Below are 57,671 nucleotides of genomic sequence, written 5' to 3' on the forward strand. Positions count from 1 at the left end.
ACAATAATTACAGGCCGCACTTATCTTTGAAAATGAAAACACCGCAAAGTGTTTATAAACAAAAATCCCAGCTACTCTTGTAACTGGGACTATCGTAAAATCTGTCAACTTATATCAGGACGATTCAGCTTATTATTTACTTGTAGTCCCCTTTTGCACAGGTTCGGCCCAATTATCTGTACGGAACGGTACCGCAGGGATGCCTGCCCCGTTCTGCAAGTTGGTAGTTGGAAAATTGGTGAACGCGTAACGTACCGCTACCGGCTTTTTCACTTCCTTACAATCCAGCACAATGGTGTTCCCGTCTATCCGTGCATCAGCACGATGAAATACCTGATCCTCGCCCGCAAGATAGAAATGACGCGGTGATTTATTGTCGGTTGTGGCCAGCCCTTTATCGGTCGTTCCCGGCTCAAAATACACCGTGGCTTTTTGTTTACCATAAACCGCATGACTGTACTGCGGACCGCGATAAGCTATATCCAGTTGCGCATAAGTTTGGTTGAGGGCGGTGTAAGCCAAGCGCAGACCTATCGGTTTTTTGTTTTTTGGGTGGATGTCGTCCTTATCGCCAACATCCATGGTAGTCACCATGGCGGTGTTATTTAGGGTCGCAATGCGTTCCTGTTGTTCGCGAAAGAAAGCATAATCATTCAGCGTGGTATCCATTTTGCCATAAGCATGCGGAGCCACTTGCACGTAATAGAACGGCAAACTACCTTGCCCGAAACCTTTGCGCCAGCTTTCTATCATGGTCTGATTGAGCTTCACATATTCATCGCGTTGTTCCCGGTTCGATTCGCCCTGATACCAAAGGATACCTTTCACCGACAGATTGAAGAACGGGTAGATCATGCCATTATAGATCAGGTACGGATAAGATGTTGTCCCAAAGGTGAACTTTTCCAGATCGCTCTTTTTGTAGGCATCGGTCTGGTAAAAAGGGTCCAGGTATTTAGCCTTCAACAGCGGATCGGCAGCCATTACATCTTGCGCCAAATAAGCCTGCGTTACCGAACCGCCGATACCTGAATAGATCACCCCAATAGGGATATCCAGTTTACGTTGTATCTCGCGGGCAAAGTAATAGCCCACGGCGCTAAAATCGCGCACGTTTTGGGGGCTGCATTCCAGCCATTTGCCGGGGATGGTGTCGGTAGGTTTTATCTTCCACGTAAAGCGAACGTTGAGCAGGCGGATATTTGGATGAACGGCCGAGTCGATATGTTTTTGCGGATCGGCTATTTCACGCACGGCAAATTGCATGTTAGATTGTCCGCTGCAAAACCATACATCGCCGATCAGCAGGTTGTCCAGTATCACATTTTTGCTATCATAAGTTACGCCGATACTGTGTTTGGTATAATTCCCTTTTTGAATGGCAGGCACGTTAATGATCGCCATAAATTTATTGGCCCTATCGGCCTGCACACTTACCGGGACGGTCAGCCAGCTGGCCTTCACGGTCACGATTTTACCGGCAGGCGCATGTCCCCAAACTTTAAAAGGTTTATTCTGCTGAATGACCATATTGCTTTGCAGCGGGTCGGCCACAATTAGCGCCGAGGCGGTATCGACAACGTTCGCACGTATTTGTGCTGATAGCAGACCGGGAAATAACAAGATCAGCAAAATGACGATATATCTGGCTTTGCTCATAACAGGTAACTGGTTTAATCAGCTAAAATACTAAAATCGATTTAGCAAACAAGGTGTAGGTGTATACACCCCCATATACACTTCTCCAAATTACAAGACCAACAAACGATACTCGTAAAAAACCCGCATGATGAATGATCAACATGCGGGCTTGATATGGATCCTGTTATTTAAGCAGCCAATGTGCTATCTGTTTTAGGCGTTTTACGTTGCAGGATAGCGGCAGTGATCAGTGCGACCACAAGGCCTACCGGGAACACCTCCATAAAAGTGAACAGGACCACCATAATGGGTGACTTGTACAGTTCTTTCATATTGTTGATGTCAGCGATAGCTGTAGCTTGTTCTGCGGCAGTATCGCTGCTGCTTTTTATCCTGGCTATGCAATGGGTGGTGTACTTGTCCATAAAATCGGGGATAAAGAAATAATACTCGATCAACCAAACGATCACATAAGTTGCCGACGCGATCAGCACCATATATAAAGCCATTGTAAAAGCCTTACCGAACGTGACTACGCCACCGTTAAATTTGTCACGATAGTTTTTTACCCCTACAAATACCAGCGAGAAGGCCAGCACCATAGAGGCATAACCCATAACCATGCTGCCTTCATAATCTGGCGCGGTGCCATTGTAGCAAAAGCCAATACCGATGATCAGCCATATTGTTAATAACACGGCGGATATCCCGCCAAATACCCATACATTCCTTTTCATTTTGATCTTTTTTTTTGAGTTTAATGTTTATAGTTCAAAAGTGGGCTTCGATAGTTTAGCGGCACTCATACTTTAGGGTGATTTTGCAAAAAGCCGCTTGTTTTAGTACTTACGGATGATAGCCGTTCAGGGGATCAGGTTCAGTTTCCGCGCCTTGTCTATGGCGTGCGTCCGCCGGATCACATCCAGCTTGCCGAATAATTTAGATGAATGCGTCTTCACCGTGTTTACCGAAACAAATATGCGCTCGGCTATTTGCTCGTTGCTTAAGCCTTCGGCCATCAGTTGCAGTACTTCCAGTTCGCGTTTGCTGATGCCGGTGGCTTCCAATTGCTTTTCGTCCAACATAAAACTGTCGGTGCGGATGATCACCTCCCTCTCTACGATCACGGTCTGCACTTTAGGTCTTGCCAGTTTAAGCGCCAGCCAAATGCCGAGTCCGGTAAACAACACGGCAATGCATCCGGCATAGATCTCGGTCGCGTGGTCGATCACCAAAAAGCGCCACTCCAGCCATTTCAGCAGGAACATCAGTAAGGCCAGCGATAGGCCATAGATCAGCACAGATCGGTTACGGAACACGGTGTTAGTTGTCATATATCCAATGTTAAAAGTAAGGGAAATTTGGTGCATGAGCAAAATGTGAGCCCTTTCGTTTCTCAATTCCCTACTTGGGGAGGGGTGCTGAGGAATCGGGCTGAAAAGGCAGGGAGGGGTTCACCCGCTCTGCATAACGATCAACACCTCCCTGCTACCGCTCTTTGCCTACCCGACCCTCCCCGAGGAGGGAATAAAACAATATTCGAGATCAAGCTGGTTAAAATACAGTTGAGGACAGTCAAACAACTAACGTTTCCTATCTTGCAACAACCAATTCTACCGCCTGTGAATAAGATCATAAGAACCTGCTCCATCATATACTGTGCGATGCTCCTTCATCAAACAGCATCTGCCCAAACCCTCGCCGCTACTGACGGCCTTGGTCGGGTGTTACCGCAACAGGCCGAGGTTGGCAAACCCAAGCCAAATAAACACATCGCCATATTCTATTTCCTTTGGCAAGGCGACCCGACCAGCCCCACTTCCGAGAGGGCTTGGGATCTGTCAGAGCTTTGGGCCAAGCATCCGCAGGTGTTTAACGATTTCGACCATAAAGAATGGGGCGGCGGTGCAGGCATAGCCGGGCGATATTACTTTTGGGGGCAGTCGGTTTATGGTTACTACAACGGTAACGACTATTGGGTGCATCTCAAAAACATCCAATTGCTGACCGATGCAGGGGTAGATATCCTGGTGATGGATGCAACCAATACGCTTATTTACCCAAGCCAAAGCAAGGCCGTGATGATGGCCATTGATGCGGTGCGGGCACAAGGTAAAACGCCACCCAAATTGATCTATTATACCAATTCATCGTCGGGTGTTACCATGCAAAATATCTACAACACGTTTTATAATGATGGTGCGGCTATTCGTTATCCCGATACCTGGTTCTATTTGGATGGCAAGCCGCTGATCCTTGGCTTACCCGAAGAAGCTAAGGGCAAAGACTATGAGCAGTTCTTCACCATCCGGGCCTCGCAATGGCCAAACGAGCGCAAAAAAGTGGATGGCTGGCCATGGATAGAATTTAAGCGCCCGCAAAAAGTGTATCAAAACAGAAAAGGCGAGCGCGAGATTGTGAATGTATCGGTAGCGCAGCACCCTAATTTGGGGGCCAGCATGGGCGGCTCGGCATTTCATGGGGCTACGGGTAACTGGGGGCGCAGCTACCGCAACGGATCGCCGGGCGATCCAAAAAAAGACTTGGTGTATGGCTATAACGTCCAAGAGCAATGGGACTTTGCATTAAAGCAAGATGTACCCTTCATTTTTATTACCGGGTGGAACGAGTGGATAGCCGGCAAATGGCGCAGGCCTAATGATAAGCAGAACGAAGCTTTGTTTGTAGATCAGGCCAATGCTGAATACAGTCGGGATATTGAGCCGTCGCTGACCGACGGCCTGCAAGATCATTATTATATGCAAATGGTGGCCAACATCCGCCGGTATAAAGGAGTGGATGAAACACCGGATATCGGTTCGAGAAAGATTATTAAAAGTTTAAGCGATTGGACCGGCATCAGCACCGAATTTAAAGACTATACCGGCGATACCCTGCACCGCAACCACAAAGGCGCGCAGAGCGAACCTGTCGTTAACTACGTGAACAATACCGGCCGCAATGATTTGGACGTGATGAAAGTTGCCCGGGACGATAAGCAGATATGGTTCTACGTGCGGACCGTTGCACCCATAACTAAACCCCACGGCGATAACTGGATGCGCCTATACCTGAATACCGACCGTCAGCAAAAAATCGGCTGGGTGGGCTACAACTATCGCGTCATCTACGGTAACCAATTGCAACGTTACGATGGCAAAAAATGGGTGAACACGGCTAAGCTTACCAGAGTATTGAAAGGTAACGAGATGATGATCGCTATCCCCTTAAAAGCATTAAAGCTTAACGATAATTTGGATCTGGAGTTTAAGTGGGCCGATAACATGCAAACGGAAGACCCGATGGATTGGTACGTGAATGGCGACACCGCCCCGGGCGCACGTTTCAATTTCGTTGCAAAGGCCAAATAAATTTTAACTGCTTGTAAAAAAGCATACTTTAGTAAAACGTTATAGCACCTATCCGTTTTACCGAAGCTTATGAAGAATATCAGATCTGCCATTCTGTTGCTGGCAGCTGTCGTTTTAGCGGCCGCTACCGCCTGGCATAAAAGAACGCTGCCGACAAAAAAAGCTGCCCAAGCGGTAACCAAGCCAAATATCATCATCATTATGGCCGATGACCTTGATTCGCGCCAATTGAGTTGTTATGGCGGCAAGAACCTGAAGACCACTAATATTGATCAGTTAGCCGCTGAGGGTGTGCAGTTCAATAAGATATTCGCGTCCGAGGCTATTTGCGTGCCTACCCGGGCATCGCTATTTACCGGCCTTTATCCAATGCGCCATGGATCGTTTCAAAACCATAAACCTGTTTATGCCGATCGCGACCTTAAAAGTGTTTGCCAGTATATGAGTGCTTTAGGTTATAAGGTAGGCTTGACCGGCAAGGACCATGTGACTAAACCAACGTCGGTTTTCCCTTTCGATATCATCAAAGGATTCGAGCCAAATTGCGTGGCTAATACTGACGATTACTTTTTGGATAGTGTTAAAAATTACATCACGCAAAAGGACAAGCCTTACTGCCTGTTCGTGATGAGTATAAACCCGCATGCGCCATGGACAGTAGGTGACCCCAAAGAATTTGATCCTGATAAATTGGTGCTGCCGCCAAGCTGGGTAGATACCAAACGCTCGCGCGAGTTATATTGCCTTTACCTGGCCGAGGTACGCCGCTTAGATAACCAGGTGGGCGACATTATGAAGATGCTGAAAGAGACCGGCCAGGATAAGAACACCATGTTGGTTTTTCTTGGCGAGCAAGGGCCGCAATTCCCGGGTGGTAAATGGAATAGCTACGACTATGGTCAAAAAAGTTCGATGATCGCTCGTTTCCCCGGCAAGATCAAAGCCAGGAGCCAAAGTGATGCTATTGTTCAGTACGAGGATATCACCCCTACGCTCATCGAGCTTGCAGGCGGTAAACCTGTTGCGGGGTTAGATGGCAAGAGTTTCCTATCAGCTTTATACGGTAAGACCAACACCCATCGCGACTACGCCTACGGTATCTATAACAACATCCCCGAAGGGAAAGCCTATGCCATGCGTAGCATCCGCGATCAAAAATATAAACTGATCTTTAACCTGACCGCGCCAATGCCTTACACCAACCGCTTTGCCCTGAACCCCGAGAACAAGAACAATATGTGGGCAAGCTGGCAGGCCAACGCCAAAACACCACAAGAACTGAAACTGGTAGATCGCATCGTCAATCGCCCGGCAGTGGAATTTTTTGATATGCAGGCCGACCCTTACGAGTTGAACAATCTGGCCGATCAGCCACAATACAAAACGCAGATCGCAAGCTATACTACCAAATTAAAAGCCTGGATGGCCGAGCAGAAAGACCCCGGCGCATCTATAGATAAACCCAATAATAAGAACGCGAACGATAAAGATAATTGATAACCTTTACCACTGTTTTAAAACGATATGAGACCGATCAAAATATTTTCTGCCTTGATATTGGCCTTAACACTTGGCTTCATCGTCATCGCCTGGCGAAGCGGAAAACCTTATAAGGCGCCTGCGAAAGTACAGGCACCTGCTAAACGCCCAAACATTATCCTTATCATGTCTGATGATATGGGTTACTCTGACCTGGGCTGCTATGGCGGCGAGGCGCGAACGCCTAATCTGGATATGCTGGCTAAAAATGGCTTACGTTATACCCAATTTTATAACATGGCCCGCTGCTGCCCGTCGCGGGCATCGTTAATGACGGGCTTAGATCCGCATCAGGCCGGGATGGGCTGGATGACCACTGATGATTTTAAACTCCCCGGCTACCGCGGCGATCTGAGCCATAATGCCGTAACCATTGCCGAGGCTTTAAAACCGGCAGGCTATGCTACTTACATGACGGGCAAATGGCACCTGAATAAAGACCCTCAACGTAACGGCACTAACGAGAATTGGCCACTACAACGCGGTTTCGATCGTTATTATGGTATCCTTTTAGGTGCAGCCAATTTTTACGACCCGGGCTATCTTACCCGCGATAATAAACTGATCAATACCACTAACGACCCTGAGTACAAACCGGCTAATTATTACTTCACCGATGCGGTGTCAGATAATTCGGTCAAGTTCTTAAAGGAACACAAAACCGAAAAACCTTTCTTTATGTATGTGGCCTATACCGCCGCGCACTGGCCTGTGCAAGCGCCTGAGTCGGAAATAGCCAAATATAAAGGCCGCTTCGATAAAGGTTACGAAGCCTTGCGCGAGGAGCGAATGGTGCGGATGAAAAAACTGGGCGTGATCCCTCCCGATCAAAAACTATCCCCTTACGATGGTAAAAAATGGGCCGACGAGGAGGACAAGCCCGCCATGCTCCGCCGGATGGAAACTTATGCCGCAATGATAGACGTGATGGACCAAGGCATTGGCCGCATCATCAAACAATTAAAAGAGAGTGGACAATACGATAACACCTTGATCTTCTTTTTACAAGACAACGGTGCCTGTGCCGAGATCATTGGAAGCGGCGACATCCGTCCGCTGGCACCTAATCCTAATAACGTACGCAAGTTAGGTCCTGATTCACTGATCTACTCTAACCGTCCGGTAACCACGCGCGATGGTAAGCTGGTGATGCAGGGCAAACAACTGATGGCCGGTCCGGCGGATACTTATATCTCGTACATGCAGGAGTGGGCCAATGTATCTAACACGCCATTGCGTATGTACAAACATTACATGCACGAGGGTGGCATCTCTACCCCGCTCATCGTCCATTGGCCGGCGGGTTTAAAAGCCAAAGGCGAGATGCGTAACCTTCCGGGTCACGAGATGGATATTATGCCCACCATCCTCGATATCACCAAAACGGCCTACCCTAAAACGTATAACGGCAAGGACATCATCCCCGTAGAAGGCAAAAGCATGGTACCGACCTTCACCAACCAGGAGGTTAAGCGCGAAGCCATATTCTGGGATCACGAAATGAACCGCGCCGTACGCATGGGCAAATGGAAACTGGTAAGCGAAGCCGACCTGAAAGGCAAGACCTATAAGTCGCACCCATGGGAGTTGTACGATATCACCACCGATCGCGCTGAACTGAACGACCTTGCCGCCCAACACCCCGACCTGGTAAAAAAGATGAGCGATATGTGGGATGCCTATGCCAAGCGCACCAATATTTTGCCCGCGCCGTGGACGAAAGTGGAGTAGTTTTAAAGGTCCCTTCTTGGGGAGGGGTGTGTCGGATATGAGCGCAAAGGCAGGGAGGGGTTCGGCCGCGAAACCTCTTCCTGCAACCGCACGGGCTTACCCGCCCCTCCCCAAGGAGGGATTCTCGTTTAAGCCCCCTTTCCCATCTCATATATTTTTTTAAATTTGCTTAAACTCTTCCTTTAAGCAGCGATATGAAAAAAACGTTACTCTCTATTTCTACTTTTTTACTGGCGCTAACCACGGCCAACGCGCAAACCGATTCGGTAATGCTCCGCAAAATATTTGACGAGGCTTTGGTGAACGGCCAGGTGTACGAGAATTTGCGTTACTTATGCAAAAAGATAGGTCCGCGGTTAAGTGGATCGGCTAATGCGCAAAAGTCGGTTGAGTGGGGTAAAAAGCTGATGGAGGGTTACGGTTTTGATAAGGTTTTCCTTCAGGAAGTAATGGTGCCTCATTGGGAGCGCGGCGCTAAAGAGCAGGGCTACATCATCGACGGGAATAAAAAGATCCCTGTGCCGATATGCGCTTTGGGTATGGCTGTGGCTACACCTGCTGCCGGCATTACCGCCAGCGTAATTGAGGTTAAAAGCCTGGCTGAGGTAGAGCAACTGGGCGAAAGCGTGATCAAAGGTAAGATCGTATTCTATAACCGCCCTTTCGATAATCGTTTTATCGAGACCAGCGGCGCTTACGGCGGCGCGGGCGACCAGCGTAGGTCGGGTCCGTCGGTGGCGGCCAAGTATGGCGCGGTTGGCGTGATCGTACGTTCGCTGACGGCCGCTAACGATGATTATCCGCATACCGGAACTACCCAATATAGCGACGATGCACCGAAGATCCCGGCGGCGGCCATATCAACCAAAGCTGCCGATAAGCTGAGCGCCATGCTGAAGTTGCGCAAATTCCCGCAGGCGAAATTCTTTTTTAAACAAAGTTGCAGGATGTTGCCCGATGCCAAATCGTACAACGTGGTTGGCGAGATCACCGGCACCGAGAACCCTAATAAATTCATCACCGTTGGTGGTCACCTGGATTCGTGGGATCTGGCCGAGGGCGCGCATGATGATGGCACGGGCGTAATGCAATCGGTAGAGGTGCTGAGGATATTTAAGGCGATGGGCATCAAGCCTAAAAATTCTATCCGCGCAGTGTTATTCATGAACGAGGAGAACGGCACCAAAGGCGGCTTAAAATATGCCGAACTGGCCGCAGCTAATAAAGAGCAACACATTGCCGCCATAGAGACCGACGAAGGCGGTTTCACCCCGCGCGGATTCAGCTTCGAGGGTTTTAATGCTGCCCGCGTTAAAGAAATGAATACCCGCTTTAAAAAACTATTTGAACCTTACGAGGCCGACCGCTTGGTTAACGGCGGCGGCGGTGCAGATATTGGTCCGCTAAAGCAGACCCATCCGGGCGTGGCACTGATCGGTTTCCGCCCGGATTCGCAACGCTATTTTGATATCCATCATACCCCAAACGATGTTTTCGAGAACGTAAACAAGCGCGAGTTAGAATTGGGGGCGGCGGCCATAGCATCGTTAGTGTATTTGATAGATAAGGGTGGGATATAATTCTGCCGGTTAGTTTAACCACAAAGGGCACAGAGAGAAAAACACAAAGGACACAAAGCCTTGCATATCTGATACATGCAAAGCTTTGTGTCCTTTGTGTAAACCTTTGTCCTCTGTGGTTAAATAAATCTACTCCACCGCCTCCTGACGCAGGAACTGCTCTAACCTATCCAAATTCTCCTCGTTCTTTTCGGGCGCGAATTTTACGATCACCTCATATTCCCGCTGCTCGTGAAAAGCCATGGTCCAGTTGATTTGGGTTTTGCCGATCAGATCAACGAATCCCACATAAGTGCGGAACAGCGGGTGACTGTCCCTGTCCCAAACAATGCTTTTAAGCGGCACTATTTCCAGCCAATAAGCCTCGTTAGCGTAATTGCCTACGCCGTTCGGCCCGTGCATAGTATAACTCCAGCGTCCGCCGGGTTGATGATCAAAAACATGGAATGTATTGGTAAAGCCATTCGGCCCCCACCAAATGGGTAGCTGCTCGGGGTTTGTCCAGGCTTCGTAAACAGCTTCGATAGGGAAGTCGATAACCCGGGTGCTGAAGATCTGCCTCTCGGCGGTCTCTGTTAAAAAGTCTTGCAATTCGCTCATGAGTAAATGTTTAGGGGACCGATTGAGGTTCAAATTAGTTCCTGACAAAAGTAGCCATTCAGTTTAAGCAGGTGGGCTATTTTATCGCGGCAAAGCTGGTCGCCTTCTACGCGTAGTACGCGGTCGCAGTCGTCGAGGTCAAAATTGACCCGCGAACCGGGGAACAGCAGCGTCAGTTTTACGATCAGCACATTGGCCGTGCCGGGTTGTTGCACATCTGTTTTAAAAACTTCTACCATGTCAACTATTAAAAATGTACGGTTGGCCTGCCGGGGTATCATCTATTAGACGCACCCAGGCATTTATTATTTTTTGCAGCGCGGGCTTCTTCTCTTCAATATCGGCCATATTGTAAAACTTGGCTTCGCGGCGGTCTTTATGATCGGCTTCCAGCAAACCTGTGCTATCATTTATAGTAGTATTGGGCGGAAACACCATAATAAGGTGAACGAACTTTTGCTGCCGCAAATGAAATGCCGCCAGATCAAATTGATAGTAATAGCTTGGCGCGTTCCATTTAACGCGCTCGGCTATTTTGCTGTTGGTGCTCTTCAATATATCACGCAGCTCCTTTATCTCCGCTTTCAGCGGATGGTCCAGCGCAGCCATCAGCGCCTCGACTTTTTGCTCGTCCTTAGTAGCCATTACTTTTCAAGGATGGTTTTCAGGTTATTCAAGCTGGTCTGCATATCCTTGCGCAAAAGTTTGGGCAGGTTAAAGGCCACGTGCATCACCTTCATCATATAGGTGAGGTTTCCTGCGAAGGCCCAGATCACCTTAGTACTTTCGGGCGATAGCATGTGCAGTTCCATCCACGCATCCGAGGTATTCTTCATTGGTTTTTCAAAGCGTAATTGCCAATCAATGCGTTTGCCCTCGTCTATCGCGGTGATCTCCTGCTCGCCTTTGCCTACTTTGCTGTTGCCTTCCCAGGCCACTACACTGCCAACAGTGCCGTCGGTCCCGGTGTAGATACGCTTTACATTGGGATCCTGCATTACCCATTTATTGTATTCGCCCTGGGTACTTAGTAATTTCACGTAGTCAAAAACTACTTTAAAGGGTTTGTTGATCTGCACGTCGGCCGTGATCAAAGACACCGGCGACGTGAACGCCGCCCTGATCAGCACATAAAGTACGAACAGGACGATGATGTCGATAAGAATATATAATACTACCATGGCTATATCTTTAAACCGCCAGTACCGGATCCTTAGCGGCTACCCGTTTGCGGTAATAGATGTACGATACGATCAGGATCACAAAGAAAAGTCCCATTGGGGCAATCTTCTTGATCGGTTCACCTAAGGCCGCGAACGACCAGGTAGCGCCGATCAGGTCGAACGTAAAGCCGGCATAAACCCATTCTTTGATCTTGGGGAAACCCGGGATAAGCAGCGCGATACTGCCCAATATTTTAGCGATGCCGATGAATCGCCCGAAGTACTCGGGGTAATGCATCACCTTGGTTAAGGTGTATTGCGAGCCGGGGTCGTTCATAGCATTCATTACGCCACTGCTGCCCATCAGCATGATGAGTAGTACGGTGGCTATCCAGTATATGATATTGATCTTTTTCATGTTGTCTTAGAGTTTTAAGTACTTACGCGATGTTTTCGTTCTTTTTGTATTTATTCCAAAGGATGTAGATCACGATCAGATATACCAAAAAGATCACCGGGAATAACGTAGTACCGATGGGATCTTTGACCATAATGTGCGCGTGCGCTGCTCCGATGAAAGTAAACGCGATACCCGCAAATGCCCATTCTTTCAAGGTCGGGTAACGGTTTTGGATCAGGGCGATAATGGCCAGGATCTTCAGGATACCGAACAGCGGCATCAGATAAGTCGGGTAGCCGATATGGTTGAGCGCTTCAACACCTTGCTTTTGCATGGTGATGCCGCCGATCCCATCCACTGCCAAAAACAGGCAGAGGATAACCAGCAGTACCCAGTAAAGATTTTTGATTGCTTTAGGTGACATGTTATGTAGTTTTAGTTTGTGTGATGTGTGTTGATGTTTATTGAGCGGCGGCCCCGTCGTAGTTCAACATCCACTCAATGCCGAATTTGTCTACCACGTCTCCAAAAAGTTCTGCCCAAAAGGTTTTCTCTAAGGGCATCACCACGCGTCCGCCTTCGGCTAATTTATCAAAAAAATTGCGGGCATCCTCAGCGCTGCTGCAAGCTATCGCCATAGATATATTATTACCCTTTTGGTATCCCGGAGGGCCGGTCATATCCGTACCCATCAATACGATAGGGCCATTCACTAATGACGAATGGTAGATCGCGGCCGGGTCGCCTTTGTGGTATGGCTCCATCGGTGACCCACCCACTTGGTTCAGGATCAGTTCGCCGCCAAAAATGTCTTTGTAAAATGTCATCGCTTCGCGGCACCGGCCGTCAAAATTGATGTAAGGGTTGATCGTGCTCATGTTTTTTTTGTTTGGTTTATAAAGTGATATCAATTGCAAGTCCGGCATCTACGTCGGGTTTCATCAGCACCATACACAGCAATTCGGTATGGCTTTTATACCATTCTATGCAATGTGCCGATCCGGCCAGGCGCTTATCAGCCACTAGCCGGTTGAAGATACTCATTATCATCATCTCGTTGCTTTGCCAGTTCAATAATGTTTCGCCCAAGTAATTGCCCCGCTCAATGGTGAAAGTTGGAAAGCCTAATTCAGCACCTTCGCCATCAAAACTTTCGGTGGCGGCGGCACGGTAGCGTATCATTCCTTTATAAGGATTTGATATGCCGAACACCTGCCTGTCCTCCATATTTATCTTGTGGGACAATGTGTCAAAAGCACCTTTTATACCCTTGGGGAAAGACGTCGCCTCCTCGCATACCACCTTCACATCCTGCTGTAATCTATACGTCTGCATCCGTTTTAATTAATTGAACAATACAAACTTAGAGCAAAACACCCGCAAAAAAAGGGTGCAAATACGGCAATGCAGGGTGTTAAATGCGACAATTGTTTTCTACATTAGCAATACTTATGAAACATGTATCGATACTGGTCCCACTGGGCCATACCAGCATGCCGAATATCGACGGCAGCCACCAGATCCTATCCCAAGTGAACGACCTGTTGGCCATGCATGGCCGCGGACCATTATTCGATATCCAATTGGTGGGACTGACTAAACCTACTGTACAACGCAATGGCCGTTTCACCATCGAGCCGGATGTATTGATAGGCGATGTAGCCAAGACCGACCTGGTGATCATCCCCGCCATGCACGGCGATATTATGGCAGCCGTAGCGCAGAACGAGGACTTTGCCCCGTGGTTGATAAAGCAGTATGAGCAAGGTGCCGAACTGGCCAGCCTTTGCGTTGGAGCGTTCTTGTTAGCCACCACCGGCCTATTGGACGGCAAGCAAGCCGCCACCCATTGGGTAATGGCCGACGCTTTTAAACAAGCATTTCCAAAAGTTGACCTGGTAGATGATAAGATCATGACCGAAGAGGATGGCCTGTACACCAGCGGAGGTGCATACTCGTACCTTAACCTATTGGTCTATTTGGTGGAGAAACATGCCGGCCGCGAACTGGCCATTATGATATCTAAAACCTTTATGATCGATATCGACCGCATCAGCCAGTCGCCGTTCATCATCTTTCAGGGACAAAAAGCGCATGACGACGAGCCGGTAAAAAAAGCGCAGGAATACATCGAAAGTAATTTTGCCGATAAGATCACTGTAGACCAATTGGCCGATATGCTGGCCCTTGGCCGCCGTAGTTTGGAGCGCCGGTTTAAAAGCGCCACTAAAAATACCGTGAGCGAATACATACAACGCGTAAAGATAGAAGCTGCCAAAAAAAGCTTCGAGAACAGCCGTAAGAATATTAACGAAGTAATGTATGATGTAGGTTATTCGGATACTAAGGCCTTCCGTACCATATTTAAAAAGATTACCGGGCTATCACCGATAGATTATAGGAATAAGTACAGAAAGGATATGGCGGCTTGATCAGTAAGCAGTTTTTAATTTGCATGGGGCAGAATGACAAATGGCATATCCATAAACGACAAAAGTCCGGAAGCGTTCCGGACTTTTGTCGTTTATGAAATGGAGTGACTGCCTACTGCAAACTCCATACTGCCAAAACCTTAAAACGGTCTCGGCGGGGCCGGTGGCTGCGGAGGTAGTTTTATTTTCGGCAATTTTAATGCAGGTCTTCTCGGCGCCGGTGGCCTACGCGGAGACTTTGGTCTTGGCGGAGACTTCAACTTTGGCAATTTAGGACGCGGCGGTGGCGGCGGCAACTGGATAGCGTTATCGGCTACGGCCACCTCTTTGGCCTCGGTTATTGCCGGGGTGGCCATGGCGGCCAGCAGCAGGGCTATGGTCACTATTTTTAACTTCTTCATTTTTTATAAGTTTTATGTTGAACTGATGTACAACTTGTTAGTTAGCAAAATGTTTGCCGATCAGTTTGACTCGCCAAAACACATTTTGTTTAAATTTGCCCCGTGAGCGAAAAAACCATCCTTAAACTGCAACTACCTACCGACCCGCTTTGGGTAAAGAACGTGGTAGAAAGCAATATTGAAGAACTACTGACCGACCATGCTTTCTGCGAGCAAAAGGCGGCTACCAATGCCATTACTATTATTGTACAAAACCCCAATCTGTCGGATGTGGTGCAGGAAATGGCCTTATTGGTACAGGAAGAGATGGATCATTTTAAGCGCGTTCACGACATCATACTCGAGCGTGGTTTTGTATTGGGCCGCGAGCGACGCGACAATTATGTGAACGAGTTGCGCAAATTTATACTAGTAGGCGGCGGCCGCGAAGCGCAGCTGGTAGATAAGCTATTATTTTCGGCAATGATAGAGGCCCGTAGTTGCGAGCGGTTTAAAGTACTGTCCGAAAATATAAACGATGAGCAGCTTTCTGTATTCTATCACGAACTGATGATCAGCGAAGCGACGCACTACTCTATGTTCATCCGCCTGGCTAAAAAACACGCCGGCGATGTTGACGTAGATAAACGCTGGGCCGAGTTTTTAGCCTACGAAGCTAAAGTGGTAGCCAACTACGGCAAAAGCGAAACGATACACGGGTAGATCGAGGTGAAAGGATAAAGGTAAAAGGCGAAAGGTCAGCATCAATGCCAAAACCTCTTACCGTTATTCTTTTTTGAGTTTAACTTGTCATCAAAAAAACCTTTAACCTTTAGCCTCTAACCTTTAACCTTCTGCTTATATTTATACCCATGAAAAAGCTATTATTCCTTTGCCTGCCGGTGGCTTTGTTATATGCCTGTGGCGATAAGGCCCACAAAACCGATATCGAGTTTGATAAGTCGACCGAAGGCCTGCATATCCTGAAGGTTAAGGATACTTTCAACGTTTACAAAGGTTCGTACTTTGTGCTGACCGACGTTAAGAACGACACCAAGGATACGATAGAAAGCGTGACAGTAGATGTAAATTATGTAGATCAGGAAGGCGACATCGTAGCTCAATCCAATTCGGTTACGTCTAAACCAATGTTGCCCGGCGAGACGGTTACTGTAGAAAATAAATACGATTTCGGCACGTCTGAGAATGACCGCCCATACAAGATACAGGTAAAGGCGAAAAGCATGTTTTAGCCCCCTAACCCCTAAAGGGGGAATAGAAAAAAGGGAGGTTGTCATATAATTAAAACCCGGGAGCAAAGAGTTCCGGAAAAGCCACCGGTCAGGTGTAAAAGCCTGACCGGATAAACATCAAACTCCCCCTTTAGGGGGTTGGGGGGTTAATGGAAGATACATTTACTAAAAAGCACCTAAGTCATTTTTATAAAGAGGTATCGTTTTTTTTGATACCCTATTTGGTTCTGCTGGCCGGATGCCTTACAATTAAGGTGATCTACACTCGCGAGGAAATATATTTCTTCATTAATAAGTTACATACGCCGTGGGGTGACAAAGTATTCCCATTCTTTACCTTTTTGGGCGACGGTGTAGCTCTTGTGGTTTTCGCCCTTATCATTGGTCTCTTCAGCTATCGTCGCAGCTTTTTATTGCTGACCGGATATTTTATGACGGCCATAGTAGCCCAGATACTGAAATTCATTTTTGACATGCCCCGCCCCTACCTGTATTTTGAGACGATGCGTGGCAGTATCCATTATGTAGAAGGTATCACTATGCTCAGTGCCCACAGCTTTCCTTCCGGGCATACTACCACTGCCTTTTCGGCCTGTATCACAATGGCTTATATTTTCCGAAAGAACTATTTAGATGTACTGACTCTGATCCTTGCCGCATGCATCGGGTACTCAAGGATGTACCTAAGCCAGCATTTTTTTGAGGACGTTATGGCTGGTTCGGCCATTGGCGTATTCGTGACCATGTTTTGGCTATACTGGCTGGATAATAAGGAGTTTTTGTATAAAGGTGCCTGGAGAGGGGGGCTGTTGAAGAAGGCGGAGTGAGGAAAAATTCAGATATTTTTACTAAAAATTTTAGAATATCAAATATTCTTCTTACCTTTACATCGTTCCGCTCGTTCGAGCTGGGATACACCAAAACAAACAATTTTCTTTAAACCGATGCTTGCCTTAAAGGCATAGCCATCATGTTTTTTTCATTTTGGGTATTTATATTTACCCTATCAGCCATTAAAAACATCATCATGAAAACACTGACCTACCTCGCCGCTGTGCTTATGGTCACGGGACTGCTTGCGTCCTGCGATCACAAAAAGACCGTCCTATCCACTTACGACCCTAACAAGATCATCGTCCGTAACAACGGGGTCGAGATTGCCTACACCGATACCGGCATGCGGAGCGATACAGCTTTGCTATTCGTACATGGTTGGGCCATCAATAAAAGTTACTGGCAAGATCAGCGCGCCTTCTTTGAGAAAAATTACCGTGTGATAGCTATGGATCTGCCGGGCTTTGGCGAGTCGGGTAAAGACCGTAACGCCTGGGATACCAAAACCTTTGCAAGCGACGTGGATTCGGTGATCAGTGCATTGAAATTGAAGAAAGTAGTATTGGTAGGGCATTCTATGTCGGGCGATATTGTGTTGCAGGCGGCTGTAGATAATCCCGACAAAGTGATCGGATTAGTTGGTGTAGACAATTTCCAAAGCCCGGGTTATGTGCAGACCCCTAAAGACAAAAAGGACTATGCCGATGCTATGGCGCAGATGAAGAAACATTTCAGGAGTTTCGCCACGCAATATTTTAACGAAGCGCTTTTTAGCCCGACAACTGATACCGCTGTACGCAAACGTATATTAGCCGATGTGGCCAAAGTTGATACCGTGATCGCGACAGCATCGATGGAGAACAGTAATGATTTTGATGAGATAGATAAACTGAAGGTAGCCAACCAAAAACTATTCCTGATCAATAGCGACAGGCAACTTGTCGATACCACGCACATGGCCAAAAACAAGATCCCGTTCAAGATCTATTATGTGCATGGCAGCGGGCATTACCCCATGATAGAACACCCTACTCAGTTTAACGAGTATCTGCGTTTAGTAATGGCCGAAATAGCCAGCAAGAAAAAGTAAGGGATCTGTTTACGATGCAATAATGTGCGCGTTAGGCTTTACCTCCATAGCGCGCACTTTGGTAGCTATCGACGCGGCATCATAACCGCACTCAGCCCAAAGTTCGGGTTGCTCGCCATGCTCCACCACCGTGTTCGGGATGCCTAAACGGGCCACTTGTGCCTGATAGTTATTATCGGCCATAAACTCCAGCACAGCGCTGCCCATACCGCCTTCAATACAGCCATCCTCTACGGTGATCACCTTTTTGTACTTGTTGAACACTTCGTGCAGCAGGGCTTCATCTAAAGGCTTCACAAAGCGCAGATCGAAATGTGCCGGGTAAATACCTTCGGCATTTAGTTGTGAGATAGCCTTGACTGCCTCGTTACCGATCGGACCAATGGTTAAGATAGCCAATTCCTCACCATCGCATATCTTGCGTCCTTTACCAACCGGGATAGCTTTAAAAGGGCGTTTCCAATCCACCATCACCCCATTACCGCGCGGGTAACGGATAACGAACGGACCGGCATCATCCAACTGAGCGGTGTACATCAGGTTGCGTAACTCTTCCTCGTTCATGGGCGATGATACCACCATGTTAGGGATACAACGCATGTAAGCCAAATCGTAGGCGCCGTGATGGGTGCCACCGTCGGCACCGGCTAAACCGGCACGGTCAAGGCAAAATACCACGTTCAGTTTTTGGATGGCTACATCGTGGATGACCTGATCATACGCCCGCTGCATAAAGCTGGAGTAGATATTGCAGAACGGCATTAAGCCTTGTGTGGCCAATCCGGCCGAGAAGGTAACAGCATGTTGCTCGGCAATGCCCACATCAAAAGCGCGGTTAGGCATGGCCTTCATCATCAGGTTAAGCGAACTGCCCGATGGCATAGCCGGGGTAATACCCATGATCTTGGAGTTCTGCTCGGCCAATTCAATAATGGTATGGCCAAAAACGTCCTGGTATTTTGGTGGCTGTGGTTTTTCGTAAACCACTTTTTTGATCTCGCCGGTGATCTTATCGAACAAGCCGGGAGCATGCCATTTGGTCTGGTCTTTTTCGGCCAGCGCGTAGCCTTTACCTTTCACGGTAACGCAATGCAGCAATTTAGGGCCGGGGATATCTTTCAGGTCGTTAAGCACTTTTACCAAATGCTTAACATCATGCCCATCTATCGGGCCAAAGTAGCGGAACTTCAGTGCTTCAAAGAAATTGCTCTGTTTAAGCAGGGTTCCTTTGATGCTCTTTTCTATCTTTTTGGCAATGTTAAAAGCATCCGGGCCAACGCTCGAAAGCTTGTTCAGCACATAAGCGATATCGTCCCTAAAACGGTTGTACGATTTAGAAGTGGTGATATCGGCCAGGTACTCTTTCAGCGCGCCAACGTTAGGGTCGATAGATATCTTATTGTCGTTAAGGATAACGATCAGGTTGCTGTTCTCTATACCGGCATGGTTCAAAGCTTCAAAGGCCATACCCGCGCCCATAGATCCATCGCCTATTACGGCCACGTGCTGGCGGTCAGTCTCGCCTTTGTATTGCGATGCTACGGCCATACCCAAAGCGGCGGAAATGGAAGTTGAGGAGTGGCCGACACCAAAGGTATCGTAAATACTTTCGGACCGTTTTGGGAAACCGCTGATACCACCATGGATACGGTTGGTATGGAATGTATCGCGCCTGCCGGTCAGGATCTTGTGGCCGTAAGCCTGGTGCCCAACGTCCCACACTAACTGATCGTAAGGGGTATTTAAAACGTAATGCAGGGCAACGGTAAGCTCAACCACGCCCAGGCTGGCGGCAAAGTGGCCACCATTTACCGACACCACATCAATGATATACTGGCGCAGCTCTTGGCTAATTTGCTCAAGATCGTCCTCACTAAATCGCTTTAAGTCAGACGGATGATCAATTTGTTGTAAAAGTGTGCCAGCTGGTACCTGCATCGTTAATTAGATCGGGGTATTTAACTGGCAAAGTACGGCAAATATTATTTAAAAGTAATGGACTTGTAGGTTAAATATTGTTAAGCTGTGATTATTTATAAGCATTTTAAATTCAATACCCTATTTTTGAATCGGATGGAAACACAAGAAAGCTTCGAGATAAAGCTGCCCCAATTTGAAGGGCCTTTTGACCTGTTGCTATTCTTTATCGAGCGTGACGAGCTGGATATACATGATATCTCGATCACTAACATCACCAACGATTTCCTCGACTATCTGCACCAAATGTCGGCCCTGAACATGGAGGTGGCCAGCGAATTCATCTTTGTGGCCGCCACGCTGATGCGCATTAAAGCTAAAATGCTGCTCCCCCGCTACGAGGCCGATGCCGAAGGCAACGAAGTGGACCTGAAAGAGGAACTGATACGCAAACTGGTAGAGTACAAAAAGATCAAGCAAGCTTGCGAGGAGCTGCGCCCTTACGAAGAAGAGCGCATGAAGCAGGAAAAACGCGGCAACATCAAATACGATCTGGAGCAGGTAGAAAAGGTAAGTACGCCGGGCGAGGAGCTATCATCGGTAACGCTATACAAACTCATGCTCACCTACGAGCGGCTGAACAAACGCTGGCTAACCCGTACCGAAGAGGTAACGCACACCGTGGTGCAATACCCTTACACCATCGAGCGGCAAAAGAAAGCCATTGCCGATCTGCTCTCCATCAACAGTCGGTTAGATTTTAAGTCGATCGCCGGGAACTCGGAGAACAAGGTACACTTTGTTTACAACTTCCTTGCCGTGCTGGAAATGCTGCAGCAGGAGTTATTGAATATCCAGATAGGGTTGGGCTTTAATAACTTTTGGGTGGAGATGAGGGGGAAGTAGAGTCAGGGATCAAGACGTTTTTCTCATGAGTAGTTATCTCATAATAAAACAGATCATCCTTATAGGTAATTTTCTTATTTCCTGATTCTTGACTCTATATTCTTGTTTCTCTTCTCGGATCAAAAACTTACCTTAGCCCCGAATTTCGAACAGACCATGAAAAGAGACAAGATCATATTTGAATTATTGGACGAAGAACAGAATCGCCAGGAAGAAGGCCTGGAGCTGATCGCGTCGGAAAACTTTGTGAGCAAGCAAGTTATGGAGGCTGCCGGCTCGGTTGCTACCAATAAATATGCCGAAGGCCTGCCGGGCAAACGTTATTATGGCGGCTGTCAAATTGTTGACGAGATAGAGACCATCGCGATCGAACGTGCTAAACAATTGTTCAATGCCGAGTGGGTTAACGTTCAGCCACACTCAGGTGCGCAGGCTAACGCTGCTGTAATGCTGGCCTGTTTACAACCGGGCGATAAAATATTAGGTTTCGACCTGTCGCATGGCGGTCACTTGACCCACGGTTCTCCGGTAAATTTTTCAGGTAAATTATACGAGCCTCATTTTTACGGTGTGGTTAAAGAGACCGGCCGTATAGATTATGAATTGTTAGAGAAAGTCGCTTTAGAGCAAAAACCAAAGATGATCATCTGTGGTGCTTCGGCTTATTCTCGTGATTGGGATTACGAATTCATTCGCCGTGTGGCTGATAAAGTTGGCGCATTGGTATTGGCTGATATTTCTCACCCGGCCGGATTGATCGCCCGTGGTTTGTTAGCCGATCCGCTTCCGCATTGCCATATCGTTACTACCACTACCCACAAAACATTGCGTGGCCCGCGTGGTGGGATGATCATGCTGGGTAAAGATTTTGAGAACCCGTGGGGACATAAAACACCTAAAGGCGAGGTAAGGATGATGTCGTCGTTGTTAGACATGGCGGTATTCCCGGGTACGCAAGGTGGTCCGTTAGAGCATATTATCGCGGCTAAAGCTATAGCGTTCGGCGAGGCTTTGAGCGATAGCTACATGAAATACATTTTACAGGTGAAACTAAATGGCGAAGCTATGGCTAAGGCATTAGTAGAGAAGGGTTACGACATCGTTTCGGGCGGAACTGACAACCACCTGATCCTGATCGACCTGCGTAACAAGAACATCACCGGTAAAGCTGCCGAGAACGCCTTAGTATTGGCCGATATTACCGTGAACAAGAACATGGTGCCTTACGATGATAAGTCGCCATTTGTAACCTCGGGTATCCGCGTTGGTACGGCTGCCGTGACCACCCGCGGCATGAAGGAAAAACAAATGGCACAGATAGTTGACCTGATAGACGCGGTATTAAATGCGCCTGAGGATGAACATTCTTTAAAGAAAATACGTAAAAGTGTACACGCGTTAACAGAGAAGTTCCCGCTGTACAAAGACAAATAAGTGACCGTTGATATCCCTATTCCAGAAAACGAGGCCGAAAGGCTTCAGGCGCTAAGATCTTATCGGATCTTAGATACCGTTCCGGAACAGGCTTATGATGATATTACCCGCCTGGCATCGTATATATGCCAAGCCCCTATCGCCCTCATCACCCTTATTGATGAGGACCGCGAGTTTGCAAAAGCTAAGATTGGCATGGAGCACAATGGTAGTGCCCGTGCCGATTCTTTTTGCCGCTACACCATCATGGACAATACCTTGATGGAAGTACCCGATACCCTTACCGATCCTAAATTTAGCGACCACGACGCCGTTACCGGCGAGCTTGGCATCCGTTTTTACGCCGGTGCACCGCTGATCGATAATGATGGCCACCGTTTAGGTGCCCTTTGTGTGATCGATAACAAACCCCGCACTTTAAGCGCCGAACAGCGCGATGCATTACAAATACTGGCCCGCGAGGTCATCTCGCACCTTACCATCCGTAAGCAAAAAATGGCGCTGGAGGAAACGGTTGTTCGCCATACCGAGTTCTTTAACCTTTTCAATAACTCGCCCGATATCCATTGCATTATTGATGCTGATGCCAATATCGAGCTGATCAACGATGCTGTTAAACCGATCTTAGGTTACGAACCTCACGAAGCCATCGGCATGCCGGTATGGAAATTCTTCAACAGCCATATTGATCTTAACAAGCTGCAACAGCTGATAGATGACCCGATCAAATATCCATCGACCGAAATAGAGTCCGAAATAGCATCACGTCAGGGCGATATCCGCTGGGTATGCTGGTCGGTAAGTATCAAAAATGGCAAGTGGTACACCAGTGGCCGCGATATCACCTATCAAAAAAAGCTGACCGCCGAACTGGAAGAGCTATCCTTAGTGGCCAACAAGATCACCAACGGTGTGGCTATCATGGATGCCAACGACCATTCAATGTGGGTAAACCCGGCGTTCACTAATATCACAGGCTACAACCTGAAGGAAGTTCGCGGCAAACAGCTTGCCGATGTGCTGCGTGGCGATTACGACGACCCGAACATTCGCCAAAAGATCGCCGAGGGTATGCGGAACAAGCAAGCCTTCAAGATCCAGCTGCAGGTTTTCACTAAAGATGGCAAACAGATCTGGCTATCGGTAGCCAATAACATTATTTTAGACGACGACGGCAATATCCAAAAGATCATCAAAGTGATCACCGACATTACCGCCCGCAAACATGCCGAGCACGACCGTAACATCCTCACCTTTGCGGTGCAAAAATCTACCAGCGGTTTCCTTGTGCGCGACAAGGATGCCAAGGTAACTTGGATGAACGATGCCTTTGAGCAGATGCTGGGCTACTCGTTAGATGATATCAAAGGCAAGGCATTCGGCTCGCTATTACTTGGCGAAGAAACCGACATGTCGGTTTTTGAGCAGGCAGTTGAACAACACCGTCAGAAAAGGTCGTACGAGATCGAGATCAAGGTTTATAAAAAAGACCGCACACCTATCTGGGTATATCTGTCCAACAGTCCGTTGTTGAACGCCGACGGCGAAGTTGAACGCCAGGTAAGCGTAGTGGTCGATATCACCGCCCGCAAAGCGGCCGAACAGCAAATGGCGATGCTAAGCCTCGTAGCCAGCAATACTACCAGCGGTGTAGTGATCAACGATAGCCAGGGCAAGGTAGAGTGGGTAAACAACGCATTTACCACTGTTACCGGATATGATATTACCGATGTAAAAGACCGCCACCTTGGCGATGTGATCAAAGGCGAAATGACGGATGTCAGCATCATCCAAAAAGCACGCGAACTATCTAAAAACAAGCAATCTTTTGAGGTTGACCTACTGGTTTACCGTAAGGACGGGCAGCCACTTTGGATATCGGTCATCAACTCGGTGATCGTTGGTGGCAATGGCAAGGTGGAGAAATATATTGAGGTGGTCATTGATATCACCGCTAAAAAGAAGATCGAACTTGAACTGATAGCGGCTAAGGAAGAGGCATTACAATTAGGTAGGGCCAAGGAAATGTTCATGTCGGTAATGAGCCACGAGATACGCACCCCATTGAATGCGGTTATCGGTATATCCAACTTATTGCTAAAGGATGAATTATTGCCTGCGCAAAAAGGCAATCTGGATGTATTGAAATTCTCGGCCGATAACCTGATGAGCCTGATCAACGATGTGCTGGACTTTACCAAGATAGAGACCGGCAACGTGGAGCTGGAGAAAGCCCCGGTCAACATCCGCTCCATCATACAAGGTGTATCGTCGACGATCCAATTTAAGGCGAACGAAAAGAACATTTTTGTTAAGCAAGACGTTGACCATACCATCCCGGACGTGATCATTGGCGACAGCGCCCGTTTAGTTCAGATACTGCTTAACCTGGCCGGTAACGCGGTAAAGTTTACCGAAAAGGGCGGCGTAACCATCAGTTTAAGCGTAGTTGAGCAGACCCAAACCAAGGTTAGGATACGTTTTGGCGTGACGGATACCGGAATTGGTATAGCACATGACAAAATAAATACGATATTTGAGCAATGGAAGCAAGCCGACGCGGATACTACCCGCAAATACGGCGGTACCGGCCTTGGTCTTGCTATCAGTAAACGTTTGGTCACCCTGCATGGATCCCGCATTAATGTGGATAGTGTGCCCGGACAAGGATCTACATTTTGGTTCACTATCTCGTTTAAAAAAGGGACCGAGCCAACTACCAGTAAAAACATCAAAGTGGAAGAAACGCTAAAATTACATGCCCTTGTGGTAGATGACAATCAGATAAACAGGTTGTTGCTAAGTAAGGTCCTGAAAAAATGGGGCGCTACTGCCGATTTTGCCGAAGACGGCCTGCAAGCCGTACAAATGATCCAGGACAATCAAAATTACGATGTGGTGTTAATGGATATTCACATGCCCGAGATGGGTGGCTTGGAAGCTACCGAAGTCGTACGTTCAAATCCGGGATCATATTTTCAGCAATTGCCTATTGTTGCCCTTACCGCTTCTATGCTGACCGATCAAATGGACGAGATCAGTAACGCCGGCATGAATGATTATGTAATGAAGCCTTTTGACCCAAAAGCTTTGTTCGAGAAGTTGAGCTTATATCAGAAGCAATAAAAAAAAGCAGGTCTACCCTTCACTGTAAACCTGCCTTAACCAATTAACTAAATACTTTATACCTGTTTTACGTTAGGTTAAGGCAAAAGGTTCTCTGTTTCAGTAAATTAAATTTCAAATTAGTTTATTGTCATTTCTTTAGGCATCAAACATGACCAACTCCGTCTGAATATTTTTTTCATCGATGCGGACGATCCTGTAACCGAACTTGCCATTGTCTTTCTCTATCCCTCCGGCCTCCTTAGCGATCTGGTATGATGCCGCAGGCGTTACATATTGCGTGATGTTACCTACTTGCTGCATATCATCCATATGGTAATGTCCGCAGAAAATAGTGACCGGCCCCAGATTGCTAAGTAACGCTTTCTTCACCTGATCGCGACCGTGCAAAGGATATTTCCTATCGATTGGTGTATCTATACCCAATACCGGGTGATGGATGTATAACAGGATCGGTCTGTCGGTATTGATCTGTTGAGTTAACCATTGCAATTGGGCATCACTCACATGCTCACTGCTGGTATCCATAAAGACCTGTTTGTAACCATCTTCTTCGAGCGCGTAATACAGCTCCTCGTTGCCATCGCTATGCCCGTCAAAATATCGTTCGGCATCATCAACATCGTCGTGGTTGCCAACCACGTATCTGAAACTAAAATGCTTAACTGTATTAAAGAACCAGGAATAGGAAGTTGGCGCGCCAATATCACCCCCGAAAACCACGTCATGGATGCCCCGAGCTGCCACATCTTTTAGGATGCGGCGCCAGTTACGTTCCGTATTCACCCCAAGGTCTTCTAACAGGCCTTCATCAAGATGGATATCGGTGATATGGGCGATGGTTCTCATTTTTTATTTTAAGAGAGATGAGGTATAATGTATTTCAAATTAATATTAGTTTCTATCCACAACACATCCAATTCAAAACTTCGGTATAAAATAACAACATCAGGGATATTGGCTACCAGATCAGAAAGATAATGACTTGACCTGCATTGATCAAAAAGTTCTTGCTCATTAGCTATCTCTGCTAAAAAAACTACAGCTGGGTATTCATAACATTCCCATAATTCAGACAATTGACGCCTGTTAAAAAGAAAAACGACTTCTTTTAATGTGCCTAAAAGTTTATGTTGTTCATCGATCTCGATATGGTCAAAAAGACCGTCTGAAGTTTTTTCTATTTTATCTTCAGGTAACCATTCGCGATACCCCCAAAAATAACTTACCTCAAAAGTTTCGTTAAGAAATTTAAAGAGCCCATCCCATTTCAGATCGTTTATGTCAAGGTCTTTTGTAAGATCTTGAATAGAGCATTTGGCCCGTTCATGAATTCGGATATCTAAAGTTCTCATTCTTTACTTACTCTGCATAAGCAATGGTAGCAATGCTTAATTTTAGCCCCGGAATCGCTAACAACACATTAGCGCACGACTCTAAGGTGGCGCCGGTGGTCACTACATCATCAACCAACAGCACATGCTTATTGGTCAACGCGCTAACATCCTTAACGGCAAAAACCTCTTTCATGTTTGCCGACCGTTCAAAGCGGGTCTTATGAGTTTGCGTTTGGGTAGCCTTGGTGCGGATAAGATCATTAATAGACACTACCGTTCCCAAAGCTTCCGCGATGCCTTCAGCAAAATGCCGGCTTTGATTATAACCGCGTTTACGTAACCTGCTTTTATGCAAAGGGACAGGAATAACCGCATCGAAGTGTTTAAAATGCGTACTCTCAGCCATTCGCTGCCCGGCTAATGCGCCTAACTTATTACCGATCTGCGGCGCGTTGCGGTACTTTAACGAGTGTACCAATTGCTGCACCTTACCGCCCTTAGTAAAGTAGCATAAGGCATAAGCACCGTCAAGCTTTACCTTGCCCCAAAATTGTTTGGCTACGATGTTATCAGGCTGATGGTGGAAATCGGTATAAGGCAAGTTATAAAGACACTCGGTACAGATCAGATCCTCGTGCGCTACCAGGCTGTTATTGCAAGCATAACAAAGCTCGGGAAAGAGCAATGCCACAAAATCGGACCAGTACCTGCGGAGGAAGTTCATGGTTTGAAAATAGGGAAATTTCAGGTGAATTTTTAGCGGTCGTTTACCACTTATTAAAGCTCTTGCACTTTGCACTGCCATTACTTTCCCCTAATTTAGGGGAACACCACCGCCTCTGCCTTAGCATTAACTTTCATAAGGGGTAGCAAGCTTAGGTGGAAAACTATTCCAAACCCCATACTTCATTAATTGTTAGCTTTGCCAGTATGGGAACCACCGCAGCGGATTTTTTGATCGCATCCGAAGAAAAAGCCTTTGATACCCGCCATCGTGCCATTATCAATAACAATATGGGCAAATACGGCGCGGCGGTAGAGCGGGGACTTTCACGTATAGCTAACCTGGAGAACGCCAAGCGCAAGGGCCACGTCATCAAGTGGCGGGTAATGGAGAACCTGGACAAGTTACTACCCGAATTCGAGAGCAATTTCATTCGCCGTGGTGGCAAGGTGATCTGGGCTAACGATGCCGAAGAAGCCCGTAAAGAGATCCTGAACATTATCCAAAAAGCTAACGCCAAAACCGTCATCAAATCCAAATCCATGGTGACGGAAGAATTGCATCTGAATGAGTTTTTGGAGCAAAATAATGTGGAGAGTTTGGAGAGTGATCTGGGCGAGTACATCGTTCAATTATTGGGTCAAAAGCCGTACCATATCGTCACCCCGGCCATGCACCTTAGTAAGGAAGACATTGCCAAATTATTTCACGAGAAATTTGACACGCCGATAGATGCCACACCCGAGCAACTGACCTTAAAAGCCCGCGAGTTGCTACGCGAAAAATATCTGCAGGCAGACGTCGGTATATCCGGTGCCAATTTTCTATTGGCCGATACCGGCAGCATTTGCCTGACAGAAAATGAAGGTAATGCCCGATTAAGCACCACCTTCCCCAAGATACATATTGCCATTGCGGGTATCGAGAAGATGATACCGAGCATGGCCGACCTGGACCTGTTCTGGCCTATGCTGGCTACGCATGGCACCGGGCAAAACCTGACCGTCTATAACAGCATCATCAGTGGTCCAAGGCAGGCTGATGAGACCGACGGGCCGGAAGAAATGTATGTGATCCTGCTGGATAACGGCCGCACTAACCTGCTGGCCCAAAAAGAGCAGCGAGAGGGCTTGTATTGCATCCGTTGCGGGGCTTGCCTGAATGCTTGTCCGGTTTATCAAAACATCGGCGGACACACTTATAATACCTCATACAGTGGTCCTATCGGCTCCATCATTACCCCGCATATGCGCGGGATGGAGGAGTTTAAACACTTGAGCAATGCATCAAGCCTGTGTGGCAAGTGCACCGAGGTTTGCCCGGTGAAGATAGAGATACACAAAATGCTATTGCTTAATCGCCGTGATGCGGTGAACGATGGTTTAACGCCGGCTGCCGAGCGTTGGGGCTGGAAATTTTGGAAAGCCGGCATGCTTAAACGCAGCAAGATGGACTTTTTTGGCGGCGGGATGAAGAACTGGTTTATGCGCAAGTTCTTTAAAAAGACCTGGGGGCATTTCCGCGAGATGCCGCAGGTGGCCGATAAGTCGTTTTCGGCGCAATGGAAAGAAAGACAAAAAAACAAGGATAAAGATAGCGAATGAGAAAAGTGATATTGAACCTGGCGGTTAGTTTGGACGGATATATAGAAGGCCCAAATGGCGAATATGATTGGTGTTTTGCCGATCAGGACTACGGCATGGAAGCTTTTTTTGAGTCGATAGACCTGATCTTTATGGGGCGGAAGTCGTACGATCTGATCAGCAATACCGGCGACATCAATGCCTTTCCGCAGGATAAATATGTCTTTTCGGACACTCTTGACGCTGAGATGAACCCGCTGGTGAGCATCATTCGCAAAGAAAATTTTCAGGAAAAAGTAAGGGCTATCAAAGAGCAGGACGGTGGCCACATTTGGCTGTTCGGCGGTGCCGAATTGATAGAAGCTTTTTTAGAACTGAATATGATAGACGAGTTTTTGTTATCCATCCACCCGATACTTTTGGGCAGCGGCAAACACCTGTTTAAAAAATTAAGCGATCGCGTTGAATTGATCCACACAGGCACACAAAGTTACGACAGTGGATTAGTGCAGGTACGCTATGTTTTAAAACCAAAATTTGATCTGAGCAAATTGGCAGGCACCAATATGCCAGACCTTTATTGATCTATCTGACCACCCTGCCCTTCCAGGCGTATTTACGGGTGTTACCCATCAGGCCGATATAGATGAAATAGATAATGTGTATCGGCCCAAGTATCACCAGCAGGGGAAGTAATGATAGCCGTTTAAAGAACTGCATGATCGGGAACAGGAATATCGCCTCGAATAGATATTTCAAACCCATTTGTATCAAAAACAGGTTAAAGAATCTGATATCATAGAAACCCAACAAGGCGTTGATCGGCAACGATAAATTGAATAGCCAAATGCCGATAGCCACGGCCGTTATCTTTTTATCCTTATACTTTACCGATTTAGATGCCCAGCGCCTGCGCTGCTGCAAAAAGCTGGACAGGTTTGGTTTGGCATGGGTATAAACCACAGCCTCGCGTTTCTTTAGGAAACCGATACTACCCGGGAACTTCGCCGCCACCTTTTGCAGCAACAACTCATCATCGCCTGATGCCAGGTCATCGATGCCGGTAAAGCCGCCCACCTCATGAAAAATATCTTTACGATAAGCCAAATTAGCGCCATTGCAGGTTGATGCCCTGCCCAAACCAATGAACGATGCGCCAAGACCGATAAGGTAACTGAACTCGAGCGTTTGCAATTTTTCAAACAAGGAATGCTCCTCAAAATAACTTACCGGCGATGATATCATATATTTACCCTCGGCCTCAAAATAACTTACAACGGATGACAACCATTGCGGGCCCATACGGCAGTCGGCATCGGTGGCTACCATCAGGTCGCCGGTAGATCGGGCAATGGCTTCGGCAATAGCTTTCTTTTTATAGGAGTTGAGCGCGGCATCGGCTTGCAGTTGCATCAGTTGCACACCACGATCGGCATAGCTACGGATAATATCAGCAGTGCTATCGGTAGAGTGGTCGTCAACAATGATGATCTCGGTCAGCTCGCGGGGATAATCCTGCGCCATCAGGTCATCGATGGTCTTGCGAATGTTATCTTCCTCGTCGCGCGCGGCGATCAGGATGGTCACCTTTGTTTTATACGGGCCACTGAAAATCTTAGGACCGCGTAAAGCCGCCCAGCCTTTGATCATGATGACCAATAACGACAGATAGAAACCGGTAAATAAGAAAGAAATAAAGCTATACGTCGTTATCAAAGAACTTGAGTTTAAATACAAATATAGAACCTAAAATAGCCGGAACGATCAAATTAATGAACCAGATAGAAGTAACCGCCGCCATTACAGCTATCTTTTGGTCGGTTACGTAGGCGAACAATGTGCCGGCGGTAATGTTTCGCACCCCCACATCCAATAGATCTAAAGATGGCAAGGCCGACTGTATAAAGAACAGGATGAATACCATCATAAAAATATCGTGCACTGGGATAGACGGAATCAGCAGATGAATGACCAGATAATACTGGAAAGAGAACACCGCGTAACGGGCAATACAATAGCCCATAATGCGCACCAATTCGGGAAACCTATAGCGGGCCATGATATCAAAGAAGCGATGGTATTTCCTCAGCCACTTAATGCTGTTGAGCAGCGACACCATCCACCTGATGTTGAAATAGAACAGCAACATCAACAGCATGAACATGAATACCAGTATCCATAACCCAAAGTAAAAGATCGGATCCAATTTAAGGAATGTCCAAACGAACCACATAAAGGCGGCTGCGCCCAGCACATTGGTCATTACGTTTTGGCCGAACGACCCTACCGCCATGGCAAACACCCCATGCACCCTTTTACGGGGCGAAAGGAACATTACCCGTCCTCCGTACTCACCAATACGATTTGGGGTAAGTATGGCCCAGCTTAAACCGCAAAAAACAGCTTCAATGGATTCCCACAGCGTCATAGGCTGTAGCCGTTGGGTGAGGTAACGCCATTTCCCTGACTCTAACACCCAGTTAATCAGCATCAACCCCACAACTACCGACATGGTGCTGATCACTAAAGTACGATCCATCCCGCTGATGATCTGCTGAAATTTGACCAGATCTTTGCGGTTACTCAACTTTTGATAGATATAAAAAGCAGTAAGCAGCAAAATGCCCGCTTTTATAGCATAGGTGAGTATTTTTTTATTAGATCTGTTCAGCACGGGTATGTTTAGGCAATGTTACGGAAAGTTAGCGTAGAAGTGGTCATTTTAAGCCAAACTGCTGAAACAGGACGGTTGTACTTTTGAAACAGAATGCAGCATCGGCAGGTAAGTGATCGTTTTTCCATATATGAAAGGGCGGGGTAGTAACAGATAACCGCCGAAATGCAGATCTGTTTGATTTAGCTTCCGTCAAAAATGAGACTAAGCTATAGCCCCTTAGTTAAGCCAGGATATCCCTGATATCATCCGCCGTCAAAGTCTTGATAAAACTTTCCTCGGTGGTGATCAGCGAGCGGGCTACACTTAGTTTACGCTGTTGCAAGGCCAGTATTTTCTCCTCTACCGAATCTTTGGTGATGAACTTATAAATGAACACATTTTTGGTCTGCCCGATGCGGTGCGTACGGTCAATGGCTTGCTGCTCGACCGCCGGGTTCCACCATGGGTCAAGGATGAAAACGTAGTCTGCCTCGGTCAAGTTCAAACCTACCCCACCTGCTTTGATAGAGATGAGGAATACTTTGGTCTTTTGGTCTTCCTGAAATTGCTTTACGATCTCGCCCCGGTTCTGCGTGCTGCCGTCCAGATAAGAATAAGGGATATGTTTATCTTCAAAATAGCGGCGGTAGATCTGCAACTGCTTCACAAATTGCGAAAAGATGAGCACCTTGTGGCCACCATCCAACACGTTACTCAACGTATGCACCACGTCTTCAAACTTGCCCGAATCGCCCTCATACTGCTCGTCTATCATAGACGGGTGATTAGCGATCTGGCGCAGCTTGATCAAGCCTTGTAGTACCTGCATTTGCGTCTGGGCAAAAGTGCCGTCCTCCAGGCTCTTTAGTAATTCGTTGCGGTATTCTGATTTTACCTCTTCGTAAACGGCCGACTGTTCCTCGCTCATTTGCGAATAGAACAGGTGTTCAGTCTTAGGCGGTAACTCGGTAGCCACCTGCTCTTTTGTACGGCGGAGGACGAAAGGTTTGATGATCGCTTGTAACTTGCGCGCCTTCTCCTCGTCCTTCTTCTTCTCTATCGGGGTAACAAATTCGTTCATAAAGAACTGTTGACTGCCCAATAACCCGGGGTTGATGAACGACATCTGCGTCCAAAGGTCATTAACCGAATTCTCGACCGGCGTACCACTTAGGATCAGCTTAAAGCGCGACTTTAATTGTTTGACCGCCTGATAGGATTTAGACGACGGGTTTTTGATGTTCTGGCTCTCATCCAAGATCACGTAATCAAAAAAGAAAGATTTGAACAACTCGATATCGATACGGCTGATGCCATAAGTGGTCACCACCACATCATAATTACCGAATACTCCCGGATCTTTATAACGGAACGCGCCGGTATGCACCATCATCCTAAGTTGCGGGGCAAACTTTTTGGCCTCGTTTATCCAGTTATAGATCAGCGATGTAGGCATGATCAGCAGCGATGTGCTTTTGCCTCCGGCAGCCTCGGTATCTTCTTTATTTTTTTGTAACAGGGCAAGTGTCTGTACGGTCTTGCCCAGACCCATGTCATCGGCCAAACAACCACCAAAATGGTATTCCCTTAAAAAATGGAACCAGTTATAGCCGGCCTGTTGGTAAGGGCGCAAACTGCCCTGAAAGTTGACCGGCATCGGCGCATCAGCAACCTCTTCAAAATTGTTCAGCTTTTGCAATTTGCGATCCATGGCAATTCCGGCCAACTCGCCTTCGTTGCTTAGTTCGGATAGCAAGCCGATGTGGTGTTTGCGGAGTTTTAACTCTGCGCCGTTCTCGGCAAAGTGCAACAGGTTGCCATATTGCGAGAACCATTGCTCGGGGATCACCGCTATCTCGCCCGATGGCAGCACGAATTCTTTTTTGCGATTAAGGATATGGTTACGCAGATCAATGAATGGGATCTTATACGGCCCAAAATGTACCACGGCATAAATATCGAACCAATCATTACCCTCGGTCACCTCCAGATCTATCTTATTACTGCCGAACAGGTAGCGTTTTTGTCCGTCGGGTTGGTCTATCTGGTAGCCTTTATCTGATAGTTGCTGATGATGTTGATTAAGCCAATCGAACACCGAAAAGCTTTGGTCGGTATCTGTAGTGTCGTTGGTCTTTACCTCCAGATTGTGGAACAGGCCCGACGTTATTTCTAAGCCCAAACTTTCTAATTCGGCCAGTCTGTTCTTCTCCCAACTTACCGAACGCTTAATGCGATGGAAAATATAACTATCCCCATCTTTATCCATCCTAACAGACACATGCCTGCCATCCCCGTAAGGGAAAACATAGCCGGCGTACTTAAAGCAGAGTTGTATCTGCGATGTACCGCCCGGGATATGTATCGGCTTTAGTATCGGTGTGGCCTCGTATTTTTCGGTGTTGATGGTAAAGCCCTCGGCATACACCGGATACTTTTCTATCAGCGGGATCACAAAACGCTCGAAGTAAGAATGCTCCGACGATCGGGGAATAGCGATGTAACGTTTATTCAGGAAAGGTAGCAGTTTTTTGCCCTCAATATCTTTATCAAAATAATACAGGGTATCATCCAGCATCATCCAGGCCGGGTGATTGCAAATGATCTCGGCATTTTTGAACATGAACTCGATACGGAGGCCCTGATATTTGATGGTAGGGAAATAGCGTATTTCTTGCTCGTCGCGCCTAAAGTGGAATAATACCGAGGCCGGCTCAGCAGCGATATGCAATTGCTTACCAGCCGGATAGCCCTCCTTACTCATCTGGTAGAGCTGTTTGTCCGGCAATAGGTTCAGCGCCTCTACCATTTTCTTTTCCATCTTAGGGCGGATGGCATCGTAAAGCTGGTCGTTAAATATCTTGCTAAAGAACTCGAACGGGCGGACCGGCTTTTTATAATAACGCTTAATAATTGCCCCCTGCTCTAGATCATCCAGTATCTTAATGAGTTTAAGATCCGACTCGTCAAGGCAATTAGCGAACTCCTTAGCGGTATTACTAAATAAACGCTGATGTGTTAATGAAAACTCTCCGTTGGGATTCAGCTGAACAATATGAGGCTCAATAACGTACGACAGATATTCATGCCGGGCAATGGCATAAATAATTTGGCAAGGCTTGCTGCTGTCTACGCGTAACATGTGGCTTCGTGGAAAAAATTTATTGAAGCTACATCAACAAAAAATCCAAACCTAAACAGAATTTATTTTAATAAAAAGCATTAACGGTTAAAAATTTGTTAACAACCAACGTTAATAATTAACAGTTTACCTTAGCGGTTTATCAATCGAACCGATGCCGCTCAAAATCATAGTCGGATTGGGCGGTGATGATGCGCTTTCGCCGGGCAATGTCTTCGTCAAGCGTGTGGTCATAGGTATGATCGGTAACCGACATATCGCGTTCTTTGTCCTTATCAGCATAATAAATATTGGCCTCCATGGTCTTAGCCATAGCCACATCGTAAGGCCCTTTCGGCGACATCAGCTTAACAAATACCGGCAAACACTCAAACAGGATGAAAAGGTAACCTATGAATGATATAGCCAAATAGGTATCCAGTTCGCGCTCCCCTTTATCATTATAACCTAACTGCCCTAAAGCCCAGTTACGGTCGGCAAAGCCGGCTATGGCGGTCAGGCTGTCCAATTGTTTTGGGGTGAAGAGTTTCAGGTCGTTCAAACCTTCGGCTTGCTTGCGGGTGGCCAAGTATTCGTCCATTTTACCAATATCGTCGGTAACGGTCTTTAGGCGGTTCTGCTTTTCTACAAGTACGGCTTCTTTTTGCTTGGCGTAAGTTCCGTAACCCGTAATGCCCGATGTTTGGTTGGTCTTATCGCCAAAAACCTCCTGATTTAGCTGGTAACGTGAGCGGTTGATGTCGCGTTCTAACGAGTCCTTTTCTTTTTTCAGGTCCTGGTTCTTGGTCATCTCCATCGAGTACTTTTGCTCGTAGGTCAGCTTCAGGGTGTCGATCTTGCGGTTCTGTGCTTTCGAATATGAAGTGCGTAGTTTTTGGCGGATCTCTTTATCAAAGATCTTCAGCTCCAATGGCCGCGATATCACGATACCGATCATAATAGCCAACAAAATACGGGGCGATGCCTGCAAGATCTGCTGGCTGGTAGTACCCTCTTTATTGATACTGGATACGATGTACCTATCCATATTAAAGATAGCCGTACCCCAAAGCAGACCGAACAAAATGGCAAAACCTACCGCGAAAGCACTACCGCTGAATACAAAATACATGGCATATCCGCCCGACAAAGCGGCGAACAGCGCGGTAAAAAAAATGGTGGCACCGATACCCACATATTTGTTATGCTCGATGGGGTATTTTTTAAGGGTATCTATATGGGCTCCTGAACAGAACCAGAAAAAGCGGGTAACTTTCTTCATCAAATTTCAATTATCTACATTGAAACGCCTTGAGATGGCGAATGTTACAAAATTACAGATAATTATGTGTGAAGTTGGAGTTGATCCCAGTGGGCTTTGTAGCAGAACAAAGACGGATAACGATAACTTATTTTATTTCAACGATCTTGCTGCTTTTATAAACCAGTTTGCCCACACCATCACTCTCGTTATAAGGAGGGGCGCATTTGTATTTTTTCACATGGATCACCCCTGCTTTAATAGCATCCAAAGAGTAGCAGAATTTAAAGGAGGGGAATTTCCCGGCCGCTTTCATGCCCGAGCCGATATTAAGGTAAATATAATGGCCATCGCCAATGATCATATTCCCGCCGCCTTTAGGAGTAAGAACATAAGAAACTATACAATCGGGCCTATTATCACCATTAATATCGCCGGTGATCGCAATTGGGGTATCCATCACCCCCTTTCCATCTTTTTCGATCGCGGCCCTTATCTTCTCAAACTGTTTTAGGGCCGCAACATCCGGAGCATCTTTTGGTTGATGCGGTGTATAGGACAAAGCAAACAGCGATAATAAAGCGATCTTTAAGCTAAGCATGGGTCGTATGGTTTTAATTACTAATTGATCATCGGTAGATGGAATGTCATCAACGCATGGTCTTCCTTAAATAACAAATATTGTTCATAACAGTTTATATTAATAGTTTTACCTTTGGAACATCTTACCATTCAACACCATGAAAGAAATATCAGTACAAGAATTAAAAGAGAAAATAGACGGCGGCGAAGATTTTCAATTGATAGATGTTCGCGAGGATTTTGAGTACGAAATGTCTAACCTGAACGGCGAACTGATCCCGCTGGGCGGCATACTGATAGAGACCGACAAAATATCAAAAGACAAACCCGTGGTAGTAATGTGCCGCAGTGGCAAACGCAGCGGCGTGGCTGTAATGCAGTTAGAGGCACAAGGCTTTACTAATTTATACAACCTGCAGGGTGGCATCACCGCCTGGGCGCAAGAGATAGACCCAAGCATACAAGTGTACTAAGCTATGGCGTTAAAATTGTTTATGAACGTGCTGTACACAATAGGCATTTTTGTGTGCTGCGCGGTTGTATATTGGGCTTTCCCTAAGCAAGAGTATATGTGGGCCATGGCCGCCATATTTATTGCCGGGTTGTTTGTCATACTAAAGATAAAACTGCTTAAAGAGTTAAGGCAGAAAAAGAAATAAAAGAAAAGCGCGGTCAACCATCGCGCTTTTCTTTTAAAGGATATTTTTCAGCAACATAGTACAGCATACTAAAGATGAGGGAAGGGCATAAATGCTGCAGCACCCTATCGAACGAGGTGGTGAGGTGCCAATCTAACCCGTAAGGTGTTGTTAGATAAACCACCATATAGCCCATAAAGACCAAAGCCAGGATCATAAAGGTTGACGACACAAAATACCTTCTGCATAATATCAGCGCTGTCATCAAAACGGCAGTAAGCAATATATACCTGCCGGTAAGCGCCACCAAAATAAACTTGATGATGGCGATATACCTTGCCGGATCTTTAATGTAGGTAAGTAAACTTTTCCCTCCGGCAGCCACCAGGTCATTTGCCGGCGCGTAAAACAATTTAAAGGATAGGCTTACAATTAATGGCAATGCGGCACCTATTGCGTACTTTTTTATTAACCCGGCCGATCTGTAGTTCCTAATTAAAAACGCCAGCGTAAACACGACAAAAAACAACCATCCTTCATTTTTTACCCATGTGCCTGATGCGGCCATAAATGCAGCAATGCCGATCTGGTTACCGCTCGCGCTGACCTGTCGTAATAGATATGCTACAGATAGCAGGATGAATAGCGACAAAAGGGTATCGGCCCCTTGGTACGACGCTATAAGTTTAAAATTACTGTCGACAGCGAAAAGAAGAACCGCCAGGCAGGCGTATGTGCGCTTGTCATGATCAGCTGCAAGCGAAAAATAGGTAGCTACCGGTATCGAAAATGCCACCAGCAAGGCAAATAAAAGCGGAACATTGGCAGTACAATTCCCCAGGGAATTCCACAAATAACCGACAACTGATGGTAGCATTAACGGATAATCGCGGTGCGAATAATTCAATTCCGGAGCGAACATGTTACGCCAATGCCGGGGGTCGGCCATAAACTTAGCGTGCAGGTTCCATATAGACCAGGCATCCCAATCGCCGTGCTTACTTTGAAAAAATATAAAGTAAAGTACAATACTAAACAAGCTTACCAACAAGATCAGGGTTTGCTTAGGACGGGCGATATAAAAGTTCCCGACCGATAATATCTGTAAAGACCGGCCCCAATAAATATGTGCAGCGTTAGCCAATGTCAATACGATCAATAACCCCCAAAGCGGAATCCCTATGACCAGTAACAGGTAATAGCACCAACTTACCAATACAAGGGCTATTATACAGCCAGTGATCAACTTTAACGGCCTACCCAGATCTGCAATGCAACGCCCAAGCAGCATGGCACAACCAATACACAGCAGTAATAAATTGATAAGGGCAAATACGAAGGTCATACTATGGGGTCTTTTTGGTCAGGATCAACTGATACTGTTCGGTCTCGCTTATCAGGAACGCTTGATGACCGGGCACCTGTTTCAATGGCAGATCCCGTTTGTGGATGTACAAGACGGTGTCCTTACCCATATTTTTTGATAAGATAACAGGCGCCAATATGTAAGCCGCCTCGTTGTACAACGCATCCGATGGCTCATCTGCATAATAACCTATCGTTGTCCCTATTGCTATTTGCGCGGCAACGGGCGCCAGTGCGTCGGTCATCACATCTATATCAAAATGTGACCGGCTCAACTGATACCCCCTTGCTCCAATGCCGGTCAGCATTACAAGAACGAGCATCGCCACGGCGATAACAAATTTTCTATTTTGAGTTTTCACCATTATAGTCAAACTAAAGGAGATAAACCTAACCCATAATTATTGCTTAATACCCATTTGCCACCCTTAAATTCCGGATCAGCATACGGGTTGTTGCTTACTAAAAAAGGCCCGTCCAGATCGGCCCAGTCGCATTGCGGGGCCAAAGCTGCGGCGGCTAAAGTTGCGCAACTGGTCTCGCTCATGCAACCGATCAGTATCTTCAGATCTAACTCGCGGGCACGGTCTATCATTTGCTTAGCCTCATACATCCCGGCCGATTTCATTAGTTTAATGTTGATGCCGTGATAAACACCTGCGGCTTTGTCTACATCAGCTAAACGTTGCACGCTTTCATCGCCAATGATGGGGATCGGGCTTCGATCGGTCAGCCAGGCATTGGCGTCGATATCGGTTTTGGCAAATGGCTGCTCGATCAGTTGTACACCTTGCTCTTTTAGCCAATAAGTCATATCTAAGGCCTGCTCACGGTCTGTCCATCCTTGGTTAGCGTCTACATAAAGCGGCACATTGGTCACTGAGCGAATGGTATCGATCAAAATCTTATCTGTATCACGGCCCAATTTCACTTTTATCACTTTGGCAGAAGCAGCATCTTTTACTTTTTGCAATACAACTTCGGGGGTGTCGATACCGATAGTGACGCTGGTGACGGGCATCAGCGCGGGGTCACTACCTACGATCTGCCAGCAGGGTTTGCTTCGCAGTTTGCCATCCAGATCGTGCAGGGCAATATCGATCGCGGCTTTTACAGCAGGTTGCCCTGGGGCGATACTATCGAGGTAAGCGATGATCGCCGCATAGTCGAACGGATATTTGAACTGCCGGGCATCGACCTTACTTAAAAACTCCGAGGCGCTTTGGTGGCTCTCGCCCATATAGGGCACCATGGATGCTTCACCATGACCGATGTAGCCCTCATGAGTGATCTGCACCATCATCAATGGGGTCGACGTTCGCGAGAAACCCGATATGGTGAACGGGTACCTGAGCAATAGATCGTATGGGCGGTAAGTCAGTTGCATGTTAAAATTCAAAGCTAAAATTTTTCGGTTACATCAATGCTTATCTTTGTGGCTTATGGCGGTACAAGTTTACAACCCCTTCGAGCGATTTAATTTTAGTAACCGTAACTGCTTTTTAACCGGCACGCCTGTTGATGCCGAAGAAGAACGCATACAGGTATTCCCGCAATGGCTGATGACGCGCTATGCGCTGGAAGAGCGCCCGTTCAAATTATTAGACGAAAGCATCACCACTTACAAAGACCTCAAGATACCCTGCTCTACCGATCTGAATAATCAGTTCCTGATCCCGTTAGAAGAGGAGATAGCCGAAGCTTTCGACAAAGGTTACGATGCTGTTAAGGCCTTGGATCCGATCAAGATATTTCAATGGGCCGGTAAATTATTGTACGGTATGATCTTTAATGAGGTGCAATCGGGCATAAAAATGCAGTATGCCCAGGGCGAGCAATTTGTGATGTCGCAAGCGATCAGGCACAAGTTCAGTCACCTGTTGCTGATGTTGCAGGGTATTAACCATCCGATCATTTTTGATGAATTCACACCTTTCAGCCTGTTCCTGTTCAAAGTAGATAACGCGCCCGATGAATTTGTGTACCGCGACGAGATCAACACCCTTACCTTCTCTATCCGCTTACGCGATATGGGTTTGATCATTTGCCTGCAAGACAATACCGCCAACCTGCGTTACCACAAACAACTGCTGGACAAGATCGGCGAAACACCTTTACACCCGATCCAATTCGAGGAGATGTGTGCCCGGGTTTTCTACTCGGCCTATCTGTTCAACCGCTTGCCCGAATACAATCTGCTCCCCGTTGGCGAAGAATTATACATTGAAGCCATGCCCCTCCGCGGGATGGATAGCCGGCCGCTGTTTGATCACTGGCAAGGCAAAACCTTTGGCCAGGTTTTAGAGAACTTTTGGAAAAAATGGGGATTTTTGTTGTTAGAGATCATCAAGAATCCCGAAAAACCGATGACCTTTTTAACGCGGGAGGATGGGGAGTTGATACCAGCGGGGGAAGTTGGGTTGCCGGCGTAAGCATCACTACTTGTCAAGGATCATTAATATTATCTAATACAACCCCCGTTGTGCAGATAAAACTGTTTCTTTGCGTATACCACAATATTTATGAAATTCTACGGGCTTATTGGTTATCCGCTTACGCATTCGTTCTCTAAGAAGTTCTTTACCGAAAAATTCGAGAAGGAAAATATCGAGGATCATGTTTATGATCTTTACGAGCTGAGCAACCTGAGCGACTTTCCTGAGTTATTGCGCGCTAACCCCAAACTTTGCGGGCTGAACGTCACTGTTCCGCATAAAATAGGAGTTGTACGTTACCTGGACTGGGTGAGCGAGGAGGCTAAAGAAGTTGGCGCAGTTAACTGCATCCGTATTGCGGCCGAAAGTCCCGTTGCCGCCGCTTTTGCCGGCGAGGTGGGCATACAGGACCATGATTTTAAACTTGAAGGTTTCAATACCGATGTTTACGGATTTGAGCATTCGCTGAAACCTTTGCTGAAAAAGCATCATAAAAAAGCTTTGCTGTTAGGCAATGGTGGTGCCGCCCGTGCCGTGAAATGTGTGCTGGATAAACTGGATATCGAATACAAACTGGTGACCCGCCGGCCGGAAGGAAGGAACTCTATCCGTTATGACGCTGTCACCAAAAAGATGATGGAAGAATATACGCTGATCATCAACTCTACCCCTGTCGGTACATCGCCTAATGTAGATGAATGCCCGCCGATACCGTACGAATACATTACCTCCGAACACTTGTTATACGACCTGATCTACAATCCCGAGCAAACACTTTTCCTAAAAAAAGGCCATGAGCAGGGCGCGGCCACTAAAAATGGTTACGAGATGCTGGTGCTGCAAGCCGAAAGATCATGGGAGATCTGGAATACTCAAAAAGTAAAACCATGAGAGGGCTATTCTTTGCATTGATCGTTTGCTTACTTTGCTCGTGCGGTGATGGCGACTACTCGCCCAAACCACGGGGCTATTTCCGCATACCTTTGCCTAAAAAGGAATATCAGGATTACACCGGCGGCTGCCCGTTCTATTTTAAATACCCAACGTACGCGTTTATAGAACCCGACCGCAACCGCAATGCTATGCCTTGCTGGCTGAATGTCCAGTTCCCGCAGTTCAATGGTACGTTGCATTTAACTTACGAGCCTGTTGCCAATCAAAAGATATTCAACATGCTGGTAGAGGATAGCTACAAACTGGCCTCCAAGCATACAGTAAAAGCGACGTCGATAGATCAGGCGGCCATCAATAATTCATTCTATAATGTATTTGGGGTGTATTATTCTATCGAGGGTAATGTTGCTTCATCGGCACAGTTTTTCCTGACCGACAGTACCAACCACTACATCCGCGGATCATTATATTTCAACGTTAAACCCCGCATCGACTCCATCCAACCGGTAATGGACTTTGTGAAAAAGGACCTGGACGTTATGATCAAAAGCTTTAGATGGAAGCAGTGAGAAATGAATGCGAAAGTCGAAGTGCCAAATGCGAAATGACATTTTGAGAAGCATCGGCCGAGCTTACTTTCGCAATTGACATTCCGACCTTCGCATTTTTCTTACTTTCGCATTTGACATTCCGCATTTCGAATTCCTTAAAAAACATGGCCAACATCAAGTCCTTCACCAATAGCCTCATCGGCGAAAACACTTATATCGTTTACGATAATACCGGCGAGTGCGCCATTATCGACCCGGGGATGTACACGGCCTTCGATCAGAACGCGGTGGTCAACTTTGTCAACAGCAACGATCTTCAGCCAACGCTACTACTGAATACGCATTGCCATTATGATCATATCTTCGGCAATAAATTCATCTTCGATAATTATGGCCTAAAGCCGCAATTCCACAAAGGCGAGTTAGAGGTGCTGATGGCAGCCCCGGCTTGGACGGCGCAGATGGGTCTGCAGTACGATCTGTCTCCCCTGCCTGAAGTTTACTTGCCCGAGACAGGCACTGTCAGCTTTGGTAATACCACGCTGGAGTTGATCTTCGCTCCGGGCCATTCGCCTGCGCATTTGTGCTTCTATCATCGTAAAAAGAACTTTTTGGTTGGCGGCGATGTGTTATTCCGCAATAGCATTGGCCGTACCGATCTGCCGGGCGGCAACCACCAGCAACTGATCGATAACATTAAAGAGAAGCTTTTCACCCTGCCCGAGGATTGCACCGTTTGGCCTGGCCACGGTCCGGAGACCACTATCGGGTACGAGAAAAGGATGAATCCGTTCTTTTAGCCCCAGCCCCTCCCCCCAATGTCATTAAGTTAAGAAATAAAAGCTATCCGCCCCGTCGCTGCGTCCCCACAGGCAACTATAGCTACCCTCGCGAACAATTCCCTTGTGTGGACACAAACGACGGGGCGAAAGTTTACAAAGGTTAACATTTTTTAAAATCTACTTTTTTTTAAGTATGTGATAGTCAAATATTTAAAAAGAATTGACTATTTACCTACGGCGTTCTTTGTTATGGATTATTTTGCTCGTAAAATAATTAAATGTACGTAGATCAATGCGCGTCGCAGGTGCCCAAATAAGTTCAGTACCTATGGCAATGCTCATCTTCTGTTTTTACGACGCTACAAACCGAAACCCAAATAAGGTTCTCCTAACTTAATGACATTGCCATAACTCCCTAAAGGGGGAACAATTTGGGTTATATGGGCGTTAATTGAACTATTATCCCCTCCCCCTTTAAGGGGTCGGGGGGTTTCATATCTTTGCATCTGATGAACACCTCGCTCTACATAGCCAAAAGATACCTGTTCTCGCATAAAAAGATGCATGCGATAAACATTATCTCGGGCATTTCTATGTTGGGGGTGTTTGTGGGCAGCGCGGCTTTGTTTATCATCCTGTCGGGGTTTAACGGGTTGGAGGGCGTGGTGCTATCTTTGTACAGCAACTTTACGCCCGAGATACGCATAGAGCCGGCTAAGGGAAAGACCTTCGACCCTAACACGCCTTATTTTAAAGCCTTACGTAAAGACGCGCGGGTATTTTCTTTTACCGATGTTTTGCAGGACAAGGTACTTATCCGTTATAACGACCGCCCCTTCATTGCCACCATTGAGGGCGTAAGTGATGAGTTTTTGAATAACAAAGGCTTGGACAGCCTGACCGAGAACGGCTCATTCACGCTCCACGCTAAAGGTGCCGATCAGGCGGTGATAGGTGCTACGGTACAGAATAGTTTGGCCGTATCTATTAAAGACCCTTTCGGCAATCAGATAGAGGTTTGGACACCGCGCCGCAAAGCGGTGACCTCGTTCAACCCGCTGGATGATTTTAATCATTTAAGCATCCCGGTCTCGGGTGTATTTTCGGTACAGCAGGATTTTGATGGCATCGTCGTCACTCCGATCGCATTCACGCGCGAACTGCTGGACGAACCGGTGAACGTATCGGCACTCAACATCAACTTTAAAAAAGGCACCGACCTACCCCCCGTGTTAACAGAAATAAAGGAAAAAGCAGGCAGCAACTACATCGTTAAAGACCGTTACCAGCAGAACGAAAACCTGTACAAGATCCTGAACAACGAGGGATTGTCGGTTTACATGATATTAACTTTTGTGGTTATTATCGCTATATTTAACATCATAGGTTCGCTTACCATGTTGGTGATGGATAAGCAAAAGGATATCGCTATCCTTACCGGACTGGGTGCAGGTAAACGCATCATCCAGGGTATCTTCTTTTACGAAGGTATGATGATATCGGGCATCGGCTGTGTGTCGGGGCTGGTCGCCGGGCTGATATTTTGCATTTTGCAAAAAGTGTACGGCTTTATCAAAATGGGGAGCGCGTTAACTGTGATGGATGCTTACCCGGTCGAGATACACCCGTTGGACATCCTGGTGGTGTTAGGCACGGTGATGACCATCGCTGTAATTGCATCAGCTATTAGTGCAAGGTTAAGCGTGAAAACACTTGGCGAGATCAAGAACGAATTGTAATTTATTTTGAGGTTATGAAGCATATATCAGCCGCCATTCTATTGATCATGTTGTTAGCCGCAGTTGTGGGTTGCGGTGGTAACGATCATAAAAGCGAACAAAAAGAAGCCAAAGGCCGTGTGATCTACCGTGGCTTGTATAGCTTTGGCCCCGAGGTAAAGTCGTTCAAAAATTGCGAGACCGGGCAGGAATTTTGGGCGGCAGATAGTTCGGCTACGCTGGAATTAAAGTATTCGCAACTCATCATAGAAAAACCATACGAGCCGGTATATGTTGAAGTAGAGGGCGAAAAAATAAAGTCGGGGCCTGATGGGGAGGCATCAGAGTTCGACAGCACTATCGTGGTGAAAAAACTAATTAAAATAACCAAAGAGATACCTGCGGGTATGTGCGATAATTAAGTCTTAAGTCAGAAGTCGGACATCGGGGGTCGATCAACCAACCCAGCTTTTAGCTTTGTGCTTTAAGCTTTAACCTAAGAAAAATGGAATCAAAACGTCAGCAAAAATTCGCCGGGGTAATTCAGCAAGACCTGGCTACTATATTTCAACGCGAGGGCAGCGGATACCTGCCTAATGCCATGGTTACCATCACCAAGGTGCGTGTAACTCCGGATCTGGCGCTGGCCCGCATATTCCTGAGCTTTTTTAACGGGGGCAATTCTCAGCAGGCCCTGCAAACTATCCGCTCGCACGCTAATGAGATCCGTTACAAACTGGGTGCACGCATTAAAGATCAGGTAAGGGTTGTACCCCAGCTTGAATTTTTTGTGGACGATACCAGCGAATACGTAGAGCGTATGGATGCCATCTTTGATAAGATAGCTAAAGAAGAACGCCAACCCGACACCGAAGAATAACTTTGGAGGCCGACGATAAGCACCAATTACTCGAGCAATATCTGCTGCAACATCCCGAAGCGGTAGGTAAAGTGGTTGACTATGACCCCACCGTGGATAAACTATACACCTTCGACTTTAGATCGGCAAATACCGAGCTAAGTCCGGATGATGTGAACGACACGGCGAAGTTCAGCGCTTGGGTTAACCGCAAATTAAAAGATGACGGTTATAGATATGGCATTGGTGGTTACATGGAGAACCGCACTTTGTACGCCCGCAGCGCTTTATTTAATACTGATGAAGAGCCACGTCGCCTGCATTTAGGTGTAGACATCTGGGGCGATGCAGGCACACCTGTTTATGCGCCCTTGGCTGGTAAGGTCCACAGTTTTCAGGACAACGATAACTTTGGTGATTACGGCCCTACCATCATCCTTGAGCATGACCTGAATGGACTGGTCCTTTATACCCTATACGGGCATTTGAATAAAGAATGCTTGGACGGCCTGTACGAGGGCAAACCGTTTGTAAAGAACCAACCGATGGCGACCTTTGGTGATGCAACCGAAAACGGCAGCTGGCCGCCGCACCTGCACTTTCAATTAATGTTCGATATGGGCGGCCGCGAAGGCGACTATCCCGGTGTAGGCCTCTATTCCCAACAAGAAGCATTAAAACAGAACATCCCCGACCCTGAACTACTGTTGCGTTTTAACAGATAGCACAAAGCGGGGGATGCCTTTACAATTTCGGGCTAATTACAGCAATTCCATCATTGCCTTTAAGCCGGCGGGCGAATAGGCTACCGATTTCAATGTTTTATTATCGGCATTGCGATAAACTAAGAACAGGCCGTCTATCTCTTTATAGTGCGCTTCAGTATTGTCTTTGGCTAAGTAGTGGGCAATGGTCTGCTCGGCTTCTTCAACAGTTTTGCAGGCTTTGCTCATGTTGCTGCGGTGTACCTCGCCAAACAGGGTCTTAAATTTTTCGCCCAGGCCAAACTCCAGTATCGCGCCCGACAATACATATTGCAGATCGCAAAGCGCATCAGCCACCTCGGTCATATCATTATCTTCAATAGCTTGCTGCAGTTCCTTCAATTCCTCGGCCAATAACGACACACGCAAAGCAGCACGCTCTTTCGACGGCATTTGCGGTCTATCCTGTATCGGGTGTTTAAAGGTGCGATGAAACTCCGCTACCGAGTTGAGTGCTTTTGGTTCTTCCATATCCAGATCGTTTAAAGCATCAAAGTAAACAAAAATTCGTTTTCGGTATTGAACATCGCGTTGTAAGTTTTGCACATATACCCATCTCGCCTAAAGCAAAAGCGCCACCCTTTTTTACAAAAGATGGCGCTTAAGCGTTTTGGATAGGGTTGTTATTTTTTCACCACTTTAACCTCGGTACGGCGGTTAAGCTGATGTTGGTATGGCGTACAGTTAACGCCATTGGCGCACTTATTCACCAAACCATTCTCTCCGTAACCCTGGGCGGTAATACGTGCTTTATCAATGCCCGCTGCCACAATGTAAGCCACAGCAGCGTTAGCGCGACGTTGCGACAGATCCAGGTTATAAATATCTACCCCACGGCTATCGGTGTAAGATCCCAGTTCTATCGAGATGTTCGGGTAATCGTTCATGATCTTTACCAACTTATCCAACTCGCGGGCAGCATCCGGACGGATGTCGGCCTTATCAAAATCGTAGTAGATCTTACCTACACGCATTGGCGTATTTAGCGTAAGATTATTGAACCGGGCCAAGCCACCTACGGTGTTCATCTCCGGCACCATTACCTTGTTAGGCAAGCGCTCCCCGTCGCCGGTAGTAACCACATTGGCAGCGGCAATAGGGCTATTATCGCGGCCCATGCTCAGGTCCTTTTTAATGGTTTGCGATACTTTGATGTTTACGGTAGTAAAGCTTAAGCTATCCTGCGTGTAACCGTTCTTCTGGCTCTTCAAGCTATAATCCGAATTCTCTGAAAGGTCGAACGAGTATTTACCCGTAGCGTCCGTGGTCATTTTAATATCGCTGCCGCCTGCTTTTGATAAGCTTACCAAAGCCTGGTCAACAGGTATCTGCGTGTTTTTATCGGATACGATACCTTCCAAACGCAACTTGATCATCAATATCTCCACAAAGCTGTAGATATCATCGCTGCCTTTTCCGCCCGGGCGGTCTGATGTAAAGTAACCTGTGGTGGGGCTGGTCTTAATGTAAGCAAAGTCATCGTGCGGGGTGTTCAACGGCGAACCCATGTTGCGGGCCATCGAGAAAGCCTCGCCATCCTTGGTAGACTTGTAAATATCCAAACCACCAATGCCTACCGCACCGTCGCTCGAGAAAAAGAAGTTGTTCTCTTTATCCAGCACCGGGGTACGCTCGTTACCTGCAGTGTTCAGTGCATCAATGTTTACCGCGCTGCCCCATTTGCCATCGGCCTCGCGCTGGCAATAGTACAGGTCGGTGCCACCTTTGCCACCCGGTTTGTTAGATACAAAGTACAACGTTTGTCCATCAGGAGTAATGTAAGGGTCACCTACCGAATACTCCTCTATCTTATTATACCTGAACGGTTGCGGCGCGCCCCATTTACCGGTAGCATCACGCTTGCTCGAATATATCTCAATGTGGATGGTCTTATCCGTGGTCTTAACACCTTTTTTAGGGATACGGGTCAGTGTGAAGAAGATCTCGTTACCATCTTCGGTGAACGAAGCTGATCCAATGTGGTAGTCGGTACCCGGCGTTATTGGGAATAATTTGGTGGTCGAATCGGCATTGGTCTCGTATAACCTCAGGTAGTTGTTACCGGTCCAGCCGTAAGTGTTTTTGCTGATGCCGTTAACCTCGTCAAAACGGATCAGGCCTTTCTTTTTTGTGGTGACCGCACCTTTAATATTCTCGTTGTTCCTGTCTGATGAGAAAACCGCGCCACCATTATAAGCTACCGCGCCCCAGTCAGACCGGTCACTGTTCCACTTGGTTTCGTTCCTGATGCTGATGTTGTTGTTCGGGTTCTTCATCCAAACCACTGCCGAATCGCAAGATGCCTGCCAGATCTGCAATTGCTCGTCGCTCACTTTCTTAAGCGTGGCGTATTTAGCATATTGATCTTTAGCCTCGGCAAATTTGGCGTTGTTGCGCAGCACCGCGGCATACTTCAGCACGTTCTCAGGGGCACTACCCGTCATGCCTATTACGCGGGCATACCATAGTTCGGCCTGCTCGTAATTTTTGGTCAGGCGGTAGCTATCAGCTAAACGCTCGGCTGCATGCACAGACTCTTTCTTTTGGAAAGCTTCCTGATAGTATGCTATGGCTTTTACATAGTTGAACTGGTTGAACTGCTCGTCGCCCAGTTTTAACGCGTATTGAGCATGCGCGGCCGAGACCGTCAGCACCAACATGCCGATGATAAGTAAGCCGGTATTCAGTAGTTTTTTCATTTGTACGCTAATTCCTTTTTATCAAACTATTGTATCGATATCATATTCCTTTTTGCTTATCGCCTTACGGTTAAAAGAACCTTGGCGATAACATCCTGCCAGGCTTGCCACCAAAAGCAAAACCGATAGATATCTCGTGTGTGCCCGAGCTATAGTTCCTCAGCGGGCCGATAGACATATCATAAGCATAACCTATCCTGAAAGACTCGTTCGGGAAAAATTGAGCCGCGCCTATTACAGAATTTAACTGTGTTAAACCATTTTGCAAATATGGCTTATTATATAATTTAACACCTGTACGGTAAGATCCGCCTAACCATAATTTTTGGCCAAGGATCAAAAACGCGTTAAGGTCCAAACTGGTCGGGCCGCCGGTATCGTCTTTTAATAATACACTTGGTTTTAGGATAAAGTCCTCATCCAACGGCAGCAATACACCACCTGTTAGGTAAAAGTGTGGCTTTGGTTGCGGGATGTAAGCATAATCCTTAATGTTCACATATTGCGATATCAGGTTATCTGCCGATACGCCCGCATACATGGTATTATCCGAATAATAAACCCCTACCCTTGCATCAGGCAAGATCACGCTTTGCGTGGTGGTAGGTTGGTTAGGTTCCGGATCATTCGGATTCAGCATAGCGCCGTTAATGCCTAATTGCATACCGCCCAAACCTAAACCAAATGCCAGCCTGGATGAACCTTCCTGGTTCATTTTTAAGCGGTACGAGTAGTTAAGGTAACCGGCCATATTGGTTTGCGCGCCCAACCTATCGTGCGATAGCTGGAAAGCCAAACCTACATTGCCCTCGTTAGCTATCGCATCGATAGCCAGCGACATGCTTTGCGGCGCGCCCGATATGCCTGTCCACTGCGAGCGGTAGAACGCGTGCAGGTTAAGGTTCTCTTTATAACCGGCATAAGCAGGGTTGATATAGATACCATTGAACATGTACTGGCTCTGCTGCGCATCCTGCTGGGCTTTTACGGCCACCGTGCACAACATTAACATTACTACTATAAAATATCGTTTCATGATCATTTTCTATCGTTTACCTACCGGTAATTATTTCTTAAAAGTCCTTAACAATGTTACCCATCCTTTAACCGTCAGGTAATTGCCATCAGCAGCGTTCACTTTTAAACGCAGCACATAGTAATAGGTGCCCTCGTTCAAACCTTCGCCTGTCCAGTTATTCTGATAGTTGCCGGTAGAGCGGTAAACCGCGTTACCCCAACGGTTGGTGATGGTAATATCATTCACCGCAAAGGCGCCTAAACCACGTATCTCGAAGGTATCGTTAACACCATCGCCGTTAGGTGTGAACAGTGTTGGCGGCGTTAATGCCACACCCGAACCTGATATGTTAACCGTTGCCTCGTTGGTAAAGTTACCGTTAACATCCTTCACACGGTAAGTGAACGCATCCGGACCGGTGTAGCCGGCATTCGGCGTATAAGTGATCGTACCATCAGCATTAATAGTTACCGAACCATTTGATGGCGGTGTACCTATAGTGATCGTTGCCGGATCCAGCGCAACAGTTCCCTGCACGTCGTTATCCAAGATCGGGATGATCACCGGAGATATTCCGTTACGTACCGCTACGTCATCCATAGCTTTTGGCATGGCTACTAACGGGGTGGTAGTAGTACCGGTAGGGCCGGTGCTTGGTACTGTATTGCCTTTGCCATCGGTACCGGTAGCGGTAGCCGAGTTGGTCACTGTACCTGCTGTTTTATCGGCATCGGTAAGCGTGTACACACTGGTGAAAGTGAAGGTAGCACCCGGAGCTAAACTACCACCAGGAATGATCATTGCCTGATTGTTGATACCTAACTTAATATCGGTAAGGTTAACCGCGACAAGCGTGGTGTTACCAATATTCTCGAACAGGAAGGTGTATGTGATCTGATCTGCCGTAGCCACGCCTGTTTTGGTCAATTTGATAGCCGTGTTAGCAGTTATCACCGTATTGGTACCATCGTTAGGTGCAGGAGTATTCGGGTCATCAGATACCGGGCCTACAATCGGGTTACCGCTTTGATCGGTAGCCCTTACAGATGCCTGGTTCACGTAACCGCCATTATCTACATCGGCCTGGGTTACGGTGTGCCTTGCGGTAACTGTTGCATTTGCACCGGCCGGTAAAATAGCGATGTTAGACGGGGTGATAGAACCCGCATCAGCACCAGCGTCGGTCACCACAACGTTATTCAGCACCGCTGTGCCTGTATTGGTCACTACGATGTTGTAGTTGATCACATCGCCAACTTTGGTCACCGTGTTAGTAGCAACCTTGGTCAGTGTCATCGAGCTGGCGTAAACTATTACCGTAATATTGATCGGAGCTGAAACAGCACCATTGATATTTAATGTATAAGTGAAGGTTTGCGTACCAACATAATTATTGGCAGGCGTATAGATCACCTGACCGGCAGCATTGACCGTAGCAGTACCGATCGCCGGCTGAGTTGCGATCACCACCGTAGCGGTAGCAGCGGCAGCGCCGTCGTTAGCCTTCACGTTGATGGTTACCGGCGTATTTACCGGGGTCTGACTAAGGTCGGCTACACCTATCGGCGTAACGTTTATCGTTACCGAAATAGCGTTAGACTGGATACCGTTGTTAGTCAATCGGTAAGTGTAATTATCTACACCTACAGATCCTGTTGCCGGGGTGTAGGTGAAGGTATTATCAGCATTCAGTACCGCGGTGCCATTAGCAGGTGGCGTTACCAGTGTAATGGTAGCACCGTTAGCGCTAACACCATCGTTAACTAATATGGCATTGTTGATCGCCGTGTTGACCGGGGTATTGTAAGTATCGGCCACACCTTGTGGTCTAACTGTCACCGAAACGGTGATCGGGTCAGACGCGACACCATCAGGGGTTACCAGGGTATAAGTGAACGTATCATTACCTATAAAACCGATAGAAGGTGTATAGGTCACAACGCCCGATGCGTCGGCTATAGCAGTACCGAACTGTCCGTTCAGCGGAACAACTGTAGCGTTGGCATTAGTAGCGCCGTCGTTACCTTTTACATTAATAGCAACCGGGGTACCAACATCTGTCGAAGCTACATCCGGTAAGCCATTACCTTTAATGCTCACCGTAACCGTGATCTGATCTGATACCGCACCCGGGATAGACAAGGTATAAGTATAAGTATCCAGACCGCTGTAACCAGCGTTAGGAGTATAAGTAACCAACCCTGCCGCGTTAACGGTGGTTGTACCATGCAAGCCGTCTGTAGGGGTTACGTTAGCACCGTTACCGCTCACACCGTCGTTAGCTTTAACGTTAGTGGTAACAGGTACGTTAACCAGGGTAGATACATTATCGGCCACACCCACCAATCTTACGCTTACGGTAACGCTGATCGGGTCTGACACCACACCATCAGATGTGCGGAGCGTATAAGTATAAGTATCGGTACCTGTGTAGTTGGTAGCAGGTGTGTAGGTGATGGTACCGTCGGGGTTAACTGAGGTCGTACCGTTTGCACCGTTAGTAGGTATTATAGTTGTGCCTACGCCGCTTGCACCATCATTATTCTTAACAGCAGTGGTAACCGGGGTATTGATCGGAGTGCTGGCCCCATCAAACGTACCTACCGGTTTAACCGAGATGGTTACCGTAATTGGCGCCGATGTGATACCACCGTTGGTAAGCGTGTAAGTGTAAGTATCTAAACCAACATAGTTTATCGGAGTATAAGTAACGGTACCATTGGCATTGACCACGGTAGTACCATGCGACCCGTTGGTTGCTGCCACCGTTGCTGTTGCCTGGCTTGCGCCATCATTAGCTCTTACGTTAGTAGTTATAGGGGTGTTAAATGGCGTTGTATCAGTATCGGCAACACCAGCCGCGGCGGTCACAGTAACGGTAACCGTAACCGGATCCGACACTACACCATCCGGGGTAGTTAAGCGGTAGGTAAAGCTGTCCGGACCACTGTAGCCAGGGTTAGGTGTATAGATCACCTGTCCGTTAGCGTTAACGGTGGCCGTACCATTTGTTGGTGCTGTAACGGTGACGGTGCTGTTTGTAGCGCTGTTACCATCGTTAGCTTTAACGGTGATGATAGTAGGCGCTGTGATATCGGCAAATACCGCATCAGGCGACGCTACCGGTTTAATATTTACGGTCACCGCGATAGGTAACGATGTTGAACCGTTACGGGTGATGGTGTAAGTAAAGTTGTCTTTGCCGGTGTACGTACCTACCGGGGTATAGGTGATGGTACGGTTGGCATTTAACGTTACGGTACCATGCAATGGCGCTGTGCCTAAGGTAACAGTAGTTGCAGGCGTTGTGCCCGGATCGTTAGCCAGCTCATCAATAACGATAGCCGTATTTATCGGTGTGGTAACCTCATCGGCAATACCCACCGGCAAGGCAGCGGTCACCGTTACGTTCACCCTGATCGGGTCTGATGTTACACCGTCAGTTGTAACAAGTGTATAAGTAAAGCTGTCTGCACCGATGTAGCCGGCAGTTGGGGTATAAGTAACAACACCCGCAGCATTAACAGTAGCTGTACCATTGGCCGGGTTAGAGGCAATGTCGACAATGGTCGAAGCGCCACTTGGGCCGTCGTTATTTTTCACGTTCACCAATACCGGGCTGCCCACTGTGGTAGCCGTAGCATCGGTAGCACCCGTAGGGATAACGCCTACGGTCACAACTATCTGCGTAGATGTTTGCCCTGCTTTAGTAAGCGTGTAAGTAAAGTTATCCAGACCCACATAATTGGCGGCCGGGGTATAAGTGATCGTATTATCAGCATTGACAACTATTACACCATGCGACGGAGCAACAGATCCGGCGTTAACGGTAGATCCAACACCATCAGCATCGTTACCCACCACGTTGGCGGTGATAGCGGTGTTGACCGGGGTAGCTACCAGGTCAGAACTACCTATCGGCAATGCAGCACCTACCGATACGCTAACTGTAACCGGGGTAGATGATACACCGTCAGGCGTGGTCAATGTATAAGTAAAGCTATCCGGACCTGTGTAACCTGTTGTTGGCGTATAGGTGATCACACCGGCGGCATTTACTGTAACCGTACCATGTAATGGTGTAGTTGCGGTAACCGTAGTACCAACACCACTGTTACCGTCGTTAGCTTTTACCGGTATCTGGGTAGCAGTATTTGTCACTACAGATATCGCGTCGGCAACACCTACCGGCCTTACTCTTACGTTAACGGTAACAGGTAAAGAGGCAACGCCATCGGCAGTGGTCAGCACATAAGTATAGCTATCTAAACCAATGTAGTTATTGGTTGGGGTGTAGGTAACTACACCTGTAGCGCTAACGGTAGTAGTACCATGCAAAGGCTGTGTAGCGGTCACCGTTGTATTGGTAGCGCTGGCTCCGTCATTAGCTTTTACCGTGGTAGCTATCGGGCTGTTAACGTTGGTCAGTACGGCATCATCTGTACCTACCGGCCTTACGTTAACTGTAACCAGGATCGGGTTAGACACGCCGCCACCCTGAGTTAAGGTATAGGTGTAAGTATCCACACCCATAAAACCTGTGTTAGGGGTATATGTTACCACACCGGCCGCGTTAACCGCGGTCGTACCGTTCGCGGCCTGAGTGGCCGTAACCGTAGCTGATGCCGCAACAGCGCCATCGTTAGCTTTAACGGTGATAGCGATAGGTGTATTGATCGTAGTAGTGGCCACATCGGCAACACCTACCAAGCTTACATTAACCGTGATCGGTATCGGTAAAGATGTTACACCGTCCGGAGTGGTCAATGTATAAGTATAAGTATCTACACCTGCAAAACCAGGGTTAGGCGTGTAAGTAACCTCGCCGGCCGCGTTAACGGTAACTGTACCGTTGGTTGGGTTGGTGGTTGTAACTGTAGTGCCTATCGCGCTTGCGCCATCGTTTGTTTTAACGGCGGTGGTTACTGGTGTGCCTGGCGTAGTTGCGGCCACATCGGCAACACCTACCGGCCTTACGGTCAGGTTTACAGTAACAGGTAGCGATGCTACACCATCAGCAGTATTTAAAATATAGGTATAGGTATCTAAACCTACGTAACCTGTGGTCGGGGTGAAAGTGATCACACCGGCGGCATCAATAGCTGTGGTACCATGCGCAGGCACTGTGCCTATAGTAACAGTAGTACCGGTCGCGCTTGCGCCATCGTTAGTTTTTACAACTGTAGCAATAGCAGCGTTGATGTTAGTAGTTGATGCATCGTTAACACCCACCGGCCTTACGTTCACTGTAACCGTGATCGGGCCCGACGTTAATCCGCCCCTGGTCAAGGTATAAGTGTAAGTACGTACGCCTATGAGATCGGTAGCAGGTGTAAAGGTGATCGTATTATCGGCGTTAACAACCGCTGTTCCGCTTAACGGAGCAGTACCGATAGCTACGGTAGCGCCAACACCGTCGGCACCATCGTTAGCCAATACAGCAGTGGTTGTTGCGGTATTGATCGGTGTGTTAGTGATATCGGCAACACCGGCAGGCAGCGCGCTAACGGTCACGGTCACCGTGATCGGGTCAGACACTACACCATCCGGAGTGGTCAATGTATAAGTATAAGTATCGGTACCTGTAAAGCCCGGGTTAGGGGTATAAATGATATTACCCGCCGCGTTAACGGTAGTAGTACCATTGGTCCCCGGCGTAGCAGTTACGGTGGTACCTGTTCCGCTGATGCCATCGTTAGTAATAACGTTGGTTGTTACCGGCGTATTGGTCGCAGTAACTACAGCAGGATCAGCCACACCCACCGGCCTAACCCTTACGGTCACCGTGATAGGTGCCGATGTTGTGCCATTGTTGGTAAGCGTATAAGTATAAGTATCTATACCAATGAAGTTATTGTTTGGCGTGTAAGTCACTACACCACCCGCTACGGTAGTAGTACCGTTAGTACCCGGCGTAGCAGCAACGGTAGCGCCAGTGCCACTTGCACCGTCGTTAGTAATAACGTTGGTGGTAACCGCGGTATTGATCGGCGTAGTTGCAGCATCGGCCACACCTACCGGGGTAACGTTAACGGTCACCGTGATCGGGGTAGATGTTGCACCGTTATTAGTTAAGGTATAAGTATAAGTATCTACACCTATAAAACCTGTGTTAGGCGTATAAGTTACAGCGCCGCCTACAACAGCTGTTGTGCCGTTGGTACCGTTACCGGCAGTTACGGTAGCTCCTGTGCCGCTGATGCCATCGTTAGTTACAACGGTAGTTGTCACCGCGGTGTTCAATGGCGTAGTTGCAACATCGGCCACACCCACCGGACGGATGGTAACCGTTACCGTAGCAGGTGCCGAAGTAGCGCCGTTATTGGTTAAAGTATAAGTGTAAGTGCCTGTACCAATAAAGCCTGTTGTTGGCGTAAAGGTGATCACGTTACCCGCTGCCGAAATTGTACCGTTGGTACCGGCAACAGCATTAACAGTTGCACTCACACCGCTCGGGCCATCGTTAGCCGTAACGGTAGTAGCGATAGCCGTATTAAGCGGCGTGGTTACGGCATCATCCACAGCTACTGGGTTAACGGTGATGGTCACCGTGATCGGGTCTGATACGATACCGTTCCTGGTCAGCGTATAAGTATAAGTAGTCACACCTACAAAGTTACTGGTCGGGGTAAAGGTGATCACACCTGCAGCAATTGCTGTAGTGCCGTTAGCACCGTTGATCGGGGTAACCGTAGCGCCGGTCCCGCTCACACCGTCGTTAGCAAGTACCGTAGTAGCCACAGCGGTATTGATCGGCGTTGATGAAGCATCGGCCACACCGACCGGACGAACGGTTACGTTAACAGTGATAGGATCTGACTGTATGCCACCTGCGGTAGACAACCTGTAAGTATAAGAATCGATACCGATGAATCCCGCGTTAGGCGTGTAAGTAACCACGTCGCCGGCTACCGTTGTTGTACCGTTAGCCGGAGTGGTCACGGCTGTTACCGTAGTACCTGTTGCGCTGTTGCCATCATTAGCTTTAACGTTGGTAGCCACGGCGGTATTTACCGGGGTGGTAGCAACATCATTAGCACCGACCGGCTGCACGTTAATAGTTACCGTGATCGGCGCAGATGTTGCCGCGTTCTTAGTGATCGTATATGTGTAAGTATCTACACCTGTGAAAGTAGCGTTAGGCGTATAAGTGATCGTGTTATTCGCGTTCACCACAATAGCGCCATTTGCCGGACCGGTACCTGCCGCCACGGTAGAACCGATAGCGAAAGAACCATCGTTAGCCAACACGTTAGTGGTAATGGCCGTAGCTATTGGCGTAGTACC

At 47.4% G+C, this 57,671-nt stretch carries 52 protein-coding genes (1 of these 52 running past the window's edge); 24 read left to right on the top strand and 28 right to left on the bottom strand.

All coding sequences use genetic code 11. The features are described from left to right. Positions 1 to 132: 132 nt before the first annotated feature. The 3 genes from IRJ16_RS18970 to IRJ16_RS23135 all read right to left on the bottom strand — a co-directional run bounded on the left by IRJ16_RS18970 (position 133) and on the right by IRJ16_RS23135 (position 2,975). On the bottom strand, positions 133 to 1,659 hold the full coding sequence (locus IRJ16_RS18970) for a sialate O-acetylesterase (RefSeq protein WP_194113224.1): 1,527 nt from the start codon (positions 1,657 to 1,659) through the stop codon (positions 133 to 135). A gap of 170 nt (positions 1,660 to 1,829) precedes the next feature. Continuing rightward, the gene (locus IRJ16_RS18975; RefSeq protein WP_194113225.1) at positions 1,830 to 2,378 is read right to left on the bottom strand and encodes a DUF4199 domain-containing protein; all 549 of its coding nucleotides are present in this window, start codon (positions 2,376 to 2,378) and stop codon (positions 1,830 to 1,832) included. Positions 2,379 to 2,504: 126 nt separating this feature from the next. Continuing rightward, complete coding sequence (locus IRJ16_RS23135) at positions 2,505 to 2,975, bottom strand: response regulator transcription factor (RefSeq protein WP_194113226.1); 471 nt, start codon at positions 2,973 to 2,975, stop codon at positions 2,505 to 2,507. 330 nt (positions 2,976 to 3,305) lie between these two features. Here IRJ16_RS23135 and IRJ16_RS18985 point away from each other — a divergent pair, with 330 nt between their 5' ends. The 4 genes from IRJ16_RS18985 (at position 3,306) to IRJ16_RS19000 (ending at position 9,862) form a co-directional block, all read left to right on the top strand. After that, on the top strand, positions 3,306 to 5,012 hold the full coding sequence (locus IRJ16_RS18985; RefSeq protein ID WP_194113227.1) for a hypothetical protein: 1,707 nt from the start codon (positions 3,306 to 3,308) through the stop codon (positions 5,010 to 5,012). Between the two features lie 69 nt (positions 5,013 to 5,081). Then, complete coding sequence (locus tag IRJ16_RS18990; protein ID WP_194113228.1) at positions 5,082 to 6,509, top strand: sulfatase family protein; 1,428 nt, start codon at positions 5,082 to 5,084, stop codon at positions 6,507 to 6,509. Positions 6,510 to 6,536: 27 nt separating this feature from the next. Continuing rightward, complete coding sequence (locus IRJ16_RS18995; protein WP_228080331.1) at positions 6,537 to 8,282, top strand: arylsulfatase; 1,746 nt, start codon at positions 6,537 to 6,539, stop codon at positions 8,280 to 8,282. 194 nt (positions 8,283 to 8,476) lie between these two features. Continuing rightward, complete coding sequence (locus tag IRJ16_RS19000; protein ID WP_194113229.1) at positions 8,477 to 9,862, top strand: M20/M25/M40 family metallo-hydrolase; 1,386 nt, start codon at positions 8,477 to 8,479, stop codon at positions 9,860 to 9,862. A gap of 129 nt (positions 9,863 to 9,991) precedes the next feature. Here IRJ16_RS19000 and IRJ16_RS19005 read toward each other — a convergent pair whose 3' ends face one another. The 8 genes from IRJ16_RS19005 to IRJ16_RS19040 are packed head-to-tail and all read right to left on the bottom strand — an operon-like array spanning position 9,992 to position 13,360. Continuing rightward, positions 9,992 to 10,462, bottom strand: coding sequence for an SRPBCC domain-containing protein (locus tag IRJ16_RS19005; RefSeq protein ID WP_194113230.1), 471 nt, complete (start codon positions 10,460 to 10,462; stop codon positions 9,992 to 9,994). A 29-nt stretch (positions 10,463 to 10,491) separates the two neighbouring features. Beyond that, entirely contained in the window at positions 10,492 to 10,701 is a 210-nt protein-coding gene (locus IRJ16_RS19010; RefSeq protein WP_194113231.1) for a hypothetical protein, read from the bottom strand. A gap of 1 nt (position 10,702) precedes the next feature. Next, positions 10,703 to 11,107: a DUF1801 domain-containing protein gene (locus IRJ16_RS19015; RefSeq protein WP_194113232.1), complete on the bottom strand. Its 405-nt coding sequence runs from the start codon at positions 11,105 to 11,107 to the stop codon at positions 10,703 to 10,705. Next, the gene (locus IRJ16_RS19020) at positions 11,107 to 11,643 is read right to left on the bottom strand and encodes an SRPBCC family protein (RefSeq protein ID WP_194113233.1); all 537 of its coding nucleotides are present in this window, start codon (positions 11,641 to 11,643) and stop codon (positions 11,107 to 11,109) included. Before IRJ16_RS19020 ends, IRJ16_RS19015 begins: the two co-directional genes overlap by 1 nt. Positions 11,644 to 11,653: 10 nt before the next feature. After that, the gene (locus IRJ16_RS19025) at positions 11,654 to 12,043 is read right to left on the bottom strand and encodes a DoxX family protein (RefSeq protein WP_194113234.1); all 390 of its coding nucleotides are present in this window, start codon (positions 12,041 to 12,043) and stop codon (positions 11,654 to 11,656) included. 22 nt (positions 12,044 to 12,065) lie between these two features. Further along, entirely contained in the window at positions 12,066 to 12,449 is a 384-nt protein-coding gene (locus IRJ16_RS19030; RefSeq protein ID WP_194113235.1) for a DoxX family protein, read from the bottom strand. A gap of 37 nt (positions 12,450 to 12,486) precedes the next feature. Beyond that, complete coding sequence (locus IRJ16_RS19035) at positions 12,487 to 12,903, bottom strand: VOC family protein (RefSeq protein WP_194113236.1); 417 nt, start codon at positions 12,901 to 12,903, stop codon at positions 12,487 to 12,489. A gap of 16 nt (positions 12,904 to 12,919) precedes the next feature. Continuing rightward, positions 12,920 to 13,360, bottom strand: coding sequence for a hypothetical protein (locus IRJ16_RS19040; RefSeq protein WP_194113237.1), 441 nt, complete (start codon positions 13,358 to 13,360; stop codon positions 12,920 to 12,922). Positions 13,361 to 13,476: 116 nt separating this feature from the next. On the opposite strand from IRJ16_RS19040, the gene IRJ16_RS19045 reads away from it, so the two are divergent. Beyond that, positions 13,477 to 14,457, top strand: coding sequence for a GlxA family transcriptional regulator (locus IRJ16_RS19045; RefSeq protein ID WP_194113238.1), 981 nt, complete (start codon positions 13,477 to 13,479; stop codon positions 14,455 to 14,457). Between the two features lie 140 nt (positions 14,458 to 14,597). Here IRJ16_RS19045 and IRJ16_RS19050 read toward each other — a convergent pair whose 3' ends face one another. Continuing rightward, positions 14,598 to 14,858 carry a hypothetical protein gene (locus IRJ16_RS19050; RefSeq protein ID WP_194113239.1) on the bottom strand — a complete coding sequence of 87 codons (261 nt, stop codon included), beginning with the start codon at positions 14,856 to 14,858 and terminating at the stop codon, positions 14,598 to 14,600. A 102-nt stretch (positions 14,859 to 14,960) separates the two neighbouring features. On the opposite strand from IRJ16_RS19050, the gene miaE reads away from it, so the two are divergent. The 4 genes from miaE (at position 14,961) to IRJ16_RS19070 (ending at position 18,014) form a co-directional block, all read left to right on the top strand. Continuing rightward, positions 14,961 to 15,560 (top strand): tRNA-(ms[2]io[6]A)-hydroxylase, encoded by a 600-nt coding sequence (gene miaE, locus IRJ16_RS19055; RefSeq protein ID WP_290246636.1) that lies wholly within the window; start codon positions 14,961 to 14,963, stop codon positions 15,558 to 15,560. A 149-nt stretch (positions 15,561 to 15,709) separates the two neighbouring features. Beyond that, a complete protein-coding gene (locus IRJ16_RS19060; RefSeq protein WP_194113240.1) occupies positions 15,710 to 16,090 on the top strand; it encodes a hypothetical protein in 381 nt (126 codons plus the stop codon). Between the two features lie 149 nt (positions 16,091 to 16,239). Beyond that, positions 16,240 to 16,917, top strand: a complete 678-nt coding sequence (locus IRJ16_RS19065) for a phosphatase PAP2 family protein (protein WP_194113241.1) — start codon at positions 16,240 to 16,242, stop codon at positions 16,915 to 16,917. A gap of 200 nt (positions 16,918 to 17,117) precedes the next feature. Then, positions 17,118 to 18,014 (top strand): alpha/beta fold hydrolase, encoded by an 897-nt coding sequence (locus IRJ16_RS19070; RefSeq protein ID WP_194113242.1) that lies wholly within the window; start codon positions 17,118 to 17,120, stop codon positions 18,012 to 18,014. 9 nt (positions 18,015 to 18,023) lie between these two features. On the opposite strand, the gene dxs is transcribed toward IRJ16_RS19070, so the two are convergent. Beyond that, positions 18,024 to 19,952: a 1-deoxy-D-xylulose-5-phosphate synthase gene (gene dxs, locus IRJ16_RS19075; protein ID WP_194113243.1), complete on the bottom strand. Its 1,929-nt coding sequence runs from the start codon at positions 19,950 to 19,952 to the stop codon at positions 18,024 to 18,026. Positions 19,953 to 20,087: 135 nt separating this feature from the next. Between dxs and IRJ16_RS19080 the strand changes: the two genes are divergently transcribed. The 3 genes from IRJ16_RS19080 to IRJ16_RS23140 all read left to right on the top strand — a co-directional run bounded on the left by IRJ16_RS19080 (position 20,088) and on the right by IRJ16_RS23140 (position 25,397). Beyond that, positions 20,088 to 20,837: a segregation and condensation protein A gene (locus IRJ16_RS19080; protein ID WP_194113244.1), complete on the top strand. Its 750-nt coding sequence runs from the start codon at positions 20,088 to 20,090 to the stop codon at positions 20,835 to 20,837. Between the two features lie 156 nt (positions 20,838 to 20,993). Further along, on the top strand, positions 20,994 to 22,271 hold the full coding sequence (locus IRJ16_RS19085; protein ID WP_194113245.1) for a serine hydroxymethyltransferase: 1,278 nt from the start codon (positions 20,994 to 20,996) through the stop codon (positions 22,269 to 22,271). After that, a complete protein-coding gene (locus IRJ16_RS23140) occupies positions 22,272 to 25,397 on the top strand; it encodes a PAS domain S-box protein (protein ID WP_194113246.1) in 3,126 nt (1,041 codons plus the stop codon). 138 nt (positions 25,398 to 25,535) lie between these two features. On the opposite strand, the gene IRJ16_RS19095 is transcribed toward IRJ16_RS23140, so the two are convergent. The 3 genes from IRJ16_RS19095 to IRJ16_RS19105 are packed head-to-tail and all read right to left on the bottom strand — an operon-like array spanning position 25,536 to position 27,458. After that, positions 25,536 to 26,246, bottom strand: coding sequence for a metallophosphoesterase family protein (locus tag IRJ16_RS19095; protein WP_194113247.1), 711 nt, complete (start codon positions 26,244 to 26,246; stop codon positions 25,536 to 25,538). A gap of 8 nt (positions 26,247 to 26,254) precedes the next feature. Beyond that, entirely contained in the window at positions 26,255 to 26,752 is a 498-nt protein-coding gene (locus IRJ16_RS19100; protein ID WP_194113248.1) for a hypothetical protein, read from the bottom strand. Positions 26,753 to 26,759: 7 nt separating this feature from the next. Further along, positions 26,760 to 27,458 (bottom strand): ComF family protein, encoded by a 699-nt coding sequence (locus IRJ16_RS19105; protein WP_194113249.1) that lies wholly within the window; start codon positions 27,456 to 27,458, stop codon positions 26,760 to 26,762. A 206-nt stretch (positions 27,459 to 27,664) separates the two neighbouring features. On the opposite strand from IRJ16_RS19105, the gene IRJ16_RS19110 reads away from it, so the two are divergent. Together IRJ16_RS19110 and IRJ16_RS19115 are read left to right on the top strand one after the other, a co-directional pair. Then, complete coding sequence (locus IRJ16_RS19110; RefSeq protein ID WP_194113250.1) at positions 27,665 to 29,062, top strand: LutB/LldF family L-lactate oxidation iron-sulfur protein; 1,398 nt, start codon at positions 27,665 to 27,667, stop codon at positions 29,060 to 29,062. Continuing rightward, entirely contained in the window at positions 29,059 to 29,625 is a 567-nt protein-coding gene (locus IRJ16_RS19115; RefSeq protein ID WP_194113251.1) for a dihydrofolate reductase family protein, read from the top strand. Before IRJ16_RS19110 ends, IRJ16_RS19115 begins: the two co-directional genes overlap by 4 nt. A gap of 1 nt (position 29,626) precedes the next feature. Here IRJ16_RS19115 and IRJ16_RS19120 read toward each other — a convergent pair whose 3' ends face one another. The 5 genes from IRJ16_RS19120 to IRJ16_RS19140 all read right to left on the bottom strand — a co-directional run bounded on the left by IRJ16_RS19120 (position 29,627) and on the right by IRJ16_RS19140 (position 36,680). Further along, the gene (locus IRJ16_RS19120; RefSeq protein ID WP_228080332.1) at positions 29,627 to 30,757 is read right to left on the bottom strand and encodes a glycosyltransferase family 2 protein; all 1,131 of its coding nucleotides are present in this window, start codon (positions 30,755 to 30,757) and stop codon (positions 29,627 to 29,629) included. After that, positions 30,741 to 31,715, bottom strand: coding sequence for a lysylphosphatidylglycerol synthase domain-containing protein (locus tag IRJ16_RS19125; protein ID WP_290246646.1), 975 nt, complete (start codon positions 31,713 to 31,715; stop codon positions 30,741 to 30,743). Before IRJ16_RS19125 ends, IRJ16_RS19120 begins: the two co-directional genes overlap by 17 nt. 223 nt (positions 31,716 to 31,938) lie before the next feature. Beyond that, the gene (locus tag IRJ16_RS19130; protein ID WP_194113252.1) at positions 31,939 to 34,839 is read right to left on the bottom strand and encodes a DEAD/DEAH box helicase; all 2,901 of its coding nucleotides are present in this window, start codon (positions 34,837 to 34,839) and stop codon (positions 31,939 to 31,941) included. Positions 34,840 to 34,981: 142 nt separating this feature from the next. Further along, positions 34,982 to 36,100 (bottom strand): DUF4407 domain-containing protein, encoded by a 1,119-nt coding sequence (locus IRJ16_RS19135; protein ID WP_194113253.1) that lies wholly within the window; start codon positions 36,098 to 36,100, stop codon positions 34,982 to 34,984. A 127-nt stretch (positions 36,101 to 36,227) separates the two neighbouring features. Beyond that, the gene (locus tag IRJ16_RS19140; RefSeq protein WP_194113254.1) at positions 36,228 to 36,680 is read right to left on the bottom strand and encodes a hypothetical protein; all 453 of its coding nucleotides are present in this window, start codon (positions 36,678 to 36,680) and stop codon (positions 36,228 to 36,230) included. 139 nt (positions 36,681 to 36,819) lie between these two features. On the opposite strand from IRJ16_RS19140, the gene IRJ16_RS19145 reads away from it, so the two are divergent. Both IRJ16_RS19145 and IRJ16_RS19150 read left to right on the top strand, forming a co-directional pair. Further along, the gene (locus tag IRJ16_RS19145) at positions 36,820 to 37,134 is read left to right on the top strand and encodes a rhodanese-like domain-containing protein (protein WP_194113255.1); all 315 of its coding nucleotides are present in this window, start codon (positions 36,820 to 36,822) and stop codon (positions 37,132 to 37,134) included. A gap of 3 nt (positions 37,135 to 37,137) precedes the next feature. Continuing rightward, positions 37,138 to 37,320, top strand: a complete 183-nt coding sequence (locus IRJ16_RS19150; RefSeq protein ID WP_194113256.1) for a DUF6358 family protein — start codon at positions 37,138 to 37,140, stop codon at positions 37,318 to 37,320. A gap of 13 nt (positions 37,321 to 37,333) precedes the next feature. Here IRJ16_RS19150 and IRJ16_RS19155 read toward each other — a convergent pair whose 3' ends face one another. The 3 genes from IRJ16_RS19155 to IRJ16_RS19165 are packed head-to-tail and all read right to left on the bottom strand — an operon-like array spanning position 37,334 to position 40,051. Beyond that, positions 37,334 to 38,644: a hypothetical protein gene (locus IRJ16_RS19155; RefSeq protein WP_194113257.1), complete on the bottom strand. Its 1,311-nt coding sequence runs from the start codon at positions 38,642 to 38,644 to the stop codon at positions 37,334 to 37,336. Between the two features lies 1 nt (position 38,645). Beyond that, positions 38,646 to 38,987, bottom strand: coding sequence for a hypothetical protein (locus IRJ16_RS19160; RefSeq protein WP_194113258.1), 342 nt, complete (start codon positions 38,985 to 38,987; stop codon positions 38,646 to 38,648). A 47-nt stretch (positions 38,988 to 39,034) separates the two neighbouring features. Continuing rightward, complete coding sequence (locus IRJ16_RS19165) at positions 39,035 to 40,051, bottom strand: dipeptide epimerase (protein ID WP_194113259.1); 1,017 nt, start codon at positions 40,049 to 40,051, stop codon at positions 39,035 to 39,037. 55 nt (positions 40,052 to 40,106) lie between these two features. Here IRJ16_RS19165 and IRJ16_RS19170 point away from each other — a divergent pair, with 55 nt between their 5' ends. From IRJ16_RS19170 to IRJ16_RS19205, 8 genes are all read left to right on the top strand, one after another. Further along, on the top strand, positions 40,107 to 41,096 hold the full coding sequence (locus IRJ16_RS19170) for a hypothetical protein (RefSeq protein ID WP_194113260.1): 990 nt from the start codon (positions 40,107 to 40,109) through the stop codon (positions 41,094 to 41,096). Between the two features lie 90 nt (positions 41,097 to 41,186). Continuing rightward, a complete protein-coding gene (locus tag IRJ16_RS19175) occupies positions 41,187 to 41,990 on the top strand; it encodes a shikimate dehydrogenase family protein (protein ID WP_194113261.1) in 804 nt (267 codons plus the stop codon). Continuing rightward, the gene (gldD, locus tag IRJ16_RS19180; protein ID WP_194113262.1) at positions 41,987 to 42,562 is read left to right on the top strand and encodes a gliding motility lipoprotein GldD; all 576 of its coding nucleotides are present in this window, start codon (positions 41,987 to 41,989) and stop codon (positions 42,560 to 42,562) included. The genes IRJ16_RS19175 and gldD overlap by 4 nt, the downstream gene beginning before the upstream one ends. 146 nt (positions 42,563 to 42,708) lie before the next feature. Next, entirely contained in the window at positions 42,709 to 43,344 is a 636-nt protein-coding gene (locus IRJ16_RS19185) for an MBL fold metallo-hydrolase (protein ID WP_194113263.1), read from the top strand. Between the two features lie 491 nt (positions 43,345 to 43,835). Beyond that, positions 43,836 to 45,065, top strand: coding sequence for an ABC transporter permease (locus IRJ16_RS19190; protein WP_194113264.1), 1,230 nt, complete (start codon positions 43,836 to 43,838; stop codon positions 45,063 to 45,065). A gap of 14 nt (positions 45,066 to 45,079) precedes the next feature. After that, positions 45,080 to 45,466 (top strand): hypothetical protein, encoded by a 387-nt coding sequence (locus tag IRJ16_RS19195; RefSeq protein ID WP_194113265.1) that lies wholly within the window; start codon positions 45,080 to 45,082, stop codon positions 45,464 to 45,466. 83 nt (positions 45,467 to 45,549) lie between these two features. Beyond that, entirely contained in the window at positions 45,550 to 45,924 is a 375-nt protein-coding gene (gene rbfA, locus IRJ16_RS19200) for a 30S ribosome-binding factor RbfA (protein WP_194113266.1), read from the top strand. 2 nt (positions 45,925 to 45,926) lie between these two features. Next, the gene (locus IRJ16_RS19205) at positions 45,927 to 46,628 is read left to right on the top strand and encodes a peptidoglycan DD-metalloendopeptidase family protein (protein ID WP_194113267.1); all 702 of its coding nucleotides are present in this window, start codon (positions 45,927 to 45,929) and stop codon (positions 46,626 to 46,628) included. Positions 46,629 to 46,664: 36 nt separating this feature from the next. Here the strand turns inward: IRJ16_RS19205 and IRJ16_RS19210 are convergent, their stop codons facing one another. From IRJ16_RS19210 to IRJ16_RS19225, 4 genes are all read right to left on the bottom strand, one after another. Further along, a complete protein-coding gene (locus tag IRJ16_RS19210; protein WP_194113268.1) occupies positions 46,665 to 47,138 on the bottom strand; it encodes a pyrophosphohydrolase domain-containing protein in 474 nt (157 codons plus the stop codon). 152 nt (positions 47,139 to 47,290) lie between these two features. After that, positions 47,291 to 49,366: an OmpA family protein gene (locus tag IRJ16_RS19215; protein ID WP_194113269.1), complete on the bottom strand. Its 2,076-nt coding sequence runs from the start codon at positions 49,364 to 49,366 to the stop codon at positions 47,291 to 47,293. A 70-nt stretch (positions 49,367 to 49,436) separates the two neighbouring features. Beyond that, positions 49,437 to 50,402 carry a PorP/SprF family type IX secretion system membrane protein gene (locus IRJ16_RS19220; protein WP_194113270.1) on the bottom strand — a complete coding sequence of 322 codons (966 nt, stop codon included), beginning with the start codon at positions 50,400 to 50,402 and terminating at the stop codon, positions 49,437 to 49,439. Positions 50,403 to 50,432: 30 nt separating this feature from the next. Further along, positions 50,433 to 57,671, bottom strand: partial view of a CshA/CshB family fibrillar adhesin-related protein gene (locus tag IRJ16_RS19225; protein WP_194113271.1) — the 3' portion only. The gene runs 2,412 nt beyond the window's last position; only the last 7,239 of its 9,651 coding nucleotides appear in the window; the start codon falls outside the window, past its right edge — the gene reads right to left on this strand; its stop codon occupies positions 50,433 to 50,435.

It is taken from the genome of Mucilaginibacter myungsuensis, assembly GCF_015222005.1.
Taxonomy (GTDB): Bacteria; Bacteroidota; Bacteroidia; order Sphingobacteriales; family Sphingobacteriaceae; genus Mucilaginibacter; species Mucilaginibacter myungsuensis.

Bases quoted from the DNA above. Each gene is read 5' to 3' on its own strand.
- IRJ16_RS19215 (WP_194113269.1), bottom strand. From the start codon at position 49,366: ATGAAAAAACTACTGAATACCGGCTTACTTATCATCGGCATGTTGGTG.
- IRJ16_RS19070 (WP_194113242.1), top strand. From the start codon at position 17,118: ATGAAAACACTGACCTACCTCGCCGCTGTGCTTATGGTCACGGGACTG.
- IRJ16_RS19220 (WP_194113270.1), bottom strand. From the start codon at position 50,402: ATGAAACGATATTTTATAGTAGTAATGTTAATGTTGTGCACGGTGGCC.
- IRJ16_RS19210 (WP_194113268.1), bottom strand. From the start codon at position 47,138: ATGGAAGAACCAAAAGCACTCAACTCGGTAGCGGAGTTTCATCGCACC.
- IRJ16_RS19170 (WP_194113260.1), top strand. From the start codon at position 40,107: ATGGCGGTACAAGTTTACAACCCCTTCGAGCGATTTAATTTTAGTAAC.
- IRJ16_RS18995 (WP_228080331.1), top strand. From the start codon at position 6,537: ATGAGACCGATCAAAATATTTTCTGCCTTGATATTGGCCTTAACACTT.
- IRJ16_RS19000 (WP_194113229.1), top strand. From the start codon at position 8,477: ATGAAAAAAACGTTACTCTCTATTTCTACTTTTTTACTGGCGCTAACC.
- IRJ16_RS18990 (WP_194113228.1), top strand. From the start codon at position 5,082: ATGAAGAATATCAGATCTGCCATTCTGTTGCTGGCAGCTGTCGTTTTA.
- IRJ16_RS19155 (WP_194113257.1), bottom strand. From the start codon at position 38,644: ATGACCTTCGTATTTGCCCTTATCAATTTATTACTGCTGTGTATTGGT.
- IRJ16_RS19130 (WP_194113252.1), bottom strand. From the start codon at position 34,839: ATGTTACGCGTAGACAGCAGCAAGCCTTGCCAAATTATTTATGCCATT.
- IRJ16_RS19080 (WP_194113244.1), top strand. From the start codon at position 20,088: ATGGAAACACAAGAAAGCTTCGAGATAAAGCTGCCCCAATTTGAAGGG.
- IRJ16_RS19015 (WP_194113232.1), bottom strand. From the start codon at position 11,107: ATGGCTACTAAGGACGAGCAAAAAGTCGAGGCGCTGATGGCTGCGCTG.
- IRJ16_RS19165 (WP_194113259.1), bottom strand. From the start codon at position 40,051: ATGCAACTGACTTACCGCCCATACGATCTATTGCTCAGGTACCCGTTC.
- IRJ16_RS19100 (WP_194113248.1), bottom strand. From the start codon at position 26,752: ATGAGAACTTTAGATATCCGAATTCATGAACGGGCCAAATGCTCTATT.
- IRJ16_RS19105 (WP_194113249.1), bottom strand. From the start codon at position 27,458: ATGAACTTCCTCCGCAGGTACTGGTCCGATTTTGTGGCATTGCTCTTT.
- IRJ16_RS19185 (WP_194113263.1), top strand. From the start codon at position 42,709: ATGGCCAACATCAAGTCCTTCACCAATAGCCTCATCGGCGAAAACACT.
- IRJ16_RS19145 (WP_194113255.1), top strand. From the start codon at position 36,820: ATGAAAGAAATATCAGTACAAGAATTAAAAGAGAAAATAGACGGCGGC.
- IRJ16_RS19175 (WP_194113261.1), top strand. From the start codon at position 41,187: ATGAAATTCTACGGGCTTATTGGTTATCCGCTTACGCATTCGTTCTCT.
- IRJ16_RS19010 (WP_194113231.1), bottom strand. From the start codon at position 10,701: ATGGTAGAAGTTTTTAAAACAGATGTGCAACAACCCGGCACGGCCAAT.
- IRJ16_RS19110 (WP_194113250.1), top strand. From the start codon at position 27,665: ATGGGAACCACCGCAGCGGATTTTTTGATCGCATCCGAAGAAAAAGCC.
- rbfA (WP_194113266.1), top strand. From the start codon at position 45,550: ATGGAATCAAAACGTCAGCAAAAATTCGCCGGGGTAATTCAGCAAGAC.
- IRJ16_RS19115 (WP_194113251.1), top strand. From the start codon at position 29,059: ATGAGAAAAGTGATATTGAACCTGGCGGTTAGTTTGGACGGATATATA.
- IRJ16_RS19160 (WP_194113258.1), bottom strand. From the start codon at position 38,987: ATGCTCGTTCTTGTAATGCTGACCGGCATTGGAGCAAGGGGGTATCAG.
- IRJ16_RS19190 (WP_194113264.1), top strand. From the start codon at position 43,836: ATGAACACCTCGCTCTACATAGCCAAAAGATACCTGTTCTCGCATAAA.
- IRJ16_RS19150 (WP_194113256.1), top strand. From the start codon at position 37,138: ATGGCGTTAAAATTGTTTATGAACGTGCTGTACACAATAGGCATTTTT.
- IRJ16_RS23135 (WP_194113226.1), bottom strand. From the start codon at position 2,975: ATGACAACTAACACCGTGTTCCGTAACCGATCTGTGCTGATCTATGGC.
- IRJ16_RS19195 (WP_194113265.1), top strand. From the start codon at position 45,080: ATGAAGCATATATCAGCCGCCATTCTATTGATCATGTTGTTAGCCGCA.
- IRJ16_RS19030 (WP_194113235.1), bottom strand. From the start codon at position 12,449: ATGTCACCTAAAGCAATCAAAAATCTTTACTGGGTACTGCTGGTTATC.
- IRJ16_RS19020 (WP_194113233.1), bottom strand. From the start codon at position 11,643: ATGGTAGTATTATATATTCTTATCGACATCATCGTCCTGTTCGTACTT.
- IRJ16_RS19095 (WP_194113247.1), bottom strand. From the start codon at position 26,246: ATGAGAACCATCGCCCATATCACCGATATCCATCTTGATGAAGGCCTG.
- IRJ16_RS19065 (WP_194113241.1), top strand. From the start codon at position 16,240: ATGGAAGATACATTTACTAAAAAGCACCTAAGTCATTTTTATAAAGAG.
- IRJ16_RS19005 (WP_194113230.1), bottom strand. From the start codon at position 10,462: ATGAGCGAATTGCAAGACTTTTTAACAGAGACCGCCGAGAGGCAGATC.
- IRJ16_RS19045 (WP_194113238.1), top strand. From the start codon at position 13,477: ATGAAACATGTATCGATACTGGTCCCACTGGGCCATACCAGCATGCCG.
- IRJ16_RS18985 (WP_194113227.1), top strand. From the start codon at position 3,306: ATGCTCCTTCATCAAACAGCATCTGCCCAAACCCTCGCCGCTACTGAC.
- IRJ16_RS18975 (WP_194113225.1), bottom strand. From the start codon at position 2,378: ATGAAAAGGAATGTATGGGTATTTGGCGGGATATCCGCCGTGTTATTA.
- IRJ16_RS19085 (WP_194113245.1), top strand. From the start codon at position 20,994: ATGAAAAGAGACAAGATCATATTTGAATTATTGGACGAAGAACAGAAT.
- IRJ16_RS19135 (WP_194113253.1), bottom strand. From the start codon at position 36,100: ATGAAGAAAGTTACCCGCTTTTTCTGGTTCTGTTCAGGAGCCCATATA.
- IRJ16_RS19140 (WP_194113254.1), bottom strand. From the start codon at position 36,680: ATGCTTAGCTTAAAGATCGCTTTATTATCGCTGTTTGCTTTGTCCTAT.
- IRJ16_RS19040 (WP_194113237.1), bottom strand. From the start codon at position 13,360: ATGCAGACGTATAGATTACAGCAGGATGTGAAGGTGGTATGCGAGGAG.
- IRJ16_RS18970 (WP_194113224.1), bottom strand. From the start codon at position 1,659: ATGAGCAAAGCCAGATATATCGTCATTTTGCTGATCTTGTTATTTCCC.
- IRJ16_RS19025 (WP_194113234.1), bottom strand. From the start codon at position 12,043: ATGAAAAAGATCAATATCATATACTGGATAGCCACCGTACTACTCATC.
- gldD (WP_194113262.1), top strand. From the start codon at position 41,987: ATGAGAGGGCTATTCTTTGCATTGATCGTTTGCTTACTTTGCTCGTGC.
- IRJ16_RS19060 (WP_194113240.1), top strand. From the start codon at position 15,710: ATGAAAAAGCTATTATTCCTTTGCCTGCCGGTGGCTTTGTTATATGCC.
- IRJ16_RS19035 (WP_194113236.1), bottom strand. From the start codon at position 12,903: ATGAGCACGATCAACCCTTACATCAATTTTGACGGCCGGTGCCGCGAA.
- IRJ16_RS19050 (WP_194113239.1), bottom strand. From the start codon at position 14,858: ATGAAGAAGTTAAAAATAGTGACCATAGCCCTGCTGCTGGCCGCCATG.
- dxs (WP_194113243.1), bottom strand. From the start codon at position 19,952: ATGCAGGTACCAGCTGGCACACTTTTACAACAAATTGATCATCCGTCT.